Source organism: Pseudoduganella guangdongensis, assembly GCF_009857475.1.
GTDB classification, from domain to species: domain Bacteria; phylum Pseudomonadota; class Gammaproteobacteria; order Burkholderiales; family Burkholderiaceae_D; genus Rugamonas; species Rugamonas guangdongensis.
Map to the genome: position 1 here is coordinate 225,931 of NZ_WWCJ01000002.1, position 54,820 is coordinate 280,750.

Here is a 54,820-nt window from a genome sequence, read left to right on the forward strand (position 1 = left end):
ATCTTTATCCACAGCGCTAGAATGGGGCGATGAACTACCTTGCGCATATCTACCTTGCCCGCCATAGCGAAGCCGCCATGGTCGGCGCCATGTTGGGGGATTTCGTGAAATCAAACGGCGGTGAACACTATGCGCCCGAGATTGCGAACGAGATCGCGCTGCACCGCTTTATCGATTCCTTCACGGATAGCCACCCGGTGGTGACGGAGGCCAGGAGCCTGTTCGGCGAGGGCCGGCGGCGTTATGCGGGGATTGTGCTGGATGTGTTTTACGACCACATCCTGAGCCAGCGCTGGGATGAATACTGCGAGGAGCCGCGCGCCGCGCTGATCGAGCGCTTCTATGGCGCGCTGGCGGCGCACGAGCAGCAACTGCCGGAACGGCTGCGCGAAATCCTGCCCAAGCTGATCAAGCAGGACTGGCTTGGTGCGTATGGGGAGTTCAGCGGGGTCGAGCTGGCGCTGACCCGCATGTCGGACAGGCTAAGCCGCAACGGCCACCTGCTGCGCGAAGGCATCGGGGAAGTGCAGCAGCACTACGAAGCGATCGCCGACGGCTTTGATCGCTTCTTCCCCGAACTGGTGAAATTCACTTACCAGCGCCGCCGGCAGTTTTCACTTGCTTAGGTTTTCTTGACCTTGACCGGGCGCTTCCAGCCTTCGATGGTCAGCTGCTTTGGGCGCGAGATGGTCAGCTTGCCGGCTGGCGCATCCTTGGTCAGGGTGGTGCCGGCGCCGATGGTGGCGCCGGCGCCGACGGTCACGGGTGCCACCAACTGGCTGTCGCTGCCGATGAAGGCGTCGTCTTCGATCACGGTGCGGAACTTGTTGGCGCCGTCGTAATTGCAGGTGATGGTGCCGGCGCCGACGTTGACGCGCGAGCCGATGGTGGCGTCGCCGATATAGGCCAGGTGGTTGGCCTTGGAATGGGCGGCAACCTGGCTGTTTTTGACTTCGACGAAGTTACCCACATGGACATCTTCGCCCAGTTCGGTGCCGGGACGCAGGCGGGCGTAAGGGCCGATCTGCGAAGCGGCGCCAACCACGGCGTCTTCAATATGGGTGAACGCTTTGATGTTGGCGCCGGCGCCGATGCGGGCGTTAATCAGCACGCAGTTCGGGCCAATGGTGGCGCCATCGGCGATTTCCACTTTGCCTTCGAAGACGCAGCCGACGTCGATGGTGACGTCGCGGCCGCAGGACAGCTCGCCGCGCACATCAATGCGGGCCGGATCGGCCAGGGTCACGCCTTTATCCAACAGGCAATTGGCGACATTGCGCTGGTAGATGCGTTCCAGTTCGGCCAGCTGGGCCTTGCTGTTCACGCCCAGCACTTCCCACGGCGCGGCCGGGTGGGCGGAGACGACTTGCACCCCTTCTTCCACCGCCATGGCCACGATGTCGGTCAGGTAGTACTCGCCTTGCGCGTTTTCGTTCTTCAGCTTGCCCAGCCACTGTTTCAGCTTGGCGGTCGGGATCACCATGATGCCGGAGTTAATTTCCTTGATGAGGCGTTCGGCTTCTGTGGCATCCTTCTCTTCGACAATGCGCTGGATGGCGCCGCCCACGCGGACGATGCGGCCCAGGCCGAACGGGTTGTCCTGCACCACGGTCAGGATGCCCAGCTTGTCCTTGCCAGCCGCGTCGGCCAGGCGCTTGAGCGAGGCGGAAGAGGTCAGCGGCACGTCGCCATACAGCACCAGGGTTGGCTGATCGTCGTCCAGGTGGGCCAGGCCCTGCTGAACCGCGTGGCCGGTGCCCAGTTGCGGCTCCTGCAGCGCGGCGGAGATCTCCGTACCCGGCACCGCCTTGTGCTGCTCCAGCGAAGCCAGCACCGCTGCGCCGCCGTGCCCGTATATGACGCACAATTTGGCCGGGGACAGGCTGCGCGCAGTGTCGATGACGTGGGACAACAGGGACTTGCCAGCGACGGGATGGAGGACTTTTGGCAGCGCCGACTGCATGCGCTTACCCATGCCAGCGGCGAGGATGACGACGTTCATAGGACCGTGGTTTCTTGTGTGAGTTGAAATAATGAAAAAGTTTAACACGTGGATCGTGCTGGCTTTTGCCATTCTGCTGGCAGCGTGCAGCTCCCTGCGGCTGGTGTATAACAACGCCGATACGCTGCTGTACTGGTGGCTGGACGCCTATGTGGATTTCGACAGCACGCAGAAGGCGGAGGTCAAACAGGATATCGGCGACTTCTTCCGCTGGCACCGCAAAACCCAGCTGCACGACTATGTGCAGCTGCTGCAGCGCGGCCAGCGCCAGCTGAACGGCGAGATCACCCAGGCCGAGCTGCTGGCTGAATATGTGGATATCCGCGACCGTACCGAGGCCTTGCTGCTGCGCTCGGCGCCGGAAATAGCGGAAATGGCGCTGTCGCTCAAGCCCGAGCAGCTGGAGTCCATGGAAAAGAAATTCAGCAAGAACAACGCCGACTTCCGTAAAAAGGTGATGAAGGGCGACCGGGACGACCAGAACAAGGTCCGCTACAAAAAGTCGATGGAGCAGTTCGAACTCTGGTTCGGCGATTTCAGCAACGATCAGGAAGCCATCATCCGCAAGGCATCCGATGCGCGGCCCCTGAACAATGAGCTCTGGCTGGACGAGCGCATGCGGCGTCAGCAAAAGGTGCTGGCGCTGGCGCGCCGGATCATGGTCGAGCAGCCAGCCAAGCCGGTCGCCACGCAATGGGTGGAAGAGATGATCCGTTCCAGCTTCGACCATTTTAGTATTTCTGAGCGCAAAGCCTTTTTTGAAAACTACACCCAAAGCACGGTGGAACTTGTCCACACCGTGCTGCGTATCGCTACACCCGAGCAGAAAGCCCACGCGCAAAAGCGCATGGCGAGCTGGATCCGCGATTTGAATACCCTTGCGGCGCAGGCGCAATAGGCCTTGGCGCACGGCCGGCATGAGATAATGCCGCCCATGCAAAAGAAGAAAGTCCCCAACCAGGTCCGCATTATTGGCGGCGACTGGAAGCGCACCCCGCTGCCCGTGCTGGAAGCCCTGGGCCTGCGTCCGACGCCAGACCGCGTGCGCGAAACCGTCTTCAACTGGATCAATCACCTGCTGGATGCCGCCTGGAGCGACACGCAGGTGCTGGACCTGTTCGCCGGTAGCGGCGCCCTCGGTTTCGAGGCCGCCAGCCGCGGCGCGGGCAAGGTCACCATGATCGATGCCAACAGTGCGGTGGTGCGCCAGCTGGAAGCCAACCGCGAAAAGCTGAGGGCGACCAATATCGCCATCCAACGCGGCGACGCCCTGGCCACCGCACAGTCGCTGGCCGGCCGTGGCGCGCGCTTCGACCTGATCTTCCTCGATCCGCCCTACCAGCAAGGCTTGCTGGAGCGCGCGCTGCCGCTGTGCCGCGCCCTGCTCAAGGAAGGCGGCCTGGTGTATGCGGAAGCGGAATCGCCGCTGGCCTTTGACGGTTGGGAGGTGGTGCGCGCCGACAAGGCCGGCATGGTCTACTTCCACCTGCTTCAGGCGTTGCCTGAAAATGAGGCATAATCCTTCTTTATCCTAAGCAAAACGCATGGAGTCGCAATGGTTGTAGCAGTTTATCCGGGTACGTTCGACCCGCTGACCCGGGGTCATGAAGACCTGGTACGCCGCGCTTCGGGCCTGTTCGACACGCTGGTGGTGGGCGTGGCCGACAGCCAGAACAAGCATCCGTTCTTTACCCTGGAAGAACGGCTGGATATTGCCAATGAAGTGCTGGGCCATTATCCAAACGTTAAGGTCGAGAGCTTTTCCGGGCTGTTGAAAGACTTTGTGCGCGAGCATGATGCACGCGTGATTGTGCGCGGCCTGCGCGCCGTGTCCGACTTCGAGTTCGAATTCCAGATGGCGGGCATGAACCGCTACATGCTGCCGGATGTGGAAACGCTGTTCCTGACCCCGTCCGACCAGTACCAGTTCATCTCGGGCACCATTGTGCGCGAGATCGCCGAGCTTGGCGGCGATGTTTCCAAATTTGTTTTCCCCTCCGTTGACCGCTGGTTGCGGAAAAAGATCGCCGCGCGTAAAGGCGAGTAAGAAAGTACTGTCATGGCTTTAATGATTACCGACGACTGCATCAATTGCGACGTATGCGAGCCCGAGTGCCCGAACGACGCGATTTACATGGGTCCGGAGATCTACGAAATCGATCCCAACAAGTGCACCGAATGCGTCGGTCACTTCGACGAACCGCAGTGCCAGCAAGTGTGCCCGGTTTCTTGCATTCCGTTCAACCCTGATTGGCGGGAAGACAAGGACCAGCTGATGGCCAAGTTCGAAAAGCTGCAGGCCGAAAAAGGCTGATGTCTCCCAAAATGGGTAGCTCTGCGTTATATTGCAAAAAGCTACCCATACCATCGGAGACAAAATGAGCTTTACCCGCCGTAAAATCATGCAAGGCGCAGTTGCTGCCGCCATCCTGGCTGCCAGCAGCCTGCCCGCATTCGCCGCCGAAGTGGGCGGTATCAAATTCCCGGATACCGTGACGGTCGCCGGGCAGGAACTCGTGCTGAATGGCGCCGGTGTGCGTAGCAAGCTGGTGTTCAAAGTCTACGCGCTGGGTTTCTACCTGAAAGAGAAAAAAACCACAGTGGCCGAGGTGCTGGCCTCGGGCGGCCCGCGCCGCATCCGCATCATGCCGATGCGCGACCTGACTTCGGATGACTTCGGCATGGCCTTCATGAAGGGCCTGAACGACAACGTCAGCGCCGACGAGCGCACCAAGCTGCTGCCGCAAACCAAGGCTTTCGGTGAGATGTTTGCCCAGTTCCCGGGCCTGAAGAAGGGTGACGAGCTGATTGTCGACTGGACCCCTGGCGTTGGCTCGCAAGCCACGCTGAACGGCAAGAAGGTGGGGGAAGTACTGCCGGATGTGGCGTTTTTCAACGCCATCATGCGTATCTGGATCGGCGACAAGCCGGTGGACGCAACCCTGAAACCTAAGATGCTGGTTGCGCCACAGTAATTGCTGCGCTGCGGAAGGCTTACGCGCGGCAGGCCATGGCGCGCAGTTCGGCGACGTGGCTCGGCGAGCCTTCCATCGAATTCAGCATACGCTTGAACATCATGGTGTCGCGCATCAGGCGACGCTGCAGGCGTTCCTCTTTGCTCAACTTTGGCTTAACGACAAGCAGCGCAGCGCGGGCGATACCACGCAGCATGGGCTTGAACACGATGGCCAGCGCCAGCGCCAGGATCACCAGCGGCAGGAACTGAGCGAGTTCGATGATGTTAATGTAAGTAGACATGGCAGTTTGCGAACCTATAGAATCTGTAGACACTATAGTGCGGCGCAACATATAACGCCAATTCCCTTTCCCGATAACAATTATTATTGCGGTGAATGACCGATGAGCTTTCTGACCCTCGACCTCAACCTGTTGCGCGTTTTCGATGCCGTGATGACGGAGCAGAACCTGACGCGCGCTGCCGGCCACCTGGCCATGACGCAGCCGGCGGTGTCGAACGCCATCAAGCGCCTGCGCGAAAGCCTGGGCGATGATTTGCTGATCCGCACCGCCTACGGCGTAAAGCCGACCCCGCGCGCCGAAGCGCTGTGGCCGCAGGTACGCAGCGCCCTGGCCTCGCTGGAGGCCGCCGTGACGCCGGGCACGTTCGACGTCTCCAAGACCCACGCCACCTTCCGTATGGCCATGGCGGACGCGACAGCGGCATTCTGGCTGCCCAACCTGATGCGCTCGATCGAACGCGAAGCGCCGGGCGTGAACATCCGCATGGTTCCTTTGACAACACGGGAGCCACGGCCGATGCTGCTGCGCGGCGATATCGACCTGGCGGTTGGCTTTTTCCCGGGCGTGGCCGCCCAGCTGATGAGCGAGCCGAGCTCGCCGATCCGCCATGAACGCCTGTATTCCGGGATATATGTGGCCGTGATGCGCCGTGGCCACCCGCTGGCCAAGCAAGACCTTACGCTGGACAACTATTGTGCCGCCAACCACTTGCTGGTCAGCTTCTCCGGCCGCGCGCATGGCCTGGTGGACGAAGCGCTGGCCCAGTTGCAACGCGAACGCCGCATCCTGCTGACGGTGAACCAATTCTTCACCGCCGGCCGCGTGGTCGCCAATAGCGACCTGATCACCGTGCTACCGAAGCACCTGGTCGCCTCCACCGGCATGACCGACGCCCTGATCTACAAAGAGCTGCCCTTCCAATTGCCGGCGGTCCACCTCGACATGCTCTGGCACGAACGCGACGCCCGCAGCCCGGCCCACAAATGGCTGCGCAGCCACCTCGAAGGCATGAACACCGTCGCCCAAAAGACCGCCCCCGGCACCACCCCCAAGAGCGACACCTACTAAAAATGTCCACCCTGGGGTCAGGAAGAAAAGTGGACATTTCTGTGGGAAATGTCCACCTTTCTTCCTGACCCCGAGGTGGACATTTTGGTTTTTTTTTAGGCGTCGAGGGTCATCAGGCTGGCGTTGCCGCCGGCGGCGGTGGTGTTGACGCACAGGGCGCGTTCGGCGATCAGGCGCCACAGGGGGATGTCGCCTTCTTCGGAACTGTCGATCACGGAGACGATCGCGCCGTCGCGAGCGGCGAGCTCTGGGCGCAGTTTGGCGCCTAAGCTGCTTTCCACCAGGGCGATCTGGAACTCGGCTTTTGCCAGGTCGGTATTGCTGACGGTCTGGATCGCGGCCTTGACTTCCGCCGGCAGGTCGGCTGGCAATACGCCTTCCACTACCAGGGCGCGGTTGCCGGTCGCGAGGGCGGCTGCGATCTGGTTCAACAGTACCTCTGCATTCGTTGCGAAGCAGGCGATGTTGCCGCGTGGGACGTAGGCGAGGGTGTTGCGTTCGCCAGTCGGGCCCGGCAGGGCGGTGAAGCTGCCCACCGGGGTGGTGCGGGCGTAGTTTTCAATGTGTGCGCTCAGGCGTTCTTTACCCGTTGCTTTGGCCCAGGCGGCCAGCGAATCGATCGCTGGCGGCGCGATGCGTTCGTGACGGTCGAGGACGACGGCGCTGCGCTGCAGACGCTTCAGGTACAGCGGACCGCCAGCTTTCGGGCCGGTGCCGGATTTGCCTTCGCCGCCGAATGGCTGCACGCCGACCACGGCGCCAACAATGTTGCGGTTGACGTAGATGTTGCCAACGTGGGCGCTGGTAGTGATGTAGTCGATGGTTTCATCGATCCGCGAGTGCACGCCCAGGGTCAGGCCAAAGCCGCTGCCGTTGATCTGCTCGATCACTTTCGGCAATTCCGAGCGCTTGTAGCGAATCACGTGCATCACGGGGCCGAAGACTTCCTTGGTCAGCTCGTTCAGCGAGCCGATTTCCAGCACGGTCGGCGGGACGAAAGTGCCGGCGTCGGCGCCCGGTACCTCGATCGAGAAGCTGGACTTGGCGTGGGCGCGTACCTTTTCAATGTGCGACAGCAGGTTTTGCTGCGCTTCTTCGTCGATGACGGGGCCGATATCGGTCACCAGGCGGTCCGGGCTGCCGACCTTCAGTTCTTTCATCGCGCCTTTAAGCATCTTGATGGTCTTGTCGGCGATGTCTTCTTGCAGGAACAGCACGCGCAGCGCGGAGCAGCGCTGGCCGGCGCTGTCGAACGCGGAGGAGATCGCGTCGCCCACCACTTGCTCCGGCAGGGAGGAGGAGTCAACGATCATGGCGTTCTGGCCGCCGGTTTCGGCGATCAGGGGAATATCCACATTTTCCGCCGCGGCGCGTTTGGCCAGGGTGCGGTTGATTAACTGCGCCACTTCGGTGGAGCCGGTGAAGATCACGCCTTTCACGCGCGCGTCGTTGCACAGGCCTGCGCCGACCACTTCGCCGCGGCCTGGCAGGAATTGCAGGGCGGCGCGCGGTACGCCGGCTTGGTGCAGCAGTTCGACGGCGCGCTGGGCGATCAGCGGGGTTTGTTCGGCCGGTTTGGCCAGTACCACGTTACCGGCGGCCAGTGCGGCGGCGGCCTGGCCGGTGAAGATCGCCAGCGGGAAGTTCCATGGGCTGATGCAGGTGACAGGGCCCAGCGCCAGCGTGTTGGTGGCGCCGCGCACTTGCACCGCGTAATAGCGCAGGAAGTCGACGGCTTCGCGCACTTCGGCAATCGCGTTCGGCAGCGATTTGCCGGCTTCGCGCACGGCCAGGGCCATCAGCTCCAGCTTGTGCTGCTCGAACAGGTCGGCGGCGCGCTCCAGGCAGGCGGCGCGCTGCGATGGCTCGGTGGTTTGCCAGTCCATGGCGAAGTGGCTGGCAGCGTGCAGGGCGTTGTTGACGTCTTCGGCGGTGGCTTCGGTCACGGCGCCGACGATATCGTCTTTACGGGCCGGATTGACCACCTGGGCGGCTGCCTGGCCGGCGCTGGCTTCCACGGCCAGCAGGGGACCTGCCGTCCAGCTGCGCGGCTGGGCCAGGACTATGGATACTTCGCGCAGCACGTCTTCGTTCGACAGGTCGATACCGGCGGAGTTCTTGCGCTCGGCGCCGAACATGTCCAACGGCAGGGCGATGGCGTTGTGCGGCACGCCGTTCAGGCTGCGTGCGGCTTCGATCGGGTTGGTAATCAGGGAATCGACCGGGATGCTTTCGTCAACGATCTGGTTGACGAAGGAGGAATTGGCGCCGTTTTCCAGCAGGCGGCGTACCAGGTAGGCCAGCAGGGTTTCATGCGAACCGACTGGAGCATAGATGCGGCACGCCTTGTCGAGGTTCTCCGCGCCGACAACCTGGTCGTACAGGGTCTCGCCCATGCCGTGCAGGCACTGGAATTCGTAGCTGTTGATGCCGTCGCGCTTGGCCCAGGTGTAGATCGTGGACAGGGTTTGCGCGTTGTGGGTCGCGAACTGCGGGTAAATCACGTCGGTCGCGGCCAGCAGGCGCTGGGCGCAAGCCAGGTAGGAGACGTCGGTGTAGACCTTGCGGGTGTACACCGGATAGCCCGGCATGCCATCCACCTGGGCGCGCTTGATTTCAGCATCCCAATACGCGCCTTTCACCAGGCGCACCATGAACTTGCGGCCGCTGCGCTTGGCCAGGTCGACCAGGTAGTCGATCACGAACGGGCAGCGCTTCTGGTAAGCCTGCACGACGAAGCCGATGCCGTCGAAGCCTTCCAGTTCCGGGTTGAAGGCCATCGCTTCCATCAGGTCGAGCGACAGTTCCAGGCGATCGGCTTCTTCGGCGTCGATATTCAGACCAATGTTGTAGCCTTTTGCCAACTTGACCAGGGCGGTCAGGCGCGGCAGCAGCTCGCTCATGACGCGGTCGCGCTGGGCGCGGCTGTAGCGTGGGTGCAGGGCGGACAGCTTGACGGAAATGCCTGGGCCATTGCGGATGCCACGGCCGTTCGAAGCCTTGCCAATGGCATGGATCGCTTTTTCATAGGCGGCGTAGTAGTGGGCGGCATCGGCTTCGGTCAGCGCTGCTTCGCCCAGCATGTCGTACGAATAGCGGTATCCGCGCGCTTCATTGTCTTTGCCGTTCTTAATCGCTTCTTCGATGGTCTGGCCGGTAACGAACTGGTTACCCAGCATGCGCATGGCCAGGTCCACGCCTTTACGGATCAGCGGTTCGCCGCCTTTGGCGATCAGGCTGGTGATGGCCGAGCCCAGGCCGTCTTCGCTGGAAGAGCTGACCAGTTTGCCGGTAATCAGCAGGCCCCAGGTGGCCGCATTAACGAACAAAGATGGCGATTCGCCCAGGTGTTTGCGCCAGTCTCCCTTGGAAATCTTGTCCGCAATCAGGCGGTCGGCGGTGGCAGCGTCGGGTATACGCAACAGTGCTTCGGCCAGGCACATCAGCGCAATACCCTCTTCGGAGGACAGCGAGAATTGATGCATCAGCGCATCCACACCGGAAGAACGGGTACGTTTTTCGCGCACCGAAGTCACCAAACGCTTGGCCAGCGACTGCGCGTCCTGGGTGGTTTCCGGCGCACCGATGTTAATTTGCGACAGCAGCCATTGCACTGCAGATTGTTCATCGCGGCGGTAGGCGGCAGTAATGGCGCTGCGCAGCGGGCTCGGATCGCGCAGGATTTCGGCCTGCAGGGCGGCAAACGGCGTGGTATTGAGATGCATGAAAGTCTCTATTGGCTAGTATGTAAAGAATCGTTTGGCACTTACGAAAACACGCCCGGCAAACCACGTTTGCGCGGGCGTGTTGTGCGGTGCAGCTAATGATTCGGATTGTATGCCGGATTCGCTCGGATTAATTCTGGTAATACTTTGTACTAGCAATAGATAGTTTTTGGTGCGAGAATTTGACCAAATAAAATTAATCGTGGAGAAGTAATGCTGGACAAAATCAGTAAGAAAATTCTGGCCGAGCTGCAAAGCGATGGCCGAATTAGTAACGTTGAACTGGCTGCACGAGTAAATTTGTCGCCTGCTGCCTGCCTGGAACGCGTGCGGAAATTGCACGAGGCCGGATACATCATGGGCTACACGGCGCAGCTGAATCCACAGTTATTGGACGTTTCGCTGCTGGTGTTCATCGAAGTCGTTCTGGACCGTACAACGCCGGAAGTTTTTGATGCCTTCAAACACAGCGTCCAGCTGATCCCCGAAGTGCTCGAGTGCCATATGGTGGCCGGCGGTTTTGATTACCTGGTCAAGGCGCGAGTGAAGGATATGGCGGCTTACCGTGAGTTTTTGGGCAAAACGTTGCTGCAGAAGGGTGTGCGCGAAACCCACACTTATGCTGTGATGGAAGAAGTGAAGAATACGACCAAGCTGCCCATCAAATAGGCAGTCTCCACTGCATCCACCAAAATCCGAGGACGGCGAGGATCAGTACAAGCGCGATGCTGTACCAGGCGCTGTGAATACCGTCTTTCGGGTTTCCTCTTTTTTGTCCATCAATCATGGCGCGAACCAGGTTTTCGTCATGCATCCAGCTGCTGAGCAAAACGCCGGCAATGTGAACGGCGACGACCAGCAGCATCGCATTGGCCAGTCCTTCGTGCAGCTCTTCCAGTAATTCCCCTCCAAATTCCTTATACGTGGCATAGCCAGTAGTGGTGACCAGGATAGTCATTCCTAGCATAGCCACAATGGCTAGCGCTCCAGCCGGGTTGTGTCCTATGTCATTTCCTGGCTGCCTATTCAGCAGGCAGCGGAAATAGTCCAGAACCTGTCGAGGTCCGCGAACAAAGGCTGAAAAGCGGGCATATCGTGTGCCTATCAATCCCCATATGAGGCGAAACACCACCAAGCCAGCCATGGTGTAGCCAAAAGTGATGTGCAACTGGCGCCAGCTATCGTGTTCGGCAGTCAGGTAGGCGCCGATGAAGTTCAACACTATCAGCCAATGAAATGCGCGAACTGGAGCATCCCAGACCAGGACTTTTTGTAGAGGTTTCGTGTTCATGGGCACATCGTGTGCCCAGCTGGTTAAGGCGTCGTTAACTCTTTGCAAAAGTTCTGGATGACGCCGTATGCGTAGCGGGCAGCGACGGTTTGCACAAAGTGCATGAAATCAGTCGCTGCTTCTTCATTGGCGTTGTCGGAAATCGTGCGCATGATGGCAAACGGTATTCCCAGTTCATAACAAACCTGGGCGACTGCTGCACCTTCCATTTCCACTGCCAGCAAATCAGGCAGTGCGTCTTTCAGGGCAGCCAAATGGGCCCTGTCATTGATGAATTGATCTCCACTGCCAATCAGGCCGCGATGCACTTGCGCGTCGTTTTGCAGGAATTCGCGCGTAGCGATGCTGAGTTTCAGGCTCATTTCACGGTCTGTCGGCATATGCGAGAGGCCAGTTAGCGGAATTTCGAAACGCGGGAACAAGGGGCTGGCATCAAAGTCGTGTTGAGCCAGGGAATCCGCGATGACCACGTCACCAACTTGTACCCCTAAGTCTGCAGAACCGGCAACGCCGGTAAAGATGATGTGGGTAACGTTGAACTTCTCCACAAGAGTTGCAGCTGTCACTGCAGCAGCAACCTTCCCAATTCGCGATAAAACAGCCACAGAATCGATTTTCCAGAGCTTTCCAGCCGTGTACTCACGTTTACCGTGGATGAGCTTGTAGGGGCTCTCCATGGCTTCCAGTAAACCCTGTTGTTCTTCTGCCAAGGCAGAGATGATTCCGAGACGCATGCGCGAGTTGTCCTCTATTTATTTAAAGTTGTATACGTAAGGATAGTAGTAGATAGTAAACGCGTCCTTGTCTGTGGATAAAGCTGTTAACATCCACAGAATCAGAAGTTTACGGATTGTAAAACTGGTCGGACAAGAACTGGGTCTAAAACGGATGAGTTCTGAACAAAATTTGTGCGTGAACTCAAAAACGGGGTTTACGCACATTCGATCCTGTGGATATTCATCAGGTTATCAACAGACGACGCAGATTTTGAGCTGAAATTGGCTCTCCAAACAGGAATCCCTGGCCAAAATCGCAACCTGCGGCCGTCAAAATCGTCAGTTGGTCTTCTGTTTCGATCTTTTCGGCAATGACTTTGATGCCAAGCTTGTGCGCCATGGCGACGATGGCTTCGCAAAGTGCCTGATTTTCGGTAAAGCTGGTGTCCAGCTTGAGGTAATCGATCCTGAAACGCTTCAGGAAGTTCAGGGATGAGTAGCCGTGACCAAAATCGTCCAGTGAAATCTGCATACTGGCGTCCCGGAGCGACTGGATTCGTTCGACTACGTCTCGGTTTGCTTCGAGCAGCAGGCTTTCGGTTACTTCGATGATGATGGAACGTGGTGGAAGTGCCTGTTCCCTGAGCAGCGCCAGCCAATGTTCAACGCCTACCGCTTCGTGCCGGAATTGCCAGGCCGATTTATTCACGCAGACCTGGAAACCTTCGCCAAAGCTGGCTGCCTGGCTTGCCGCTTCCTGGAAAACCCACTCTCCGATCGATTCGATGACGCCGGTGTTTTCGGCGACGCCGATAAATTCCGCCGGTTTGAGCAGGCCGCGTTGCGGGTGTTCCCAGCGGATCAGAGCTTCCGCCATTTCTATTTTGCCGCTTGCCAGGGTGCGGATTGGTTGGAACAGCAGTCTTAATTCTTTATTTTTCAAGGCGTTACGCAACTCATTGCAAAGCTCGATGCGTAATTGGCTGGCCTCCTGCATGTAGGGAGCGTAGAAGTTGAAGCGGTTCCTGCCCTGCTGTTTGGCCAGGTACATGGCCTGGTCGGCGCATTTGCTGAGGGTTTCGGCATCGTTTGCGTCGTCCGGAAAGAGGGCTATGCCGATGCTGCCCGATATATCGGCGACTTCGTGTTTGAGCTGGAAGGATCTAACCAGGCTGTGAAGAATGTCCTGCACGATCCTGACGACGTCTCCAGTGTCTTTGAGTTCACTCAAGATGACGGTGAACTCATCTCCTCCAAGACGGGCCACGGTGTCTGTATTGCGAACGCATTGGAGTAGCCGCTCTGCTACTTGTTTGAGCAGGATGTCGCCGAAGTCGTGGCCCAGTGTGTCGTTAATTGCTTTGAAGCCATCCAGATCGATAAAGATCAGCGCCATTGGTGCAATGTCACGGGCTGATTTTTTCATTTCCTGGTGCAGGCGGTCGTTGAACATGCGCCGGTTGGGCAGTCCGGTCAGGGTGTCGAAGTTTGCTTGTCTCCAGATCGTTTCTTCCGTGGCCTTCTTCTTGGTGATATCGCTGAATAGCGCTACGTGGCGCAGGGCATTCCCTTGGTCGTCGAATACGGTGTTGAAGCGTAGCGAAACCAGATAGTGGTCGCCGTTTTTATGCTTGTGCCAGATTTCACCTTCCCAGTAGCCGGTGTGGGTGATGGTCTGGCGCATGCGGCTGAAGAATTTAATGTCCTGCTGGCCGGAGGTCAGTTCATAGGCAAGGTGTCCGATTACTTCATCGGCTGGATAGCCGCTGATGTGGGAGAACGCGGCGTTGACCGACAGGATGCGGCCGTCAGCATCGGTCACCATCATGCCTTCGCTAGCGTTCTCGTACATGAGGGTAGCCAGTTTGCTTGATTCTTCAAGTTTTTTACGCCGGCTGATGTCCTCCGCCATGACGAACAAGCCAATGATGTTGCCGTTTTCGTTGCGATCAGGCACGTAAGTGATTGCGTCACAACATTCTTCGCCGTTGCGTTCGATGTAGCGTTCAAAGTGGACCATTTCACCGGCGAAGGCGCGTTCGAGCTTGGGCTTGGTTTCGGCATAAGTCGCTGGCGGCAGCACTTGCTGCAGGCTGTCGCCGCTACCGTAGATTTCAGTGAAACGGCGGTTTTTGAAGGTATAGGTCTCGTCGCGGTCGATATAGGCGATCACGATAGGTAAGTTATCGGCTATCAGGCGTAGGCGTTGTTCACTTTTAGCGAGCTTTTTTTCTGTTTCGGTGGAGGTGACGTAGAGGGCGTGGAAGCGGCGTTCCCTTTCTTCGGCAGCGGCGAAGGAATGCAGCGCATAGATCGTTGCGACGGCAATCAGCATGAAAATCAGGAATAGGGCGAGGCCGGCGATGATGAAATGCCTTTGCGAGATCAGGGCGAGGCCGACGTTGGAACTGCCTACTGTCACCACCAAGGGGAGATTCGGTAGCTTGCGGTAGCTGGCAATGCGTGATTTGTTGTCAATCGGGCTGATGGAATCGACGGTTCCGGTAGGGGAAGCCTGCAGTGAGCGATAAACATTTGAGCTGCTCATACTTCGGTTAAAGGTTTGTTCGAAGTCCGGTGCGCGAGCAATGATTTTGCCGTTGGTGTGGAACAGGGTGATGACTACGTCGTCACTTAGGCGTGAGTTTTCAAAGGTTTCTGCGAGTGTGTGGGCGTCAATCGGTGCCACGATGACGCCAAGGAATTGGCCTTTAGCGTTTTCAACCCGCCTGCTCAGGAAGAACAGCCGGGAATTCGAGATGCGCCCACGGGTAGGTTCACCAACGTAAAGCGAGTCTCCAGGTGTGAGTTGTGCCTGGAAGTAATCGCGATCCAGATAGCTGATGCCTTTGATGGGAATGTCGCGTGAACTAGCGATCGCAAAACCGTTTGGGTCGATAAAGGTAATCCAGAAACTGTTGCCAAAAGTGGCGCCTCGCGAGGAGAGCAGGGCATCGATGGTTTCCGGCGTGTAGGGGGCGACCTTAATGGCGTTGGCAAAGCCTAGTAAAGCAATGTCGGATAGCTGGATTGTGCTGAGAACATGGGCTTCGATGGCCCGAGTGTAGTGCTGGGTTTGCTGGCGGATTGCCTGTTCGCGATCGCGAGCCGACGAAAATAGCTGCCACGCGACGACTGCCGTGGCGAGCAGCGCGAGCATGGACATGGTGATGAGCAATCGCCGACGAAAGCGTTGATAGGCTTCGGTGGTCGACAAGAGGTTCTCCAGCTAGGTTGCATGAAACAACTCGCTTGTTCAGTATAGTTGATCGCGTCCGATAGTTTTGTTTACGTTAGATTAGTGTGTATACAAAATAGTAGTGATTGTTAACAACCTTCACTTTCTGTGGATAAGTCCACCTTGCGGAAAAAAATCAGGGGTTTACGGGCTGTATAAGGCGGCGAGTAAACCTTGTGTGAGCCCTTAACTGTTTTGGGACAATTTTCGGGCTTTTGTCGGAAGTTCGGTTTACTCACAATCGGTGCCTGTGGATATTCATAGCGTTATCCACAGCCGTAGAGGGGGGGTGAAAAATGGGTTTTGAGGCGATTTTTCCCGTTCCGATCATCCAGGGACCGATGGCTGGAGGCGCCAATACGCCTGCCATGGTCGCTGCCGTTTCGAATGCCGGTGGGTTGGGTTCGTTTGGCGCATCGATGCTCTCTTTGGACACAATTCGCGCCCAGGTTGCCGAAACCCGTCGGCTGACTTCGCGTCCTTTCATGTTGAATTTCTTCGTGCAGGGCGTGCCGACGCCGTTGCCGCAGGAAGTAGATCGAGGCGTGGATTTGCTGCGCCCGGTCTGGAGTTCGTTAGGCTGGTCAGGACTGCCGATGCCGGCAAAATGGTGCGAGGATTTCGCTGCGCAGTTCGAGCTTTTGCTTGAATTGAAGCCTGCGGTGGCGAGTTTTACCTTCGATATCCTTTCTGCCGCGCAGGTAAAGCGTCTGCATGATGCGGGTATTTTCGTGATCGGAACCGTGACGACGGTGGACGAGGCACTTGCCTGGCAGGCCGCCGGGGCGGATGCGCTTGTCGCTTCAGGCGTGGAGTCGGGCGGCCATCGCGGGACCTTTATCGGCGCGCAATCAGCGGCGACGCTGGAAGCGATTCCCTTGCTGGCGGCGGTGGTGGACGCGGTGCGGATGCCCGTGATCTCCGCCGGTAACGTCATGACGGGGGCGGACATTCGAGAACGGCTGGCGCTGGGCGCGGCGGCGGTGCAAATGGGGACGGCGTTCCTGGTGACAGACGAATCAGGCGTGCCGGCGGTGTACAAGGAGCGCTTGCTGGCGGCGCAAGGCAATCCTACCCGCCTGACCCGCGCTATTTCCGGACGCCTGGCGCGCGGCATCGAGAATCGTTTTATGCAGCAGATGGCAGCGGTGGAGGCCGAGGTGCCGGCTTATCCCGTGCAAAACGCTTTGACCGGCAGCATTCGCGCCGAAGCGGCCAAACGCGGCGATCCAGAATTGCTGTCGCTATGGGCGGGAACCGGGGTCGCGCGGGCGCGGGCCATGCCGACGGCAAAACTGATGGAAGTACTGATCGCTGAAATCAACCAAACCTGACGCGGAGAACACTTGGAATCTGCAGGCCAGTTTGACTACATCATTGTCGGTGCCGGGACTGCGGGCTGCGTGCTCGCCAACCGCCTGACGCAAAATTCAAAAACCGAGGTACTGCTGATCGAAGCTGGAGGAAAGGACGATTACGCCTGGATCCATATTCCCGTTGGCTACCTCCACTGCATCAATAATCCGCGCACGGACTGGATGTTCCGCACCGAAGCGGAAGCGGGCCTTGGCGGCCGCAGCCTGATTTACCCGCGCGGTAAAGTCCTGGGCGGCAGTTCGTCGATCAACGGCATGATTTATATGCGCGGGCAAGCCGGCGACTATGACCATTGGGCCGAGTTGTGCGGCGATGCGCGCTGGCGCTGGTCGGAAGTCCTGCCCTTGTTCCGCAAGAGCGAAGACCATCACGGCGGGGCGTCCGATTTCCACGGCGCGGGCGGTGAATGGCGTGTCGAGAAGCAGCGCCTGCGCTGGGATATCCTCGATGCTTTCCGCGATGCTGCCGAGCAGGCGGGTATTCCCAAGGTCGATGATTTCAACCGTGGCGACAACTCAGGCTGCGCGTATTTCGAAGTGAATCAAAGGCGCGGCATTCGCTGGAGCACGGCCAAGGCTTTCCTGCGCAAGGCGGCGCAGCGCCCTAACCTGACGCTGATGACCGGCTGCCACGTGGAGAAGCTGGTGCTGGAAGAGGGCGTTTGCAAAGGCGTGGTGTTCACCGGCGGCGGCACGCGCTGGAGCGCCGAGGCGCGCGAAACGCTGTTGGCCGCGGGCGCTATCGGCACGCCGCAGATCCTGCAGTTGTCAGGCATTGGTCCGGCCGACGTGCTGGCCAACGCCGGCGTGCGGCCGGTGCTGGATTTGCCGGGCGTAGGCGGCAACCTGCAAGACCACCTGCAACTGCGCATGGTGTTCCAGGTGGAGGGCGCGCGCACCCTGAACACGCTGGCGCGCAGCTGGTTCGGCAAGGCGCGCATCGGCCTTGAGTATGCGTTGTTCCAAAGCGGGCCGATGTCGATGGCGCCGTCGCAACTGGGCGCTTTCGCGCACTCCGGACCGGAGCAGGCCAGGCCCAACCTGGAATACCACGTGCAACCGCTGTCGCTGGAACGATTTGGCGAACCGCTGCATGACTTCCCTGCTTTCACGGCCAGCGTCTGCAACCTGCGCCCGACCTCGCGCGGCCATGTGCGCATCGCCAGCGCCGACTCCTACGCGCCGCCGAAAATCACGCCGATGTACCTGAGCACGGACGAGGACCGCCGCGTGGCGGCAGCCGCGCTGAACCTCACGCGCAAGATCGTGGCGGCGCCGGCGTTGGCCAAATACAGGCCGCAGGAATGCAGACCCGGTGTGCATTTTCGCACTGACGAGGAGCTGGCCGAGGCGGCCGGCGCCATTGGCACCACGATTTTCCATCCGGTCGGCACCTGCAAAATGGGCCGCGCCGACGACGTTTCGGCCGTGGTTGACAGCGAGTTGCGGGTACGTGGCGTACGCGGCCTGCGCATTGCCGACGCTTCGGTGATGCCGACTATCACATCCGGTAACACGAATTCCCCGGTGATCATGATTGCGGAAAAGGCAGCACTTTTGTGTATGATCTAGCAAAACCGGGGAGACGCAATGTCCGACTTCATCTTGGAAACAAAGAGTTTGACCAAGGAGTTCAAGGGATTCACCGCTGTCGCCAATGTGGACTTGAAAGTCCAGCGCGGGCATATCCACGCCCTGATCGGCCCCAACGGCGCCGGTAAAACCACCTGCTTCAACCTGCTCACCAAATTCCTGGTGCCGACCTCGGGCCAGATCCTGTTCAACGGCAAGGACATCACCGCGCACAAGCCGGCGCAGATAGCGCGCTTGGGGGTGATCCGCTCCTTCCAGATATCGGCGGTGTTTCCGCACCTGACGGTGCTGGAGAACGTGCGCATCGGCCTGCAGCGCAAGCTGGGCACCACCTTCCACTTCTGGCGCAGCGAACGCACGCTGGACCAGTTGAACGGGCGTGCGATGGAGCTGTTGGCGGAGGTCGACCTGGCCTCGTTCGCCGATACTGTGACGGTCGACATGCCTTATGGCCGCAAGCGCGCGCTGGAAATTGCCACCACGCTGGCCATGGAACCGGAGCTGATGCTGCTCGATGAGCCGACCCAGGGCATGGGCCACGAGGATGTGCACCGCGTGACGGAGCTGATCAGAAAGGTGTCCGCCGGCCGCACCATCCTGATGGTGGAGCACAATATGAACGTGGTGTCCGGCATCAGCGACCGCATCTCGGTACTGCAGCGTGGCGCCATGCTGGCGGAAGGGCCGTATGCGGAGGTGTCGAAGAACCCGCTGGTGATGGAAGCCTATATGGGAACGGAAGCCGGGGTGGGCGCATGAGCGCCGCGCTGGAAATCAGCCAGCTGCAGGCCTGGTATGGCGAATCGCACATCCTGCACGACGTGAACCTGACCGTGAATCCGGGCGAGGTGGTGACGCTGCTGGGCCGCAATGGCGCCGGCCGCACTACTACGCTGCGCGCCATCATGGGCCTGACCGGCGCGCGCAAAGGCTCCATCCGCATCAACGGCCAGGAAGCGATTGGTTTGCCTACGCACAAAGTGGCCCACCTCGGGGTTGGTTACTGTCCGGAGGAGCGCGGCATTTTCGCCTCGCTTTCGGCGGAAGAAAACCTTCTGCTCCCGCCAGCCCTGAAAGCGGGGCAGGGCATGTCGGTCGAAGAAATCTACGAGATGTTCCCCAACCTGGCGGAACGCCGCAGCAGCCCGGGCACGCGCCTGTCGGGCGGCGAGCAGCAGATGCTGGCGGTGGCGCGCATCTTGCGCACGGGGGCGCGCCTGCTGCTGCTCGATGAGATTTCCGAGGGGCTGGCACCGGTCATTGTGCAAGGACTGGCGCGCATGATCCGCACGCTGAAAGCGAAGGGCTACACCATTGTCATGGTCGAGCAGAATTTCCGTTTCGCCGCGCCGCTGGCGGACCGGTTTTACGTCATGGAACACGGAAGGATAGTTGAGAGTTTTGCGTCATCGGAACTGGAAGCCCGCATGCCGGTGTTGACCGAGCTGCTGGGCGTTTAAACCCACATACTGAAAACGGAGACAACATGAAACGCAAAGTCATCGCCCTTGCAGCAGCATGTACCGCCTTTGGCGCGCAGGCCCAGATTTCGGGCGACACCATCAAAATCGGCTTCATCACCGACATGTCCGGCGTCTACTCCGATATCGATGGCCAGGGCGGCGCGGAAGCAATCCGCATGGCGATTGCCGACGCGGGCGGCACCATCGCCGGCAAGAAGATCGAATTTGTGTTTGCCGACCACCAGAACAAGGCCGATATCGCCGCCTCCAAAGCGCGCGAATGGTTCGACCAGCAGGGCGTGGACATGCTGGTGGGCGGTACCAACTCCGGCGCCAACCTGGCCATGGCCAAGATCGCAGCGGACAAGAAGAAGATCTTCATGGTGGTCGGCGCCGGCTCCTCGCGCCTGACCAACGAAGAATGCACGCCCTACACCGTGCACTACGCCTACGACACCGTGGCGCTGGCGCGCGGCACCGGCAGCACCATTGTCAAGCAGGGCGGCAAGAGCTGGTACTTCCTGACCGCCGATTACGCCTTCGGCCACTCGCTGGAAAAGGACACCTCGGAAGTGGTGACCAAGGCCGGCGGCAAAGTGACCGGCACGGTGCGCCACCCCTTCCCCGGCACCGACTTTTCGTCCTTCCTGATGCAGGCTTCGTCCTCCGGCTCGCAGGTGCTGGGCCTGGCCAATGCGGGCGGCGACTTTATCAACTCGGTGAAGGCCGCCAATGAATTCGGCGTCGCCAAGAAGATGAAGATGGCCGGCCTGCTGGTGTTCATCAACGACATCCATTCGCTCGGCCTGAACGCCACCGCCGGCATGTACCTGACCGACGGCTGGTACTGGGACATGAACGAGCAGACCCGCGCCTGGTCCAAGCGCTACTTCGCCAAGATGAAGAAGGAGCCCTCGATGCTGCAGGCCGGCGACTACTCCGCTGCGCTGCAGTACCTGAACGCCGTCAAGGCCGTCGGCACCGACGACTCGGACAAGGTGATGGCCAAGCTCAAGTCCACCACCATCAAGGACGTCTTCACCAGCAACGGCGTGATCCGCCCGGACGGCCGCATGGTGCACGATATGTACCTGATGGAGGTGAAGAAGCAGTCGGAATCCAAGTACCCATGGGATTACTACAAGATCGTGGCCACGATCCCGGGCGACCAGGCCTATATGTCCAAGGCCGAATCCAAGTGCGCCCTGTGGAAGTAGCCTAGATGGAGATCTTCGGCCGCCCGCTACCGATGATGATGTCCCAGCTCCTGCTGGGGCTCGTCAACGGCTCCTTCTACGCCATGCTGTCGCTCGGCCTGGCCGTGATCTTCGGCCTGCTGAACGTGATCAACTTTGCCCACGGCGCCCTGTACATGATGGGCGCCTTCCTGGCGTGGATCGGCATGACTTACTTCGGCATGAGCTACTGGAGCATGCTGGTGCTGGCGCCGCTGATCGTGGGGATTCTGGGCGTGGTGATCGAACGCACCATGCTGCGCTGGCTGTACCAGCTGGACCATCTTTACGGCCTGCTGCTGACCTTTGGCCTGACCCTGCTGATCGAAGGCGCTTTCCGCTCGTTTTACGGGGTCTCTGGGCAGCCGTTTGAAACGCCTGAGGCCCTGCAGGGGGCGACCGACCTCGGCTTCATGGTGATGCCGAATTACCGCGCCTGGGTGGTGGTGGCTTCGCTGACGGTTTGCCTGGCCACCTGGTTCGTGATCGAAAAGACCAAACTGGGCGCCTACCTGCGTGCCGGCACCGAGAATCCCAAGCTGGTGGAAGCGTTCGGCATCAACGTCCCGCTGATGGTCACCCTGACCTATGGCTTTGGCGTCGCTTTGGCGGGCTTTGCAGGGGTGCTGGCGGCTCCTATTCAGCAAGTGACACCCCTGATGGGGTCGAACCTGATTATCGTCGTATTCGCCGTTGTAGTGATCGGCGGCATGGGTTCGATCATGGGCTCGATCGTCACCGGCCTTGGGTTGGGCGTGATCGAGGGCCTGACCAAGGTGTTCTATCCCGAGTTTGCCAACACCGTCGTATTTTTGGTGATGGTCATCATCCTTTTGCTGCGCCCCGCCGGCCTGTTCGGCAAGGAACGATAAATGAACAAAAAGCTGGGCTACACCATCGCATTCGCGCTGGCGCTGGCTGCGCCGTTCATCGGCTACCCGGTGCTGCTGATGAAGCTCTTGTGCTTCGCCCTGTTCGCCTGCGCCTTCAACCTGCTGATCGGCTTTACCGGTTTGCTCTCGTTCGGCCATGCCGCCTTCTTCGGCGCCGCCGGCTACGTGGCCGGCAACGCGATGAAGACCTGGGGACTGCCCTTCGAAGCCAGCTTGCTCGTGGCCGTATTGTCCAGCGCCGTGCTGGGCGCATTGATGGGCGGCCTGGCGATCCGGCGGCAAGGCATTTACTTCTCCATGATCACGCTGGCTTTGGCGCAGATGGTGTATTTTGGCGCGCTGCGTTTTACAGATTTCACCGGCGGCGAAGACGGCCTGCAAGGCGTCCCGCGCGGCAAACTGTTCGGCGTGCTGGACCTGGGCAACGACCTGGCGATGTACTACGTAGTGCTCGGGATCTTCATCGCAGGCTTCGCGCTGATTGTGCGGACGGTGCATTCCCCGTTCGGCCAGGTGCTGAAAGCGATTAAGGAGAACGAACCGCGCGCCATGTCGCTCGGCTACGACGTGGACCGCTACAAGTTGGTGGCGTTCGTATTGTCCGCCTCACTGGCGGCCCTGGCCGGCGCCACGAAGACGATTGTGCTTGGCTTCGAGACCTTGACCGACGTGCACTGGACCATGTCCGGATTGGTTATCCTGATGACGCTGGTAGGCGGCATGGGCACCCTGGCCGGCCCGATCATCGGTGCCGTGTTGATCATCGCATTGGAAAACAAGCTTGGCGACTTCGGCAGCATGATGGCCAGCAGCACCGGCATCGAATGGTTCAACACTCTAGGCGAAGCAGTCAGCCTGGTGACCGGCCTGATCTTTGTCGCCTGCGTACTCCTGTTCCGCAAAGGCATCGTCGGCGAACTGCTCGCCCGCGCCCGCTGAGCCTGTGGCAACCTTGGGGTCAGACCCTTTGGTTGACACGGACTCAACCGTCTAGCTCGGGGAAGCTGATGATGGCACGACTGATTGTCCGGGTCGACACGCCGAAGAATGCGCTGATTTGCTCTCGTGTATGGGCGCAGGATTGGAATGCCCTCGCCATTGCTTCGGTTTGATTGGGGTATTTGTCAGCGTACTCTTGTAGGGATAGCGCTTGCTCGCGCTTTTCGTTTGGCGTCTGACGGTAGAACTGCAGGGGATTCTGCATCTGTATGCCAGCCATGACGAAGGCTGCGTAGCGAGGCGTTGGTTCGTCGCACTCGAACTGGCCGAGGATCCATTTGGTCTCCAGCCAGATTGGCGCTGCTTCGGGCGCGAGGATGTAGCGGTGGTGGCTCCATTTCCAGTCGGCTGGATTCTCCACCAGCTTCGCCCGTACCGGATTCAGCACCACATAACGGGCCACAGCCAATAGTTGCTGGATATGCTTGACTAGCACCGCATGGAAGCGTCCTTGAATGACGTGCCCCGAGGTTCCATGCCGCTTGTTGAAATGCTGGCAATACCGCGCGTTCAACATATGCATGGCTTCGGATAGGTTGGGGATAGGGGTTTCAATCAGCAGGTGGTAATGATTCGGCATCAGGCAATAGCCCATCACCTTGATGGAATATTTCCCTGCAACTTCCCCCAGCAGATCGAGCCAGATCAAGTGGTCGCGCTCATCCAGGAATATGGGAGCACGCCGATTTCCACGTGAAGTCACATGATAAATCGCGCCAGGAAATAGAATGCGTAATGGTCGGCTCATGCTCCCACCTTAGCCCAAAGGGTATCGGAGACCTTGATCCTGCTCAGGGTATTTGCTTAGCCCGTGGCAAGCAAAGGGTCTGACCCCAAGGTTGACACGGGCTCGGCAGCGGGGGATTGGCTTCCCTCGTACAATGGCGGACTTGCGTGTATTGCTGGGGTTGAGATGGTTGAGTATGGCTTGTTGGCGGGGGCTGCCTTTGCGGCGGGTTTTGTGGATGCTGTCGTGGGCGGTGGTGGGTTGATCCAGATTCCGGCGCTGTTCTCGGCGATGGGTAGCACGCCTCCGGCTACCTTGCTGGGGACGAATAAGGTTGCCAGCGTTTTTGGTACCAGCGCGGCAGCCGTGAATTATGCGCGTCGGACACAGATCGCGTGGTCGACCGTGGCGCCGGCGGCAATCGCGGCTTTCCTGTTTGCCTTCCTTGGCGCCTTTACCGTGACCAGGATCCCTCCTGATTTCCTCCGCGGCTTGCTGCCGTTCGTACTGCTGGCAGTGGCCGCCTATACCTTTTACCGCAAGGATCTGGGCAGCGTTCATGCGCCGCTGCACTCCGGCACCAAGGAGCGCATCCTGGCGGTGCTGGTGGGGGCGGGCATCGGCTTTTACGATGGCTTCTTTGGACCGGGGACCGGCAGCTTCCTGGTGTTCCTCTTCGTGCGCAGTTTTGGCTTTGACTTCCTGGGCGCTTCGGCTGCGGCAAAGGTGGTGAATGTGGCCTGTAATGTGGCGGCCATCGGGTTGTTCGGTATCACGGGCAATATCATTTGGCTGCTGGGCTTGACCATGGCGGTGTTCCAAGTGGCCGGTTCGGTGCTGGGCACCAAGCTGGCGCTGAAGCACGGTAGTGAGTTTGTGCGGCGTTTGTTCCTGGTTGTGGTGGTGCTTTTGATCGTCAAGACTGGGTACGACGCTTGGTTTAAGTAAATATTGTTTCACGTGAAACAGCTGAGGCCGGGTGATCCCGGCCTTTTTTTGTTCCACGTGAAACATTGCTCGCAAAAATATCCTGCCCAAAAAATTCGCAACCGGGAAAAAACTTTATAATCTCGGTTGATCCCACGCTTTCCCCCATTTTCTACCATGCTATTTCCTACTGAATTCGACGTTATCGTTGTCGGCGGCGGTCACGCCGGTACCGAGGCGGCCCTTGCTTCGGCCCGGATGGGTCAGAAGACCCTCCTGTTGACCCACAACATTGAGACCCTGGGCCAGATGTCGTGCAACCCATCCATCGGCGGTATCGGCAAAGGCCATCTGGTCAAAGAAGTCGATGCGATGGGTGGCGCCATGGCCATCGCTACCGATGAGTCGGGCATCCAGTTCCGCATCCTGAACTCGTCCAAGGGCCCTGCCGTACGTGCGACGCGTGCGCAAGCCGACCGCATCCTGTACAAGGCGGCTATCCGCCATCGCCTGGAAAACCAGCCGAACCTGTGGCTGTTCCAGCAGGCGGTGGATGACCTGATGGTGGAGGGCGACCGTGTCGTCGGCGCCGTGACCCAGATTGGCCTGAAGTTCCTGGGCCGCGCTGTCGTGCTGACGGCCGGTACTTTCCTGGACGGGAAGATCCACGTTGGCTTGCAGAATTTCTCGGCCGGCCGTGCCGGCGATCCGCCGGCGATCTCGCTGTCGGCGCGCCTGAAAGAATTGAAGCTGCCGCAGGGCCGTTTGAAGACCGGCACGCCGCCGCGTATCGATGGCCGCAGCATCGATTTTTCGCAAATGACCGAGCAGCCGGGCGACCTGGACCCGGTGCCGGTATTCTCGGTGATGGGTAATGCGTCCATGCATCCGCAGCAGCTGCCGTGCTGGGTGACTCATACCAACCAGAAAACCCACGACATTATCCGTGGCGGCCTGGACCGCAGCCCGATGTACACCGGCGTGATTGAGGGCGTCGGCCCGCGCTATTGCCCGTCGATCGAGGATAAGATCCATCGCTTCTCAGCCAAGGAATCGCACCAGATTTTCCTGGAGCCGGAGGGCCTGACGACCCACGAGTTCTACCCGAACGGTATCTCGACCAGCCTGCCATTCGATGTGCAGATCGAGCTGGTGCGTTCGATGAAGGGCATGGAAAACGCCCACATCCTGCGTCCGGGCTACGCGATTGAGTACGACTATTTCGATCCGCGCGGCCTGAAAGCGTCGCTGGAAACCAAGGCGATCAACGGTTTGTTCTTCGCCGGCCAGATCAACGGCACTACCGGTTACGAGGAAGCAGCGGCCCAAGGCATGCTGGCGGGTATCAACGCCGCGCTGCAAACCAAGGGCGAGGAAGCCTGGACGCCGGCGCGTTCGGAAGCTTACCTGGGCGTGCTGGTGGATGACCTGGTGACCCAGGGCGTGCAGGAACCGTACCGTATGTTCACCAGCCGCGCGGAATACCGCTTGAGCCTGCGCGAAGACAACGCTGACATGCGCCTGACAGAAATCGGGCGTAAGCTGGGTGTGGTTGGCGATGCGCAGTGGGAGGCTTTCGACCGCAAGCGCGAGTCGGTGGCGAAGGAGCTGGAACGCCTGAAAGCGACCTGGGTCACCCCGCGCATCCTGGCGGCGGCCGAGTCGGAACGTGTAATTGGCCAGGCTATCGAGCGTGAATATTCGCTGGCGGATTTGCTGCGCCGTCCGGGTGTGGAGTACGCAAAACTGATGACCATGACCGGTAACGACGGCCAGGCGCTGGCCGGTCCGGGTGTGGAAGACGAGGCGGTAAAAGAGCAGATCGAGATCACCCTGAAGTATTCGGGCTATATCGATCGCCAGTTGCGCGAAGTGGAGCGTCACGAGCATTACGAGAACCTGAAGCTGCCGGAGGGCTTCAACTACGCTGACATTACGGCGTTGTCGATGGAAGTGCGCCAGAAGCTGCAGAAGCATCGTCCGGAAACCCTGGGCCAGGCTTCGCGTATTTCGGGCGTGACGCCGGCGGCGATTTCGCTGCTGCTGGTGCACTTGAAGAAGGCCGGTTACGGCGGTTTTGTGACCCTGAAAGATGAGGCTGCTTGATGGCGGTGTTTGATCGCGCCGCATTGGCGCTGGTGTTGAAGAATGGTGTTGCGCAGCTGGACCTGGGCCTGAGCGAAGCACAGCAGGAGAAACTGCTGGACTACCTGGCCCTGCTGAACAAGTGGAACAAGGTGTATAACCTGACGGCCGTGCGCGACCCGATGGAGATGATGACCCTGCATGTGCTGGATTCGCTGGCGTCGTTGCCGGCCTTCCGCAACGCGCAGAATGTGCTGGACGTTGGGGCAGGGGGCGGATTGCCGGGCATGGTGCTGGCAATTGCGCGGCCGGACATGAAGGTGTCGATGATCGATATCGTGCACAAGAAGACGGCCTTCCTGAACCAGGTGAAGGCGGAGCTGGAGCTGGGCAACGTAACGGTGTACACGAAGAAGGTGCAGGAACTGCAGGTTAAGACGCCTTACGACGTCATCACCTCGCGGGCTTTCGCGGACCTGAGCGATTTTGTGAACTGGTCCGGGCACCTGCTGGCAGAGGGCGGGCAATTCATCGCCTTGAAAGGGACGGCGCCAGCAGAGGAGCGCGAGCGACTGCCAGACCCCTGGAAAGTGAACGAGCTACAGCCATTGAACGTACCGGGATTGGATGCGCAGCGCCACCTGGTTTTCATCGGCAGGGCATAACTGACTAAACGGTATAAATAATATTAATCGTTTATACGAACTAAATAGTATAAACGGTTTAAACAATATAAAACATTTCAACCAATACATGGCCAAAATTTTCTGTGTAGCAAATCAAAAGGGCGGCGTAGGTAAGACTACCACGACCGTTAACCTGGCCGCCGGCCTGGCCAAACTGAATCAGCGAGTGTTGCTGGTTGACCTCGACCCGCAGGGCAATGCCACGATGGGTGCGGGCATCAACAAAGCCGGTCTCGCATCATCCACTTATGAAGTCCTGCTCGGCAGTGCCGACATCGCCACTGCGCGCCAGCGTTCGGAAGCGGGGCGCTTTGATGTGCTGCCGGCCAATCGTGAGCTGGCTGGCGCGGAAGTGGAGATGGTGGAACTGGAGAACCGTGAGCGTCGCCTGCGCGATGCACTGGCCCTGGTCGCCAAGGATTACGACTTCGTGCTGATCGACTGCCCGCCTGCGCTGTCGATGCTGACTTTGAACGGCTTGTGCGCAGCGCACGGCGTGATCATTCCGATGCAGTGCGAGTACTACGCGCTGGAAGGTTTGTCCGACCTGGTGAACACCATCAAGAAGGTGCACGCCAACCTGAACCCGGATTTGAAGATCATCGGTTTGCTGCGCGTGATGTTCGATCCGCGCATGACCCTGTCGCAGCAAGTATCGGCCCAGCTGGAGCAGCACTTCGGCGACAAGGTGTTCAAGACGATTATTCCGCGCAATGTGCGATTGGCCGAGGCACCGTCCTACGGCATGCCTGGCGTGACCTTCGACCCGGCGTCGAAAGGGGCGCAGGCTTACATCGCCTTCGGCGCGGAGATGGTTAAACGTATCAAGAAAATGTAATCGAGTTATCCACAATGGCAACCAAAAAAATGAAAGGCCTCGGTCGCGGCCTGGACGCGCTGCTCGGCGGCGACGAAGACCCATCCAATCCAACCTCGCATCCCACTCCGAACGAAATGTCGGTGCAATTCCTGCAAGCCGGTAAATACCAGCCGCGTACCCAGATGGATGAGGGTGGCCTGGCGGAGCTGGCGGCGTCGATCAAGACCCAGGGCATTATCCAGCCGCTGCTGGTGCGTCCGGTGGGCATCGATAAGCCGACCGGACATGTCAAATATGAAATCATCGCGGGCGAGCGCCGTTTCCGTGCGGCGCAGCTTGCCGGTTTGGAAACGGTGCCGGTCCTGGTGAAGGATGTGGACGACACCACCGCGGCGGCGATGGCCCTGATCGAAAACATCCAGCGCGAGGATTTGAATCCGCTGGAAGAGGCGCAGGGTATCCATCGCCTGATCACGGACTTTTCCTTCACCCATGAGCAGGCGGCGCAGGCGGTGGGGCGTTCGCGTTCGGCGGTGTCGAACTTGCTGCGCTTGCTGAACCTGGCGGAGCCGGTGCAAACCATGCTGATGGCGGGTGATATCGATATGGGCCACGCGCGTGCTTTGCTGGCGGTGGATGCGGCTTCGCAGATTGCTTTGGCGAATGTTGTAATTTCGAAACGCTTGTCGGTGCGTGAGACGGAAAAGCTTGTCCACAACCATATGGAAGAGGCGAAGGCTAAACCTGTGGCCCGGGCGAAGGAGAAGTCGGGCGATATCAAGCGGCTGGAGGAGGAGCTGTCCGATTCGCTGGCTACTTCGGTTGTGTTCAAGATGGGGGCCAAGGGCAAGGGTCAGATGATTATTGACTTTGCCGACCTTGATATCCTCGACGGTGTGATCGCGCGCTTGCGTGGATAAAACCGGTAAACCAGTGCCTGACCCACAGGGTCAGGCACTGGTCTGCGGCAGCCGCGTGTTCGGTGTCGATTACCTCGGGAGTAATCGCCAGATGCCCACTTTTTCAGCAGAATACCTTGTTGTTAGAGGCGCTTTTTGCAATGCACCATGTTTGACCTTGGTCATGTAAACCATCTATAATCCCGTGTCTTTGGGTCTTTAGGAATGTGGCAAGTGAGTGATTCTTCGAGAAGTATCGCCTGGCCTGTCTTCCGAGTAGTTGCCCTGCAATTAACAATCGCCGTCCTTTTTTCCGCTACCGTGGTTCTTTTTGCCGGGGTGGAGAAAGGCTGGTCCGCAGCCGTGGGCGGCGGTATGGCAGTAGTCGGTAGCCTGGTGTACGCCTTGATGGTGATGCGCGGCAACGATGATGCAAAGAAAGCATTTCGGACGCACTTCCGCGCCGAGATGCTGAAGGTATTTGTAACGGCAGTGCTGTTTATTTGCGCACTGGTGCTGTTTAAGTCAGCCGCCTGGATGTGGCTGATCCTGGGATTCGTAGTGGCGACCCTGGCTTATTGGCTGTCACTGCTCAAGATTTAACCATTTAGAAGATTCGGACCTATGACTACTGAACATGGCGGCCACGCGGCCCCGGCGAATGCCACCGAGTATATCCAGCACCACCTTACCCACAACTCCAACGGCACCATCAACCTCGATACCTTCTGGATCTCGCTGATCCTGGGCTTCGTGTTCCTGGGCCTGTTCTACATGGCATCGCGCCGCGCCACCTCCGGCGTTCCAGGAAAACTGCAGAACTTCGTTGAGTGGATCATGGAAATGGTCAACGAGACCGTGAATTCCGCATTCCATGCCAAATCCAAAGTGATCGCTCCACTGGCCATCACCATCTTCGTATGGGTCTGGCTGATGAACGCGATGGACTTCCTGCCAGTCGACCTGCTGCCTAAGCTGTTGAGCTACGCTGGCGTGAACTACCTGCGCGTTGTGCCTACCGCTGACGTGAACCACACCTTCGGCATGTCCTTCGGCGTCCTGCTGTGCATTATCGGCTTCTCGATCAAGGCAAAAGGCGTTGGCGGCTGGGGTAAAGAGCTGTTCACCGCACCGTTCCACGCGCACAGCCCGATCGCCATCATCCTGCTGGCACCTGTGAACTTCATCTTCCAGATGCTGGAACTGTTCGCCAAACCAATTTCCCTGTCGCTGCGACTGTTCGGCAATATGTACGCCGGCGAACTGATCTTCATCCTGATCGCACTGCTGCCATGGTGGGCACAGTGGATGCTGGGTGGACCATGGGCAATCTTCCACATTCTGATTGTTACCCTGCAAGCGTTTGTGTTTATGGCGTTGACGGTTGTGTACCTGGCCCTCGCGGTTGAGAAGCACTAATCAGCAACTTATTCGTAGTAATTAGTTTTAGTTTTTTGGTATTTTCGTTTTTTTTAAATTAGGAGAAATCTAATGCAAGCTCTGATCGCACAAGTACAAGGCATGACCGTTCTGGCAGTGGCAATCATCATCGGCCTGGGCGCTATCGGCACCGCACTCGGCTTCGCTATCCTGGGTGGTAAGTTCCTGGAAGCTTCGGCACGTCAACCTGAACTGATGCCACAACTGCAAACCAAGCTGTTCGTTATTGCTGGTCTGCTGGACGCGATCTCGATGATCGGTGTTGGTGTTGCTCTGCTGTTCACCTTCAACAACCCATTCCTGACCGCTATCACCGCTGCTGTTGCTCAGTAATCTTTCTCCTGAATTTGGAGAAAATCTCTTAGGAGCAAGGTATGGACATCAATGGATCTCTCATCGGTCAGATGATCACCTTCGCGGTGCTCGTCTGGTTCTCGATGAAGTTCGTATTCCCAGCGCTGAACAACGCGCTGGATGAGCGTGCCAAGCGAATTGCAGATGGTCTGGCTGCCGCCGACCAAGGTCAGGCTTCCATGCAGAAAGCTGAAAAAGCTGCTGCTGAAGCCATGACCGCTGCCCGTAACGACGCTTCGTCGCTCGTTGCGGACGCTGAAAAGCGTGCTCAACTGGTCGCAGAAGAAATCAAAGCAAACGCACAAGCCGAAGCTGCCCGCATCGTGGCACAAGCTAAAGCTGAAGCTGAGCAGCAAGTAACCCAGGCCCGCGAAGCACTGCGTGGTCAAGTGGCTGACCTGGCTGTGAAGGGCGCGGAGCAAATCCTGAAGCGCGAAGTCAACGCGTCGGCTCACGCTGACCTGCTGAATCGCCTGGCTACCGAGCTCTGATTATGGCAGAGCTCGCAACCGTCGCCCGTCCTTACGCGGAAGCCCTCTTCCGCGTAGCCCAGGCTGGCAACCTCGCGCAGTGGTCCGATCTGGTGTCCGAAATGGCCCAGATCGGTTCGCATGAAGAGGTGCTGGCATATGCCCGCAATCCAAAAGTTCTGGATAGCGATGTCATCGCAGCCATCAAGGCCTTGCTGAAATCGCCGCTGAACGCGGAAGCGAACAACTTCCTCTCGATGCTGATCGAAAATGGTCGTATCGCATTGCTGCCGGAAATCGGTGCCCAATTCGTGCTGCTGAAGAACGCCGCCGAAGGTGCGGCCGACGCCGAGATCACGAGCGCATTCGACATGAGCGAAGCCCAGGTGGCCGAGCTGATCAAGACGCTGGAAAAGAAATTCAGCCGCAAGCTTAAACCAATCGTCAGCACTGACCCGGCCCTGATCGGCGGCGTGCGTGTCGTGGTGGGCGACGAAGTGCTGGACACTTCGGTCAGCGCCAAGCTGCAGCAGCTGCGTTCCGCGCTGGTCGCCTGATCGGCACCGCGACAGCTAGAGAGAAAACATTTAGGAGTTAGTATGCAACTCAACCCATCCGAAATCAGCGAGCTGATCAAGAGCCGGATCCAAGGCATTGACGGCGGCGCTGAAGTGCGCAATCAAGGCACCGTAATTTCCGTAGCAGACGGTATCTGCCGCATCCACGGCCTGTCGGACGTGATGCAAGGTGAGATGCTGGAATTCCCAGGCAACACCTTTGGCCTGGCAATGAACCTGGAGCGTGACTCCGTTGGTGCCGTTATTCTGGGCGCCTACGAGCACATCTCCGAAGGCGACACCGTTAAGTGCACCGGCCGTATTCTGGAAGTGCCGATCGGTCCTGAACTGCGCGGCCGCGTGGTTAACGCCCTGGGCCAGCCGATCGACGGCAAAGGTCCGGTTAACACCACCCTGACCTCCCCAATCGAAAAGATCGCTCCAGGCGTTATCGCCCGTGAGTCCGTCGGCCAGCCTATGCAGACCGGCCTGAAATCGATCGACGCGATGGTACCAATCGGCCGTGGCCAGCGTGAGCTGATCATTGGCGACCGTCAGACCGGTAAGTCCGCCGTTGCAGTTGATGCCATCATCAACCAAAAAGGCCAGGGCGTTACCTGTATCTACGTTGCTATCGGCCAGAAAGCATCGACCATCAAGAACATCGTGCGTTCCCTGGAACAGCACGGCGCGATGGAGTACACCATTGTTGTGGCCGCTTCCGCTTCGGAATCCGCAGCAATGCAGTACATCTCGGCGTACTCCGGTTGCACCATGGGCGAATACTTCCGCGACCGCGGCGAAGACGCTCTGATCGTATACGATGACCTGTCCAAGCAAGCAGTTGCTTACCGTCAGATCTCCCTGCTGCTGCGCCGCCCACCAGGCCGCGAAGCGTACCCAGGCGACGTGTTCTACCTGCACAGCCGTCTGCTGGAACGCGCAGCTCGCGTGAACGCCGACTACGTCGAAGCCTTCACCAAGGGCGCTGTCAAAGGCAAGACCGGTTCCCTGACCGCACTGCCAATCATCGAAACCCAGGCTGGCGACGTTTCCGCGTTCGTTCCAACCAACGTGATTTCGATTACCGACGGCCAGATCTTCCTGGAAACCTCGCTGTTCAACTCCGGTATCCGTCCTGCGATTAACGCAGGTATCTCGGTGTCGCGCGTTGGTGGTGCTGCCCAGACCAAGGTCATCAAAAACCTGTCCGGCGGTATCCGTACCGACTTGGCACAGTACCGTGAACTGGCTGCGTTCGCGCAGTTCGCTTCCGACCTGGATGAATCGACCCGTAAGCAGCTGGACCGCGGTGCCCGCGTGACCGAACTGCTGAAGCAGGCTCAGTACTCGCCACTGTCGATTTCCCTGATGGGCGCCTCGCTGTTCGCAGTGAACAAGGGCTTCCTGGACAGCGTTCCAGTCAAGCGCGTGCTGGCTTTCGAAGCCGAACTGCACTCGTTCCTGAAGACCAAGCACTCCGCTCTGCTGGCTAAGATCGAAGAAACCAAGCAACTGGACAAAGACGGCGAAGCTGCGCTGTCGGCCGCCATTGCTGAGTTCAAGAAATCCTTCGCAAACTAATACCTGGTGGCCCGGCAACGGGCCACCCCGCAAAGGAGAAGGATCATGGCAGCAGGTAAAGAGATACGTGGCAAGATCAAGAGCGTAGAGAATACGAAGAAGATCACCAAAGCGATGGAAATGGTCGCAGCATCGAAAATGCGCAAGGCGCAAGATCGTATGCGCGCCGCCCGTCCTTACAGTGACAAGATTCGTAATATCGCTGCGAACTTGGCGAATGCCAACCCCGAGTACACGCACCCGTTCCTGGCTGAAGCCAAGACGGAAGCCAAGGCTGTGGGCTTTATCATCGTAACGACCGACAAAGGTCTGTGCGGTGGTATGAACACCAACGTTCTGCGTATGGTGACCAACAAGACCCGCGAGCTGGAAGCTGCAGGCAACAAGATTGAAGCAGTCGCAATTGGTAACAAAGGTTTGGGCTTCCTGAACCGCATCGGTGTACCAGTGGTCGCACAAGCTACCCAGATCGGCGATACGCCGCACCTGGAAAAGCTGATCGGCCCAGTGCAAGTGATGCTGGAGAAATTCCAGGAAGGCAAACTGGACGCCGTTTACCTGTGCTACACCAAGTTCATCAACACGATGAAGCAAGAACCGTTGGTCGAGCAGCTGTTGCCGCTGACCGCGGACAAGATGAAGGCCGATGACAAGTCCCACAACTGGGATTACATCTACGAGCCGGACGCTGCTTCCGTGATCGACGAACTGCTCGAGCGCTACATTGAAGCGCTGGTGTACCAGGCCGTTGCAGAAAACCTGGCGTCCGAGCAATCGGCGCGTATGGTGGCGATGAAGTCCGCATCGGACAACGCCGGCAACGTGATTGGTGAGCTGAAGCTGGTCTACAACAAGACCCGCCAGGCTGCAATTACCAAAGAACTGTCTGAAATCGTCGCCGGTGCGGCAGCGGTTTAAACGAATTTAACTATATTTGAAGGAACGAACATGGCTGATGGCAAAATCGTTCAGTGTATCGGCGCAGTGGTGGACGTTGAGTTCCCACGCAACGCGATGCCTAAGGTTTTTGACGCGCTGAAAATGGAAGGCTCCGAGCTGACCCTGGAAGTGCAACAGCAGTTGGGTGACGGCATCGTCCGTACCATTGCTCTGGGCTCCTCCGACGGTCTGCGTCGCGGCATGACCATCCAGAACACCGGCAAACCAATCATGGTTCCAGTGGGTAAAGCCACCCTGGGCCGTATTATGGACGTGCTGGGCAACCCGATCGACGAATGCGGCCCTGTCTCCCACGAGCAAACCGCTTCGATCCACCGCGTGGCTCCTGCTTACGACGAACTGTCCCCATCCCAAGACCTGCTGGAAACCGGCATCAAGGTTATTGACCTGGTCTGCCCATTCGCTAAGGGTGGTAAGGTTGGTCTGTTCGGCGGTGCAGGTGTGGGCAAGACCGTGAACATGATGGAACTGATCAACAACATCGCTAAAGCGCACTCGGGTCTGTCCGTGTTCGCCGGTGTTGGTGAGCGTACCCGTGAAGGTAACGACTTCTACCACGAAATGGCTGACGCTAAAGTGGTTGACCTGGAAAACCCGGCCAACTCCAAAGTGGCCATGGTTTACGGTCAGATGAATGAACCGCCTGGTAACCGTCTGCGCGTGGCGCTGACCGGTCTGACCATCGCTGAATCGTTCCGTGACGAAGGCCGTGACGTTCTGTTCTTCGTGGACAACATCTACCGCTTCACCCTGGCCGGTACCGAAGTTTCCGCACTGCTGGGCCGTATGCCTTCCGCAGTGGGTTACCAGCCTACCCTGGCTGAAGAGATGGGCCGTCTGCAGGAGCGTATTACCTCCACCAAGACCGGTTCGATCACCTCGATCCAGGCCGTGTACGTTCCAGCGGATGACTTGACCGACCCGTCCCCAGCGACCACCTTCGGTCACTTGGATTCGACCGTCGTTCTGTCCCGTGACATCGCCGCGCTGGGTATCTACCCTGCGGTTGACCCACTGGATTCGACCTCCCGTCAGCTGGACCCGCTGGTCGTGGGCGAAGAGCACTACGCTACCGCACGCGCCGTACAGGGCACCCTGCAGCGCTACAAGGAACTGCGCGACATTATCGCGATTCTGGGTATGGACGAACTGGCTCCGGAAGACAAGCTGGTGGTGGCACGCGCTCGTAAGATGCAGCGTTTCCTGTCCCAGCCGTTCCACGTTGCTGAAGTGTTTACCGGTTCCCCAGGTAAGTACGTTTCGCTGAAAGACACGATCAAGGGCTTCAAGATGATCGCTTCCGGCGAACTGGACCACCTGCCAGAACAGGCCTTCTACATGGTTGGTACCATCGAAGAAGCCATCGAAAAAGCCAAGAAACTGGGCTAATTCGAGTTGAAGCAGTCCCGCAGCGCGGGACTGCGCACAAAGGATAAACATGGCAAACACTATTCACGTTGATGTGGTTTCGGCCGAAGAGCAAATCTTCTCGGGCGAAGCGACTTTCGTGGCGTTGCCGGGCGAGCAGGGCGAGCTGGGTATTTACCCTAAGCACACCCCGCTGATCACCCGTATCCGTCCAGGCGCGGTGCGCATCCAGATTGCTGGCCAGGCTGAAGAAGAGTTCGTCTTCGTCGCCGGCGGCCTGCTGGAAGTGCAGCCAAACGCTGTGACGGTCCTGGCTGACACCGCGATCCGTGGTCATGACCTGGATGAAGCCAAAGCTGAAGCTGCCAAGAAACTGGCGGAAGAAAGCCTGGCCAACAAACAAACCGGTATCGACTACGCGAAAGCACAAGCGGAACTGGCAGCGGCTATCGGCCAGCTGGCAGCCATCGCAAAACTGCGCAAGATCAAGGGTTAATCCTTCCTTGCGACGACAAAAAAGGCAGCCTCGGCTGCCTTTTTCTTTTGCCGCCCACCGGGCGGCAGTGTGAGCGGCATGCATTGGGTCCAAGACGCAGTCGCATATGACGGCCTGGAGCAAACGCAAAGTCATGCGTGTCTGCGATTACAGGCGTGGCAGCCACATGCCCATTGTGGCGCCGAAGATGCCGACGCACATGAACAGCGCCGCACCGGTCAGCAGGGCGGCGGTGGCGCCCTGCAGCAGTGCGTTGGCGCTGCTGCGCGCGCGCAGGTACAACTCCAGCACGGCGAGTGGCAGCAAGTACTGTGCAAATGCCAGCACGTCCACAAACGGGCCGCGGAAAGTCACCGGGTCGAAACCTGCAGGGCCGCCGTTGAGCAGCAGCCAGCCCATCAGGCCGATACGGAAGAACCAGACGGCGCTGACGACCATAAACAGGCGCAAGGCCCAACGGCGATGGCGATCGAAGCGCTTGGCGCGCGCTGCGCGTACCGCCAGCCAGGCGAACACCAGCACCAGCAGGGCATCGAGCAGCATGCCGGCATGCATGAGCGGGCCGCCTATGGTGCCGCGTGTCACCAGCATCAGCGCGCCCGCAATGCTGGACACGACGGCCAGCACGACATAGAGGCGGCCATTCCAGCGGTGCAGCCGTGGCGCCAGGGTGCGGCATTGCGGCACCAGTTGCAGCAGTCCGCTGCCGATAATCACAGCGGCCAACAACACATGAATTGCCAGCGCCAGGTTGCCGGCCGTGTCGCCAGGCACGTAGCCTTTGGGAAGAACCTTGTTCATCAGTTCCGGCTGACCCAGCGCAATGGCGCGGCCATGAAAGCCCAACACGTAAAGCACGAACATCACTTGGCCGAGTGCGGTGACGGCGAACCAGAAAACCGCTGCGGTTTTCAAGGCGCGCATTGCGCTGGGGCGGGCGAGGCGAGGGAAGGTGGCGGCGGCGGTTGTCATGTGGCTCCTTTCGGGACGGGTTGTTTGTCCCAACATAAGCGCGGGAGCCCGGGCGCGAAGCATTGGCGCGGGATTCTTGCGACGGACGACGGTTTACGGGGCTTGAATGACGGTCCTGAAGCGTTTATCGTGCTTGAATGCCAGCCCACCCCGCCGCGCCAAACCTGAACCCGCCGCATCGCTTACCGACCCTGCGGCAGTCCGCTATAGCGTTGCTCATCGTGCTGCAATTGTCCTGGGGATTAAAGGCACTGTTTTCCACAGCCTTTTTGCCGGTGCTCGCCCGTATCAGTTTTATCGGCGCGGTCTTCCTGTTCGCCTTTTACGCCACCTCGCGCCGGCATTCGGCGCTACGTTTGCTGGCAATCGTGCTGCTTGCGCCCTTAGCGTCGATGGCCACCTTTATCGTCGCCGAGTGGCCGAATATCGGACCCTACCTCGCCAAAACGGCGGGCGCAGCGGCCTTCGTCGTTTTGACGGTGGTGGCGTGGATTTGTGGCTTGACCGCTGCATCGATCGCATTGCGCTTCGAACGCAAGGCCCGCGAACGCGCCGAACGCGCGGTTGCGGAAAGCGAGAAGATCGCGCTGGAACGCAGCCTGTTGGACGCTCGTCTTCGCTTGTTGCAGGCCCAGATCGAGCCGCACTTCCTGTTCAATACCTTGGCCAATGTCCAGGCCTTGGTGGAAGCGGGATCGCCCAACGCCGCCCCCGTGCTGCGCCACTTGATCAACTACCTGCGCGCCGCCGGGCCGCACTTGGCCGATGCCGACGCCACGCTGGGCCGGGAGTTGCATCTGGTCGAAGCTTACCTGGCGCTGATGCGGATGCGCATGCCGGACCGCCTCGAATACACGCTATCTGTCGCTCCCGAGCTGAGCGGGTTGCGCTTCCCGGCCATGGCCTTGTTGACGCTGGTGGAAAACGCGGTCCGCCACGGCATCGACCCAACGACCGATGGCGGCAGGATCGACGTCGGTGCCACCCGCGACCACGCCACCGGAGCCGTTAATGTCTGGGTGGCCGACACCGGCGCCGGCATGCCGGAATCGGCGGCCCCTGGCGCCGGCTTGGCCAACGTACGGGCGCGCTTGCGCGCGACGTTCGGCGAGACCGCCCGCCTCGACCTGCACGAAGTCGCGCCGCATGGCGTGCGCGCCGAATGCCATTTCACTGCAAGGGAAATTGAATGCAGCCCATCACTGCCCTGATCGCCGACGATGAACCTCTGCTGCGCCAGCACTTGCGGGCGCAGTTGCAGCACCTATGGCCGGCGCTGCACGTGGTCGATGAGGCGCGCAATGGCCGCGAAGTGCTCGAACTGTTCGAGGCGCATCATCCCGACGTGGTATTCCTCGACATCCACATGCCAGGCCTGAACGGCATTGAGGCAGCCCGCGCGCTGGCCCGCCGCGCCCACCTGGTCTTTGTCACGGCCTTCGAACAATACGCCATCCAGGCCTTCGAACAGGGCGCGATCGACTACCTGGTCAAGCCGCTCGATCCGGTGCGACTGGCCGACACCATCGAGCGCTTGCAGCAACGGCTGGTGTGCCGCGAGGTGGACCATGCCGCGCTCGAACTGGCGCTGGGCCGGCTTGCCCAAACGATGGGCAAACCATCGACGCGCGCCTGGCTGCAATGGATCAAGGCGTCGGTAGGCAGCAGCGTGCGCCTGATCCCGGTCGACCAGGTCGCCTTTATCCGGGCCGAGGAAAAATACACGCTGGTCGCCTGGGATGAGGGCGAGGCCCTGATCCGGAGAAGCATCCGCGAGCTGGCCGAAGAGCTGGACCCGACGCACTTCGTACAGACCCACCGCTCGGTTATCGTCAACCTGAAGTACGTCAGGGAGATGGTGCGCGGCATGAACGAAACGGCCGAACTCCACCTGCATGGGCGCAGCGAGCTGCTGCCGGTCAGCCGCAGCTACCTGCATCATTTCCGGCAGATGTAAGCCAGGCCGCATTTTTTGCAGTCTGGCATTGGAAAGCAGCGGGCTGTCGGAGTAGCTGCTTGCTATTGCGGCGTTCTATATAAAATGGCAACCTCACTAACCTTTGCCAGACCGCCTCATGCACAAAATCATTCTCTCTGCCCTTGCCACGCTGGCGCTGTCCGCCACCCATGCCACCGGCGCAGAAATCCGCAATCTTGCCCCTGCCTTTACGGCGGCTTACGACGCCTCGGCGCAGTTGCCGATGCCGGAGCGCGTGGCGGCAATGAAGAAGGTGTTGCTGGCGCAGTATCCTGAGTTCTACGGGCGCGGTACGCCGGAAAAGCAGGATGCGGCCATCGCGCGGGCGATCGAAGCCTTCCCCAAGCTGCGCGACGCCTACACCGACAAGGCGGAGAAGTTCGGCGGCGCCATGCAGCAGCACTTGGATACGTACAACAAGACCTTCCCGCATTTCCGCCTGACGGTGCCAACTGCCGTGCTGCACTCGCTGCACGAAATGGACGGCGGCACGCGCGAACTGAATGGCAAGCTGCACCTGATCTTTGGCGCCGATATGCTCGCCTACGTCAATCCGAAAGGCGATCCGGCGCCGCTATTCCACCATGAGCTGTTCCATGTCATGCACGCGGAGCGCTTTGTTTGCGAGGAGGGCAAGGTCTGGCCACAACTCTGGCGTGAAGGCCTGGCGACCTATGTGTCGCACGCCTTGAATCCAGGCGCGAGCGAAAACGACTTGCTGCTCAATTTCCCAAGCGGCATGGCGGCCACCACGCGCGCGAAGTTGCCGCAGGCATGGCGCGAGCTGGCAGCAGTACTCGACAGCTCCGAGAAGCCGGTATATGGAGAGCTGTTCATGATGAACTCTGCTAAACCGGGCGAGCTGCCGCGCCGTCGCGGCTACTACCTCGGCTATCTGATTGCGCAAGAGGCGGCGAAGACTTACGATTTGCAGACGCTGGCCGCGCTCGATTGCCAGCAGGTGCGCGGGCTGGTTGAATCCACGGTGCAACAGCTTTCGAAACGAGGGATGGAATGACAACGATCTTCATCACCGGCGCGGCGGGGGCGCTGGGTAGCGCCGTGGCGCGCGCTTTTGATGCGGCGGGCACCAACACTGTTCTGCTGGGACGCGATCTGGCGCGCCTGGAGTCGGCCTGCGGCCCGGCCAGCGAGCGACGCATGCTGGCCAGCGCCGACTTGCGCGATGCCGCGTCGGTGGCGGCTGCTGCCCGCACGGCCATCCAGCGTTTTGGCCGTCTCGACGCGCTATGCAATATCGCCGGTGGCTTTGCCATGGGCACGCCGGTGCACGCGACCAGCGATGCGCAATGGGATGACCTGTTCGACCTGAATGTGCGCAGCCTGCGCAATGCGGTTGCCGCCGTGGTGCCCGGCATGCTGGACGGGCAGGGCGGCAAGGTGGTGAACATCGCCTCCGGCTCTGCGCGCCAGGGGCTGGCCAATATGGGCGCCTACTGCGCCAGCAAGGATGTGGTGATCCGTCTGACGGAGTCGATGTCGGCCGAGTTGCGCGGCCAAGGCGTGAATGTTAATTGCGTCCTGCCGGGAACCATCGATACGCCGGAAAACCGCGCTGCCATGCCGAATGCCGACCGCAGTAAATGGGTCGCGCCAGACGCGCTGGCCGAGGTCATCCTGTTTCTTTGCAGCCCGGCGGCCCGCGCCATCCACGGCGCCGCGATTCCCTGCACCTGAATCAGGCGCCCGCCGGTCGGGAAATGGAACGGTGAAGGCCGCAACCCAGCACCGCCCGTCAACGCCGGCTACCGTGCAGCTTCAGCGGCACATGCCGTAGGACTTCTTTTCCTCGAACCAACGGTAGGTATAGGTGCGCGAAACATAGCGCTTGCCGCCGATAATGACATCGGGAGGGGTCAGGTCGAAGCGCGGCGGCATCTTGCCCTTGATGAGCAGGCGGTAGCGCAACTGGGTGTGGTCGCTGGTGCCGACCGAATTCATCGACAACGGCATGCCGTTCACGATTTCCACCAGCTCGGCTTTGCCATTGGTCGGGCGCTGATACACGCTGAGCACGGTCGCATTTTCCAGCAACGCGCCCTTGGGCTGGCTGACCTGGAAATGCTTGGTGGCGAATTGCACCTGCGTGGTACGCGGCAGCATATAATTGACGCCAATTTCGATGCCTGGTTCGGCGGACGGGACGATATTGGTCGCGGACACGGTTATGCCGCGCGGCAGTTCGAACGTGTCGGCATCGACTGCCGTGCCGCAATCGTCGGACGTGGCCTGGTATAGCGGACCCGGTGTGTAGGAGTCGCCGCAGGCGGTGAGGGCGAAGAGCAGGGCGAATGGCGCAAATCGGCGCATGGGATAAAACCTCAAATTGTCAGTGGTGACAGTTTACCTGACGGGCGCCTTTCGTGAACTAACTGCCCGTTACAAATGCTTGAGCAGCGGGCTGGCTAATCAGGGGGCTCGGCCCGGCATTTAAAATGTCGGCAAGAAATACTTTCTCTATTCATTATAGCCATTTGAGCCTGGTCGGTCCGCGCCGCAGCGGTGCGTCAGCGGTGGAATATTGCCGGCGCCGCTTTGGCGCATTTAGCGCCGCCTACGCCCGATATTTCTGAGGTGCGCCGCGCTTGGCGCGGCAGTGATACGCTGGTTAAAAGCATTTAGCCAGCGGAGGTACCATGATTCATCATCTGGGAATGGTGGTATCTGATTTCGTGCGCAGCGCGGCATTATATGACGCGTGTTTGGCGCCGCTTGGAATAACACGTCGGGTGAGCGATTTGGACTGGGCAATTTATGCACCAGCCAGCGGCCATCCATTTATCTGGATTGGCTCGGAAATTCCGAGTTATTGGCAAAGCGGCCACGAAGCCGCACGTAGCCCCATTCATTTGGCATTTACCGCGCCCGACCGCGCTGCGGTGAATGCATTTTATTACGCCGCAATAGACCTGGGGGCCCAGGATAACGGGCCCCCAGGTCCTCGCGTGAGCGAGGTGAACTTCTATAGTGCTTTCATTCTTGATTTCGATGGGAACAACATCGAAGCGACTGTGCAAGAAAGCTAAGTTCTGGTGCAATCAAGCCAACAATTGGCTTACGGTAACTTAACCGCGCTTCATACGGCTGCGCACGGCAGCTGATTTCATCAGGGATTTCCACTTGTTACGCTCTGCAATCCGGTCCAGTGCGGTTTGCTGGTTGCGGCGCACCTCGCGTTGCAGTTTGTGGTAATTGCGCAGGCGGTCGGGGTCGATATGGCCCGCCACGGCGCACCCCGGCTCGCCATCATGCCGGCAATCGCGGAATTGGCACTGAAGCGCCAGGGATTCAATATCGTCGAAAGCGGACGATAATGAATCCGGGCTCAGGCTCCTTAATCCCGGCGTATCGATAATGCACGCGCCAGACGGGCAGAAATGCATGGAACGTGCGGTGGTGGTATGCCGGCCGCGATTATCTCCGTGGCGTACGCCGCCAGTTTCCTGTAGCGCGCCGGTTAATGCGTTGGTTAATGTCGATTTACCGGCGCCAGAGGAACCGAGCAGGCAAATGGTTTGCCCGGCGCCAAGCCAGCCATTTAATTGCGCAACCGAATCCGGATCGGTGCCGTTTATTTTCATAAAATCTGTTCCGGGTGGAATGCGCGCGATAAGGGCAGCGATTTTCTCGTCCGCATCGTCTGAAATATCCGGCTTGCTAAGGATTATTAATGGCGCTATTTCCGCACTGGCGCTTAATGCCAGATAACGCTCCAGCCGGCGCAAATTGAAATCGCCGTCCAGCCCCATGACCAGTAAAGCGGTATCGATATTGCTGGCAATAGGCGGCGCATCGGCGCGTGCCAATTGATTCATTGGGGATAAGCGCTCGCTTATCCACACCTCATTTAACGCGTTGCTTTCCGCAATAACCCAATCGCCGACGCACAGCGGGCTGCCGGCTAATAGTCGGGGCAGAGCACGCGCGCTGAATTCAGCAGCGCCATCGTGCAAGGTAAGGCGGTCGCGCTGATATTCGGTAATACGGCAAAGACGGCTGCCGGGGAGGCTGGCGCTAATGCCGGCCAGGCGCGAAATAATGGTGTTGTTCAGGCCGAGACGGCGCAGTGCTTCGTAGTCGAAGTCGATCATGATGAGCTTTTTCCAAGGATGAACACAGCCAGCCGCGCACGGCGCGGCAAGCGAAACAGGTTTGGAAAGGTCGGCGCCTGCTCAGGCGCACAAGCTCAGTTCAGGATCGAGCGGGGACGCTGGAGGTCAGGCAGCCGACAGGAGGGCAATATCCAATTTACGCATGGCAATACTCCTGAAGGTTGTTGAAGAAGGGCCAGTGTCGCATTGACGGGCTGACAAGTCAATGCGGCGGCTCGCGGTCCACCGTGCGCACTTCCGAGTACTCCGGCTGCAGGGCTTCTTCGATCACTTCCAGCGCCACATGCGGCTGGGAGGCGCCGCACATGAAGATATCGGCGGCGGCGAAGCCGTTTTCCGGCCAGGTGTGGATGGAGATGTGCGATTCGGCCAGCAGCACCACGCCGGTCACACCCAGGCCGGGGCCGAAGCTGTGGAAGTGGCTGTGCAGCACTTGGGCGCCGGCCGCCGTGGCGGCGTCGCGCAGCAGTTGCTCAATTTTTGTGCAATCCGCCAGCAAGCCCGGCGCAATGCCGGCCATGTCCGCCAGCAGGTGGGTACCGTTAGGTTGGTGAATGCTCACTTGTGTCCCCCGCCGCCACCACCCCAGCTGCCGGAGCTGGAGGACCAGCTGCTGCCGTGGTAGCCGCTGCTGCTGGACGGACCGGTAGCCCAGCTGGTCCAGCTGCTGATCACGCTGATGGCGCTGACGAACAATGCGTAGCCGAAGAATTTATTCATTTTTTCTGTTGATCGTCGATGGCATCGAGCAGCATGGCGGGCAGGTAGAGGGCCGCCGCTGCGAACAGTGTGTAGCCCAGGGAGCTGCCGAAGTTGAACAGCAATGGAATCGCGTTCAGCGCCACCATGCCCATGATCCAGTTCTTGGCCGAGCGCTTGTACCGGTCCTTGGTGAAATCCTGCGCAACGGCGCCGCGCGCACCCGGCGCCTCGCCTTTGAGCGCGTCGCCAAACCAGGCTTTCAACTGGTCCCAGGCGACCGGCGTGGAGCGCGACCAGCCCACTTCGCTGGCGGTCGCTTCCGCCGCCAGTACCACTTGCTGGCGCTTGTATTCGTACACGTGGGTGTGGTCACCGACCTGCACCCGCCAGTTGAAGGCGCCGGCGGCGTAGGTCACCACGGAGTTGTAATCGTATAGCTTGTTGTAGTCGGCCTTGTCCAGGGTGACCACGGGCGCGCCCAGGCCAAGCGCAGTCGGCCACTGGTCCAGGACGTTGGCGCGCGACCAGCCGTCGGCGGTTTCCACCAGCCAGGTAAAGCCCTGGCGGCTGCCGTACAGCAGGTATTCGGTCCAGCCGGTGCCTTCGTCGTCGGCGCGGCGCATGACGCCGATGACGGTGAAGTCCTGGTTGCCGAGCTTGCCCTTGGCGCCCAGGGGCAGGGTGAAGCGCTCCTTCTCGTGCCGCTCGCCCTTGGCGATGACTTCCGCCTTGGGGCTGGAGGCATCGACCTGGGTCTGGCAGGACTGGCACACCAGGCTGGCCGTCAGGCCGGGCAGGTATTTGATCTGGGTGCCGCAATTCGGGCAGTCCAGCGCATCGAGCTTGCCGCGATAGCGGCCGGTGGTGCGCCGGATTTCTTCGTCATCGCGCAGCAGCTGGCATTGCATGCTGGCGAGCGTGACGCTGACGCCGGTGTACAACAGGGGCGGGCCCTCGTCGGAGTAGTCGACGGTGAAGAAATTGCCGCCGTGGCGGAAGTCGGCCACCTTCGCCTGCCAGCCGTCGCCAACTTTGAATGGCAGCTCGCCCTGGCCGCCGATGCACTCGGCGGTGCGGACGTCGGCCACCATGGTCGGGGCGCCCACCAGGGTGTAGCGCTGGCCGGCGCGTAGTTCTTCAAACGCCGGCAACTGTTTGACCGGGTCGCGCAGCATGGTGATGGTGTACTGGCCGGAGGCGTCGCCCAGCCAGCCGCTGGTGGCGTCGTCAAAGACAATGAACCACTCGTTCCACATGCCGGCGTCATAGCGCAGCTGGATGCGGCCCACCACATTGAAGTTGCGGCCGCCCAGCACGCCGCTGGTGCCGATCTGGATCGGGGAATAGTCCTCCAGCACGGAGGAGATCTTGCCCAGGTCTTTGACGGCGCCGGCTTCCTTCAGGACGCGCGTGTTGCAGTACTCGCACACCGCCATGACGGAGGCGTGCGAGCGGAAGTTGACCTCTGCGCCGCAGCTAGGGCAGGAAACTGTATGCATGCGGCCTGGCTTATCCGATCAGTTTTTTCAGCAGTTCGGCCTTGGTGGCGTCGTAATCGGCTGCCGAGATCAAACCTTTGTCGAGCAGGCCTTTCAGCTTGCCCAAGCGGTCTTCGATCGATTCCTGTGCCGGTGCGGCCGGTGCGGCGGCTGGCGCGGCGGCAGGGGCGGCGCCCGGTTGCAGGGCCTGGCCCATAGCTTGGCCCATCACCTGGCCTACGCTCAGGCCGGCGCCCAAACCGGCGCCAATGCCGGCCAGGCCGCCTTCGTTGCCGGCCGCCAGCGGGATCGCTTGCGCCACCTGGTATTTGGTGTAGCCGGCCATCTTGTCGGCGCCCAGGCTGCCCTTCATGCCGGCCGAGATACGCTCGTCCAGCGCGGCTTGCAGTTCTTCCGGCAGGCTGACGCTGGCCACATTGAATTCATCCAGGCCGATGCCGTAGCGCGCGAACGCGTCGGCCAGGCCGCCTTTGACCTCCTGCGCCATCAGGGCCTGGTTGGCCGCCATGTCGAGGAAGGCGACTTGCGACGCGCCCAGCGAGCTGGCCATGGAGGCCAGCAGGATGCCGCGCAGCTGGTCTTCCACGTCGTCGCGGGTATAGGCTTCGCGGGTGCCGCTCAATTCGGTGAAGAATTTGCGCGGGTCGGTCACACGGTAGGAGTACATGCCGAAGGCACGCACGCGGATCATGTCGAAGTCCTTGTCGCGGATCGTGATCGGCTGCGGGGTGCCCCACTTGCGGCCGGTCTGCACGCGGGTGCTGAAGAAATACACATCCGACTTGAACGGGGCATCGAACAGTTTGTCCCAGTTCTTCAGGTTGGTCAGCACGGGCAGGGTCTGCGTGGTCAGCTTGTGCGTGCCGGGACCGAACACGTCGGCGATCTGGCCTTCGTTGACGAACACCGCGATCTGCGATTCGCGCACCACCAGCACGCCGCCGTTCTGGATCTCGAAATCCTGCATCGGGTAGCGCCAGGACAGCACGCCTTCCGTTTCTTCGTTCCACTGCAGTACGTCGATAAACTGCTTCTTGATAAAGCTGCCGATACCCATGATGTGACCTCTTTCAGGTTCAGGAAATGCAGGCGGCGTTGATGCCGCCGATGGAAAGCGAAATAGTGCCGAGCAGGCCGCCGAAGGCGCTGTTGTCGGCTTCGATCTGGTCTTGCGCCATTTTCAGGCAGCGCGTGGTGACAGCATAGCCCAGGGCCTGCACGATCATCGCGCCGAACGCCCAGCCGACAAACTGCTGCACCGTGTTGGTGTGCAGGATGCTGGAGCCGATCGTCAGCGAGAAGCCCAGCATGGCGCCGCCCAGCGAAAACGCTGCGGCGTGGTTGCCCTGGCGGATCAGTTTTACTTCGTCGTATGGCGTGAGCCAGGTGTAGGCCTTGAAGAAAATCACCAGCAGCAATGCGGCGAGTCCCAGGTGGACCAGATAATTTAGGATGGCGTTCACGTCGATCCCCGGTTAAAGTTACAAGCTTGTTCCAAAAGAAACATATTAAAACAAAAGCACCGAAATGACCAAAAAGATTCTCATAGTTTCAGTATTCGTCGTCGCTTCGTGCGGGCTTGCCTACGAATTGATCGCGGGCGCACTTTCGAGTTATTTGCTGGGCGATTCGGTGCTTCAGTTCTCCACCATCATCGGCTGCTATCTGTTCGCGATGGGGGTGGGCGCGCATTTCTCCAAGTATGTGAAGGATGAGGACGTGCTGGCGCGCTTCGTCGACATCGAGCTGGCGGTGGGCCTGATCGGCGGCCTGTCGGCGGCGGTGCTGTTCATGACTTATGCTTGGGCGGCCGCGCCGTTCCGTACCATGTTGTACACCACCGTGTTCCTGGTAGGCGCCATGGTGGGCATGGAAATTCCGCTGGTGATGCGGGCGCTGAACGCGCGCCAGACGGAGTTCAGCGAGATTGTCAGCAAGGTGCTGACCTTTGATTACCTGGGCGCGCTGGCGGTATCGGTGCTGTTCCCGCTGGTGCTGGCGCCGCAGCTTGGGCTGGTGCGCACCGGTTTCCTGTTCGGCATGCTGAATATCGGCGTGGCCCTGTGGACAATTTACGTGTTCCGCACAGAGCTGGCGAACGTGGCCGGGCGTTTGCTGCGTGCCAGCGCGGTGATGCTGGCGCTGGTGATCGGTTTTATCGGCGCCGACCGCCTGACCGGCTGGGGCGAGCATGGCTTGTTCGGCGATGAGATCGTGTATTCCACCAGCACGCCTTACCAGCGCCTGGTCATCACCCGCTGGAAGGACGACCTGCGCCTGTACATCAACGGCAACCTGCAGTTCTCCTCGCGCGACGAGTACCGCTACCACGAGGCGCTGGTGCACCCGATGATGGAGGCGCTGCCGTGGGCCAAGCGGGTGCTGGTGCTGGGCGGCGGCGATGGCCTGGCGCTGCGTGAAGTCCTGCGTTATCCACAGGTGGAGCACGTGACCGTGGTGGACCTGGACCCGGCGATGACGGCGGCGTTTACCCAGCGCGAGGAATTGGTGGCGCTGAACAAGGGCGCCTTCCGCGACAAACGGGTGCGGGTGGTGAATGCGGATGCGGCGGTGTGGCTGCAGCATAACCAGGAGATGTTCGATGCGGCGATTGTCGACTTCCCCGATCCGTCCAGCTTCGCGCTGGGCAAGCTGTATTCGGTGCCCTTCTACGGGGTGCTGAAAAAGCACGTGGCCGCCAACGGGCTGGTGGTGGTGCAATCGACCTCGCCGTTTTTCGCGCCGCACGCCTACTGGACGGTGGATGCGACCCTGCGTGAAGTGGGCATGCGCACCTGGCCTTACCACGTGTATGTGCCGTCCTTCGGCGAGTGGGGCTTTATCCTGGCCTCGCCGCAAATGGATTACAAGGCGCCCACATCGTACCGGTTGCCGATGCGCTTCTTGAATGCGGACACCACGCGCGAGATGTTCAGCTTCCCGCCGGATATGCAGCGCCTGCAGATGGCGCCGAACCGCCTGAATACCCAGTCGCTGGTGAATGAGTTCGAGCAGGACTGGCGCAGGGTGATCCGCTGATGCTGCGTCGTTCTTTCCTGGCCTGGGCCGGGGCCAGCGGGCTGACAGCCGCCGCCAGCGTGGCGGGCTATCTGCAGTGGCGTGAAATCACCCCGGTGGTGCACGCGCCGGGGCGCGAGGAGGGGCATTTCCTGCGCGACCGCAAGCCGCTGCCGGCCCCTTCGCAGGCTTTATCGACCGATGTGCTGATCCTGGGTTCCGGTGTCGCGGCGCTGACGGCTGCCTGGCAACTGCGCAAGGCGGGGCACGGCGATTTCCTGATGCTGGATGGGCCGGCCCCGTATGGCAATGCGGCGGGCGGGCGCTTCGGCGACCTGGCTTACCCGACCGGCGCGCACTATTTGCCCTTGCCGACGCAGGATTGTTTCCATGTGCGGGAGCTGCTGTCGGACCTGGGCGTGATCGTGCGCGGGGCGGATACGCGCAAGCCCTATTACGATGAGCGCTTTGTGCTGCATGGGCCGGAGGACCGCTTGCTGTTCAACGGCGTCTGGCAGGACGGCGTGCTGCCGCATGAGGGCGTGCCGGCGGCGGAGCTGGCGGAGCAGAAACGCTTCTTTGCGCAGATCGATGCGCTGCGCAGCGCTGTCGGCGCGGATGGGCGGCGCAGGTTCACGTTTCCCAGCGAGCGTTCGTCAATGGATGCGGAAGCGCGGCGGCTGGATGCGATGAGCTTTGCGGCCTGGGTGGCGCAGAACGGCTACCGTTCGCCTTCCTTGCTGTGGTACCTGGATTACTGCTGCCGCGACGATTATGGCGCGGGAACCGGCGAGGTGTCGGCGTGGGCGGGCTTGCACTACTTCTGCGGGCGCGGTGGCGAGGCGGAGAATGCGGAACAGGGCGCCTGGCTGACCTGGCCGGAGGGATTGCAGGCGCTGGCCAGCGGCATGGAGCGCCTGGCGCGGCCGAAGCGGCTGGCCGGCAGCGCGGTGCGGGTGCGCGTCGACGCTGGGCAGGGCGTTGAAGTGCTGTGCTTTGCGCTGGAACGCGGCGTGGCGCGCACTTTCACGATCCGCGCGCGGCGCGTGATCTGCGCGATGCCGTTGCATGTTGCCGCCAGGGTTGTGGAAAACATGCCGGATGTCCACAAGCAAATCCATGCGCCGTGGATGGTGTCGAACTTCGTGATGAAGCGCTTTCCACGCGAGCTGCCGCACGCGCCGCTGTCGTGGGATAACGTGGTGCATGGCACGCCGGGCCTGGGCTACGTGGTATCGACGCACCAGGATATCCGCGTGGCGCCGCCGGAAAAGACGGTCTTCACCAGTTACGTGGCGCTGTCCGGCCGCGATCCGCGCGAGGCGCGCAAGTGGATGACGGCGGCCAGCGGCGAAGAGTTGCTGGCGCTGGCGAGCGCGGACTTGCGCGCGGCATACGGGCTGCAATTCGAGAGTTGCGTGGAGCGGGTGGATATCACGTTGCGCGGGCACGCCATGGCGGTGCCGGTGCCAGGTTTCCGCAGCGATGCGGGCTTGCTTGCGTTGCGGGAGATGGATGGGCCGGTGCTGTTTGCGCACTCGGATTTGAGCGGCTTCTCGGTGTTCGAGGAAGCGTCGTGGTGGGGTTACCGCGCAGCGCAGCGGGCGCTGCGCGGTTAGCAAGGATTACTTGGCTGCTGCTGGCGCGGTGGCGGTCGCTGCGGCCGGTGCAGGCGCCGCGGCCGTGGTCGGGGCCGGGCTCGCCTTCACTTCGGACTTGGTCTCAGCCGGCTTTTCGGACTTCTTGTGCGCGGCCTTGTGGGTGGTCTTTTTCTCGACCTTGGTCTCGGCTTTCTTCTCTACTTTCGCTTCGGCTTTCACTTCCGGCTTGGCTTCAGCCTTGGCGCTGCTGCTGGCAGCTGCCGCTGCGGCGGCAGGAGCTGCGGCAACTGCCGGCGATGCGGCTGGCGCCGGGGTGGTTGCGAAGGCTGCGGTTGCGAACAGGCCGGCGATCAGGGTAGCGATGGTCTTTTTCATGGTCTAGTGTCCTTGTACAGTTAAGAGAATTACTTGCTTGCTGCGGTGGTTTGTTTAGCTTCCTGCTTCACTTCTTGTTTGGCTTCAGCTTTCACTTCCTGAGGCGCCTTTTGCGGCGCCTGGGTGCTTGCAGCCGGGGCCGGGGTAGCTGGCGCAGCGGCTGGCGCGGGCGCCGGGCTGTTGGCGAAGGCTGCGGTGGCGAACAAGCCGGCGATCAGGGTGGCGGTAATCTTTTTCATGGTGCGTCCTTTATTGGTATAAATCGTTTAGCTGATTACTTCTTTTCGGCGGCAGGCTTCTGGGCTTCTTGCTTTACTTCCTGCTTCACTTCTTGCTTGACTTCAGCCTTTACTTCCTTGGACGCTGGCGCTGCCGGCGTGGCCGGAGCAGCTGGTGCAGGAGCTTGTTGTGCGAATGCGGCGCTTGCGAACAGACCGGCGATCAGGGTAGCGATGACTTTTTTCATTTTTCAATCCTTACTGTTAGTTGATCTTCTGTAGCGCACTGTTTCCTGTGTCACTGAGCTGAAAACGGGCTCACTCAGCAATGTGTTGACGGTCATTACAAACCCTTACATTTGTCACCGAAAAATAAAAACCCGCCTGGCGGCGGGTTCTGGTGGAGCTAACGGCGGCGGTGCTTAGCTTCCGCTGGTCAGGCGGTCCGCCATTCGCTTGATGGCGCGCAGCTGGCGACCGTTTTTCAATGAGTAGTCGGGGTCGTCGTAGCCCCACCAATCCCAGCACGCTTTTGGGTTCGGCATGGGCGTAATGGCGGCGGCTTGGGGATAGAGCACCACGATGCGGTTGCTGTCGGCCCAGGCGTTGTAGCCGGCGTTGCGGGCGTAGGTGTCCTTCAGCGTGCCGATGTCCTGCACGCAGCCGTGCAGGGCGATATGCAGCTTGCAGCCGGCGCCGCCCGCCTCGCAGCCGGGCGGTATATAGACGTAGCCGGTATCGGCCATGCCGTGCGTGGTGGGGGCGGCCAGGAATTCCGATTGGTCGAACTCGAGCAGCTTGCCGGCAGCGGCGGCATTGGCATGGCGCGCCTGCAGCGGGCCGTAGATCCATTGCAGCAGCTGGCCGGCGGCATCGTAGCCGCAATTGCTGATGAAGGGCGGCGCCAGCGCGTCGCACTTGTTACCGTAGGAGTCGGTCGGCATGGCGTGGCCAGCGGCCAGGTCGTTCTTGAACTGGAGCTGCGCGGCCGGGACGAAGGCGGCGTAGTAGCGCGCCAGGTCGGCCACCGTGGCGGGCGGCACCAGCGGGTCGAGCGTGCCGGAGAACAGCCAGACGCGATGCGCGGCCAGTTTGGCCACCGGGTCGATCTGGCCGGCTTCGGCGCGCTTGCGGGTCAGGGCCGCCAGTTCGGCGGTGTCGCTGCCTTTGCAGCCGCCCACGGCGGTCAGCATGCTGCCGCGCGCGCAGTAGTAGGTGCCGCCGGCAATGATGCCGGCCCCCACTACGCTGGCGGAATAGGCGACCTGGTATTGCACAGCCATGTAGCCGCCGGAAGACAGGCCGGAAATCGATACCTGCTGCGCTTTCATGGCTGGCAGCGGGGCTGGCGCCGCTGCCGCTGCCGTCGCTGCCGTCGCCAGCGCGCCAGCCAACGCCAACATGCGCGCACTATTTGTCTTACAATCGGAAATTCGAATCAAACGGAAGAGACTACCCATGCCATCTATCCTCACCAAATTTGCCGCGCTGTCCGCGCTGAGCCTGAGCGCCGCCGCCGCCTTTGCCCAGGCGCCTGCCGCGCAACCTGCAACCGCTGCCGCCGCTGCTGCGCCAGCCGCGAGCTGCCCCGCTATCCTGAAACAGTCCTTCAACCGCCTGCAGGATGACGCGCCGCAGGACCTGTGCCAGTACGCCGGCAAAGTGATCCTGGTGGTGAACACCGCCAGCTATTGCGGCTACACCCCGCAGTACAAAGGACTGGAAGCAGTGTATGCGAAATACTCCGGAAAAGGGCTGGTTGTGCTGGGTTTCCCGTCGAATGATTTCGGCAAGCAGGAGCCGGGCAGCAGCAAGGAGATTGCCGACCTGTGCTACAACACCTACGGCGTGAAGTTCCCGATGTTCGCCAAGTCGCCGGTGTCGGGCAGCACGCCGAATCCGTTCTACGCGCAATTGATCAAGGCTACCGGCAAGACCCCGGCCTGGAACTTCCACAAATACCTGATCGATCGCAAAGGCAATGTGATCGAGAGTTACCCGAGCAAGGTCAAGCCGGAAGACAAGGCATTGACCGAGGCGATCGAGAAGGCTCTCGCGGGCTGATTAGCTGGTGGCGAGGGCAAAGCCCTCGTCCAGCCAGCCGGTAATCCCGCCCGTCATGATCTTCACCGGCCGGCCCAGTTGCGCCAGGCGGATGGCCGCGCGCGCGGCGCCGTTGCAGTGCGGGCCAGCGCAGTAAGTCACGAACAGCGTCCCTTCCGGGTATTGCGCCAGCCTGGAGCCGATGATTTTGCGCTGCGCCAGGTCGACCGCGCCCGGCACGTGGCCGGCCGCGTATTTCTCCGTGCCCCGCACGTCGAGCAGCACGAAGTCCTGTTGCGGCGTGCCCATCACGCTGTGGACATCCCAGCAATCCGTTTCAAACCGCAGTGAATGTTCAAAGTGCGCCAGCGCCTCGCTGCTTGGCGCGGCGGCGGCTTCGGTGACGATGGATGGCATGCGGGTTCTCCTGTAGCGGTTGAAAGTACAGCCATTGTCGGGCGGCGCGCGGCGGCGCGGCAGTGGCGCAAAAGCCATATTGCGGTAAGATCGCGCCATGACCGCGTATAAACACCTGGTAGTGGCGCTGGCCTACGATGGCCTGTGCACCTTTGAATTCGGCTGCACCGTCGAGCTGTTTGCGCTCGACCGTCCGGAGCTGGGCGTAGCGTGGTACGACTTTGCCGTGTGCGCCGTGGAGCCGGGGCCGATACGGGCGGCGGGCGGCATCACCGTGCAGGCGCCGTATGAACCCGCGCTGCTGGAGCGCGCCGACACCCTCATCATCCCCGGCTGGCGCGATGCCGACGAGGAGCCGCCGCCGGCATTGCTGGCGCAAATCCGCGCCGCCCATGCGCGCGGCGCCCGCCTGTGCTCGATCTGCTCCGGCGTGTTCGTGCTGGCCGCCGCCGGCGTGCTCGATGGGCAGCGCGCCACCACCCACTGGCGCTATGTCGAGCGCCTGCAGCGCCGCTATCCGCGCGTGCAGGTGCATTCGGATGACTTGTATGTCGATGCCGGGCAGGTCATCACTTCGGCCGGTTCGGCGGCGGGGCTGGACATGCTGCTGCACCTGGTGCGGCGCGATTACGGCGCGCGGGTCGGCAATATGGTGGCGCAGCGGCTGGTGGTGGCGCCGCACCGCGAGGGCGGCCAGGCGCAGTTCCTGCCGCGTCCCATGGCGCATGATGAGCAAGGCAGGCTGTCGCGTTTGATGGACTGGCTGCGCAGCCACCCCGCTGAGCAGCACACGGTGGCCAGCATGGCGGCGCGCGCGGCCATGAGCGCGCGCACCTTGCAGCGCCAGTTCCAGGCGGCGACCGGCATGGGCGCCATCGAATGGCTGGCACACGAGCGGGTGGCGCTGGCCAAGGATTTGCTCGAGGCGCCGGATATCGCGCTGGCGCAGGTGGCTGAGCGCGCGGGCTTCGGCTCCGAGGAGTCGCTGCGCCATCACTTCCGCCGCATTGCCGCCACCACACCGGGCGCCTATCGTCGGGCCTTCCTTGGTAAGCTGTAGCTCCGTTAAAAAAGGAGACAACCATGGCATACGTAGACGGCTTTTTGGTACCCGTTCCCAAGGACAAGATGGAAGCTTACCTGGACATGTCGCGCAAGTGCGGCAAGGTCTGGCGCGAACACGGCGCCTTGCAATACCGCGAGACCGTGGCTGACGATGTGAAAGTCGGTGTCCACACTTCCTTCCCCCAGGCGGTCAAGCTGGAGGAGGGGGAGGTGGTGGTGTTTTCCTGGATCGTTTACGAGTCGCGCGCGGAACGCGACCGTGTCAACGAGGCGGTCATGGCCGACCCGCGCCTGAAAGAGATGATGGACCCGGCCAGCATGCCGTTTGACGGCAAGCGGCTGGTCTTCGGCGGCTTTGAAATGCTAATCGATATGTAAGCTGGCACGCATTGCGCCGCGCAGGGAATTGCACACCACGATTTCTTGCGCGGCGAGCAGCATCTCGCGCGTAATGGGGCGCTCTTGCGCGCCCCACGCATCCAGGATCACCGCGCGCATCACGCCCGGCAGCATGCCGCTGGATAAAGGCGGGGTTATCCACACCCCATCGCGGCGGATGAAGACAT

At 60.4% G+C, this 54,820-nt stretch carries 60 protein-coding genes (1 of these 60 cut by a window edge); 39 read left to right on the forward strand and 21 right to left on the reverse strand.

Annotated features, from left to right (window positions below):
* The first annotated feature begins 29 nt into the window (after nt 1-29).
* Nucleotides 30-626 carry an acyl carrier protein phosphodiesterase gene (locus GTP41_RS03590; protein WP_161024189.1) on the forward strand — a complete coding sequence of 199 codons (597 nt, stop codon included), beginning with the start codon at nt 30-32 and terminating at the stop codon, nt 624-626.
* Here GTP41_RS03590 and glmU read toward each other — a convergent pair.
* Nucleotides 623-2,002, reverse strand: a complete 1,380-nt coding sequence (glmU, locus tag GTP41_RS03595) for a bifunctional UDP-N-acetylglucosamine diphosphorylase/glucosamine-1-phosphate N-acetyltransferase GlmU (protein ID WP_161024190.1) — start codon at nt 2,000-2,002, stop codon at nt 623-625. The two genes, GTP41_RS03590 and glmU, sit on opposite strands and share 4 nt — an antisense overlap.
* A 31-nt stretch (nt 2,003-2,033) precedes the next feature.
* Between glmU and GTP41_RS03600 the strand changes: the two genes are divergently transcribed.
* The 5 genes from GTP41_RS03600 (at nt 2,034) to GTP41_RS03620 (ending at nt 4,977) form a co-directional block, all read left to right on the forward strand.
* On the forward strand, nt 2,034-2,900 hold the full coding sequence (locus GTP41_RS03600) for a DUF6279 family lipoprotein (protein WP_161024191.1): 867 nt from the start codon (nt 2,034-2,036) through the stop codon (nt 2,898-2,900).
* Nucleotides 2,901-2,927: 27 nt separating this feature from the next.
* Nucleotides 2,928-3,521 carry a 16S rRNA (guanine(966)-N(2))-methyltransferase RsmD gene (gene rsmD, locus GTP41_RS03605; RefSeq protein WP_161024192.1) on the forward strand — a complete coding sequence of 198 codons (594 nt, stop codon included), beginning with the start codon at nt 2,928-2,930 and terminating at the stop codon, nt 3,519-3,521.
* Between the two features lie 36 nt (nt 3,522-3,557).
* A complete protein-coding gene (gene coaD / locus GTP41_RS03610; protein WP_161024193.1) occupies nt 3,558-4,049 on the forward strand; it encodes a pantetheine-phosphate adenylyltransferase in 492 nt (163 codons plus the stop codon).
* 12 nt (nt 4,050-4,061) lie between these two features.
* Nucleotides 4,062-4,316: a YfhL family 4Fe-4S dicluster ferredoxin gene (locus tag GTP41_RS03615; protein ID WP_161024194.1), complete on the forward strand. Its 255-nt coding sequence runs from the start codon at nt 4,062-4,064 to the stop codon at nt 4,314-4,316.
* A 64-nt stretch (nt 4,317-4,380) separates the two neighbouring features.
* On the forward strand, nt 4,381-4,977 hold the full coding sequence (locus GTP41_RS03620; protein ID WP_161024195.1) for a chalcone isomerase family protein: 597 nt from the start codon (nt 4,381-4,383) through the stop codon (nt 4,975-4,977).
* A gap of 19 nt (nt 4,978-4,996) precedes the next feature.
* Here the strand turns inward: GTP41_RS03620 and GTP41_RS03625 are convergent, their stop codons facing one another.
* Entirely contained in the window at nt 4,997-5,260 is a 264-nt protein-coding gene (locus tag GTP41_RS03625) for a hypothetical protein (RefSeq protein ID WP_229502723.1), read from the reverse strand.
* Nucleotides 5,261-5,362: 102 nt separating this feature from the next.
* Here GTP41_RS03625 and GTP41_RS03630 point away from each other — a divergent pair, with 102 nt between their 5' ends.
* A complete protein-coding gene (locus GTP41_RS03630; RefSeq protein ID WP_161024197.1) occupies nt 5,363-6,331 on the forward strand; it encodes a LysR family transcriptional regulator in 969 nt (322 codons plus the stop codon).
* 95 nt (nt 6,332-6,426) lie between these two features.
* Here GTP41_RS03630 and putA read toward each other — a convergent pair whose 3' ends face one another.
* Nucleotides 6,427-10,056, reverse strand: coding sequence for a trifunctional transcriptional regulator/proline dehydrogenase/L-glutamate gamma-semialdehyde dehydrogenase (gene putA, locus GTP41_RS03635; RefSeq protein ID WP_161024198.1), 3,630 nt, complete (start codon nt 10,054-10,056; stop codon nt 6,427-6,429).
* Between the two features lie 213 nt (nt 10,057-10,269).
* Here putA and GTP41_RS03640 point away from each other — a divergent pair, with 213 nt between their 5' ends.
* A complete protein-coding gene (locus tag GTP41_RS03640) occupies nt 10,270-10,725 on the forward strand; it encodes an Lrp/AsnC ligand binding domain-containing protein (RefSeq protein WP_161024199.1) in 456 nt (151 codons plus the stop codon).
* Here GTP41_RS03640 and GTP41_RS03645 read toward each other — a convergent pair.
* The 3 genes from GTP41_RS03645 to GTP41_RS03655 form a co-directional block, all read right to left on the reverse strand.
* Nucleotides 10,718-11,347 carry a cytochrome b/b6 domain-containing protein gene (locus GTP41_RS03645; RefSeq protein WP_161024200.1) on the reverse strand — a complete coding sequence of 210 codons (630 nt, stop codon included), beginning with the start codon at nt 11,345-11,347 and terminating at the stop codon, nt 10,718-10,720. The two genes, GTP41_RS03640 and GTP41_RS03645, sit on opposite strands and share 8 nt — an antisense overlap.
* A gap of 23 nt (nt 11,348-11,370) precedes the next feature.
* Entirely contained in the window at nt 11,371-12,081 is a 711-nt protein-coding gene (locus tag GTP41_RS03650; RefSeq protein ID WP_161024201.1) for a 5'-methylthioadenosine/adenosylhomocysteine nucleosidase, read from the reverse strand.
* Between the two features lie 226 nt (nt 12,082-12,307).
* Complete coding sequence (locus GTP41_RS03655) at nt 12,308-15,280, reverse strand: EAL domain-containing protein (RefSeq protein WP_161024202.1); 2,973 nt, start codon at nt 15,278-15,280, stop codon at nt 12,308-12,310.
* Between the two features lie 317 nt (nt 15,281-15,597).
* On the opposite strand from GTP41_RS03655, the gene GTP41_RS03660 reads away from it, so the two are divergent.
* The 7 genes from GTP41_RS03660 to GTP41_RS03690 are packed head-to-tail and all read left to right on the forward strand — an operon-like array spanning nt 15,598 to nt 22,800.
* Entirely contained in the window at nt 15,598-16,635 is a 1,038-nt protein-coding gene (locus GTP41_RS03660) for an NAD(P)H-dependent flavin oxidoreductase (RefSeq protein ID WP_161024203.1), read from the forward strand.
* Between the two features lie 12 nt (nt 16,636-16,647).
* Nucleotides 16,648-18,249: a GMC family oxidoreductase gene (locus GTP41_RS03665; RefSeq protein WP_161024204.1), complete on the forward strand. Its 1,602-nt coding sequence runs from the start codon at nt 16,648-16,650 to the stop codon at nt 18,247-18,249.
* A gap of 18 nt (nt 18,250-18,267) precedes the next feature.
* Nucleotides 18,268-19,029: an ABC transporter ATP-binding protein gene (locus tag GTP41_RS03670; protein WP_161024205.1), complete on the forward strand. Its 762-nt coding sequence runs from the start codon at nt 18,268-18,270 to the stop codon at nt 19,027-19,029.
* Nucleotides 19,026-19,730, forward strand: coding sequence for an ABC transporter ATP-binding protein (locus GTP41_RS03675; protein WP_161024206.1), 705 nt, complete (start codon nt 19,026-19,028; stop codon nt 19,728-19,730). Before GTP41_RS03670 ends, GTP41_RS03675 begins: the two co-directional genes overlap by 4 nt.
* 26 nt (nt 19,731-19,756) lie before the next feature.
* A complete protein-coding gene (locus tag GTP41_RS03680) occupies nt 19,757-20,950 on the forward strand; it encodes an ABC transporter substrate-binding protein (RefSeq protein WP_161024207.1) in 1,194 nt (397 codons plus the stop codon).
* 5 nt (nt 20,951-20,955) lie between these two features.
* The gene (locus GTP41_RS03685; RefSeq protein WP_161024208.1) at nt 20,956-21,840 is read left to right on the forward strand and encodes a branched-chain amino acid ABC transporter permease; all 885 of its coding nucleotides are present in this window, start codon (nt 20,956-20,958) and stop codon (nt 21,838-21,840) included.
* A complete protein-coding gene (locus tag GTP41_RS03690) occupies nt 21,841-22,800 on the forward strand; it encodes a branched-chain amino acid ABC transporter permease (protein ID WP_161024209.1) in 960 nt (319 codons plus the stop codon).
* Between the two features lie 43 nt (nt 22,801-22,843).
* Here the strand turns inward: GTP41_RS03690 and GTP41_RS03695 are convergent, their stop codons facing one another.
* Complete coding sequence (locus GTP41_RS03695; protein WP_161024210.1) at nt 22,844-23,608, reverse strand: REP-associated tyrosine transposase; 765 nt, start codon at nt 23,606-23,608, stop codon at nt 22,844-22,846.
* A gap of 165 nt (nt 23,609-23,773) precedes the next feature.
* On the opposite strand from GTP41_RS03695, the gene GTP41_RS03700 reads away from it, so the two are divergent.
* The 14 genes from GTP41_RS03700 (at nt 23,774) to GTP41_RS03765 (ending at nt 36,233) form a co-directional block, all read left to right on the forward strand.
* Complete coding sequence (locus GTP41_RS03700) at nt 23,774-24,535, forward strand: TSUP family transporter (RefSeq protein WP_161024211.1); 762 nt, start codon at nt 23,774-23,776, stop codon at nt 24,533-24,535.
* Between the two features lie 156 nt (nt 24,536-24,691).
* Entirely contained in the window at nt 24,692-26,620 is a 1,929-nt protein-coding gene (gene mnmG, locus GTP41_RS03705; RefSeq protein ID WP_161024212.1) for a tRNA uridine-5-carboxymethylaminomethyl(34) synthesis enzyme MnmG, read from the forward strand.
* Entirely contained in the window at nt 26,620-27,264 is a 645-nt protein-coding gene (gene rsmG, locus GTP41_RS03710; protein WP_161024213.1) for a 16S rRNA (guanine(527)-N(7))-methyltransferase RsmG, read from the forward strand. The genes mnmG and rsmG overlap by 1 nt, the downstream gene beginning before the upstream one ends.
* An 88-nt stretch (nt 27,265-27,352) precedes the next feature.
* Nucleotides 27,353-28,123 carry a ParA family protein gene (locus GTP41_RS03715; protein WP_161024214.1) on the forward strand — a complete coding sequence of 257 codons (771 nt, stop codon included), beginning with the start codon at nt 27,353-27,355 and terminating at the stop codon, nt 28,121-28,123.
* Nucleotides 28,124-28,137: 14 nt separating this feature from the next.
* Nucleotides 28,138-29,025 carry a ParB/RepB/Spo0J family partition protein gene (locus GTP41_RS03720; RefSeq protein WP_161024215.1) on the forward strand — a complete coding sequence of 296 codons (888 nt, stop codon included), beginning with the start codon at nt 28,138-28,140 and terminating at the stop codon, nt 29,023-29,025.
* Nucleotides 29,026-29,229: 204 nt separating this feature from the next.
* Nucleotides 29,230-29,607, forward strand: coding sequence for an ATP synthase subunit I (locus tag GTP41_RS03725; protein ID WP_161024216.1), 378 nt, complete (start codon nt 29,230-29,232; stop codon nt 29,605-29,607).
* A 21-nt stretch (nt 29,608-29,628) separates the two neighbouring features.
* A complete protein-coding gene (gene atpB / locus GTP41_RS03730; protein WP_161024217.1) occupies nt 29,629-30,423 on the forward strand; it encodes a F0F1 ATP synthase subunit A in 795 nt (264 codons plus the stop codon).
* Between the two features lie 72 nt (nt 30,424-30,495).
* Nucleotides 30,496-30,777: a F0F1 ATP synthase subunit C gene (atpE, locus tag GTP41_RS03735; protein ID WP_161024218.1), complete on the forward strand. Its 282-nt coding sequence runs from the start codon at nt 30,496-30,498 to the stop codon at nt 30,775-30,777.
* 41 nt (nt 30,778-30,818) lie between these two features.
* Nucleotides 30,819-31,289 (forward strand): F0F1 ATP synthase subunit B, encoded by a 471-nt coding sequence (locus tag GTP41_RS03740; RefSeq protein ID WP_161024219.1) that lies wholly within the window; start codon nt 30,819-30,821, stop codon nt 31,287-31,289.
* A gap of 2 nt (nt 31,290-31,291) precedes the next feature.
* Nucleotides 31,292-31,825, forward strand: coding sequence for a F0F1 ATP synthase subunit delta (locus GTP41_RS03745; protein ID WP_161024220.1), 534 nt, complete (start codon nt 31,292-31,294; stop codon nt 31,823-31,825).
* A 42-nt stretch (nt 31,826-31,867) separates the two neighbouring features.
* Entirely contained in the window at nt 31,868-33,409 is a 1,542-nt protein-coding gene (gene atpA, locus GTP41_RS03750) for a F0F1 ATP synthase subunit alpha (RefSeq protein WP_161024221.1), read from the forward strand.
* Between the two features lie 45 nt (nt 33,410-33,454).
* Nucleotides 33,455-34,327, forward strand: coding sequence for a F0F1 ATP synthase subunit gamma (gene atpG / locus GTP41_RS03755; protein ID WP_161024222.1), 873 nt, complete (start codon nt 33,455-33,457; stop codon nt 34,325-34,327).
* A gap of 30 nt (nt 34,328-34,357) precedes the next feature.
* Nucleotides 34,358-35,758, forward strand: coding sequence for a F0F1 ATP synthase subunit beta (gene atpD, locus GTP41_RS03760; protein ID WP_057262248.1), 1,401 nt, complete (start codon nt 34,358-34,360; stop codon nt 35,756-35,758).
* A gap of 49 nt (nt 35,759-35,807) precedes the next feature.
* Nucleotides 35,808-36,233 carry a F0F1 ATP synthase subunit epsilon gene (locus tag GTP41_RS03765; protein ID WP_161024223.1) on the forward strand — a complete coding sequence of 142 codons (426 nt, stop codon included), beginning with the start codon at nt 35,808-35,810 and terminating at the stop codon, nt 36,231-36,233.
* A gap of 147 nt (nt 36,234-36,380) precedes the next feature.
* Here GTP41_RS03765 and GTP41_RS03770 read toward each other — a convergent pair whose 3' ends face one another.
* Nucleotides 36,381-37,205 (reverse strand): DUF2306 domain-containing protein, encoded by an 825-nt coding sequence (locus GTP41_RS03770; RefSeq protein WP_161024224.1) that lies wholly within the window; start codon nt 37,203-37,205, stop codon nt 36,381-36,383.
* 221 nt (nt 37,206-37,426) lie between these two features.
* Between GTP41_RS03770 and GTP41_RS03775 the strand changes: the two genes are divergently transcribed.
* The 4 genes from GTP41_RS03775 to GTP41_RS03790 all read left to right on the forward strand — a co-directional run bounded on the left by GTP41_RS03775 (nt 37,427) and on the right by GTP41_RS03790 (nt 40,881).
* Entirely contained in the window at nt 37,427-38,416 is a 990-nt protein-coding gene (locus GTP41_RS03775; protein WP_371867272.1) for a sensor histidine kinase, read from the forward strand.
* On the forward strand, nt 38,395-39,162 hold the full coding sequence (locus GTP41_RS03780) for a LytR/AlgR family response regulator transcription factor (RefSeq protein WP_161024226.1): 768 nt from the start codon (nt 38,395-38,397) through the stop codon (nt 39,160-39,162). The genes GTP41_RS03775 and GTP41_RS03780 overlap by 22 nt, the downstream gene beginning before the upstream one ends.
* Before the next feature lie 118 nt (nt 39,163-39,280).
* Nucleotides 39,281-40,201, forward strand: a complete 921-nt coding sequence (locus GTP41_RS03785) for a hypothetical protein (RefSeq protein ID WP_161024227.1) — start codon at nt 39,281-39,283, stop codon at nt 40,199-40,201.
* Complete coding sequence (locus GTP41_RS03790) at nt 40,198-40,881, forward strand: SDR family NAD(P)-dependent oxidoreductase (protein ID WP_161024228.1); 684 nt, start codon at nt 40,198-40,200, stop codon at nt 40,879-40,881. Before GTP41_RS03785 ends, GTP41_RS03790 begins: the two co-directional genes overlap by 4 nt.
* 81 nt (nt 40,882-40,962) lie before the next feature.
* Here GTP41_RS03790 and GTP41_RS03795 read toward each other — a convergent pair whose 3' ends face one another.
* Entirely contained in the window at nt 40,963-41,514 is a 552-nt protein-coding gene (locus tag GTP41_RS03795) for a hypothetical protein (RefSeq protein ID WP_161024229.1), read from the reverse strand.
* Between the two features lie 326 nt (nt 41,515-41,840).
* On the opposite strand from GTP41_RS03795, the gene GTP41_RS03800 reads away from it, so the two are divergent.
* A complete protein-coding gene (locus tag GTP41_RS03800; RefSeq protein WP_161024230.1) occupies nt 41,841-42,230 on the forward strand; it encodes a VOC family protein in 390 nt (129 codons plus the stop codon).
* A 39-nt stretch (nt 42,231-42,269) separates the two neighbouring features.
* Here GTP41_RS03800 and rsgA read toward each other — a convergent pair whose 3' ends face one another.
* The 6 genes from rsgA to GTP41_RS03825 form a co-directional block, all read right to left on the reverse strand.
* The gene (gene rsgA / locus GTP41_RS03805; protein ID WP_161024231.1) at nt 42,270-43,295 is read right to left on the reverse strand and encodes a ribosome small subunit-dependent GTPase A; all 1,026 of its coding nucleotides are present in this window, start codon (nt 43,293-43,295) and stop codon (nt 42,270-42,272) included.
* A gap of 223 nt (nt 43,296-43,518) precedes the next feature.
* Nucleotides 43,519-43,878: an adenosylmethionine decarboxylase gene (speD, locus tag GTP41_RS03810; RefSeq protein ID WP_371867265.1), complete on the reverse strand. Its 360-nt coding sequence runs from the start codon at nt 43,876-43,878 to the stop codon at nt 43,519-43,521.
* The gene (locus GTP41_RS27030) at nt 43,875-44,036 is read right to left on the reverse strand and encodes a hypothetical protein (protein WP_202419597.1); all 162 of its coding nucleotides are present in this window, start codon (nt 44,034-44,036) and stop codon (nt 43,875-43,877) included. The genes speD and GTP41_RS27030 overlap by 4 nt, the downstream gene beginning before the upstream one ends.
* Nucleotides 44,033-45,517, reverse strand: coding sequence for a DUF4178 domain-containing protein (locus tag GTP41_RS03815; RefSeq protein ID WP_161024232.1), 1,485 nt, complete (start codon nt 45,515-45,517; stop codon nt 44,033-44,035). The genes GTP41_RS27030 and GTP41_RS03815 overlap by 4 nt, the downstream gene beginning before the upstream one ends.
* A gap of 10 nt (nt 45,518-45,527) precedes the next feature.
* Nucleotides 45,528-46,574 (reverse strand): SPFH domain-containing protein, encoded by a 1,047-nt coding sequence (locus GTP41_RS03820; protein WP_161024233.1) that lies wholly within the window; start codon nt 46,572-46,574, stop codon nt 45,528-45,530.
* 19 nt (nt 46,575-46,593) lie between these two features.
* The gene (locus GTP41_RS03825) at nt 46,594-46,980 is read right to left on the reverse strand and encodes a DUF350 domain-containing protein (protein WP_161024234.1); all 387 of its coding nucleotides are present in this window, start codon (nt 46,978-46,980) and stop codon (nt 46,594-46,596) included.
* A gap of 64 nt (nt 46,981-47,044) precedes the next feature.
* On the opposite strand from GTP41_RS03825, the gene GTP41_RS03830 reads away from it, so the two are divergent.
* Together GTP41_RS03830 and GTP41_RS03835 are read left to right on the forward strand one after the other, a co-directional pair.
* The gene (locus tag GTP41_RS03830; RefSeq protein ID WP_161024235.1) at nt 47,045-48,556 is read left to right on the forward strand and encodes a polyamine aminopropyltransferase; all 1,512 of its coding nucleotides are present in this window, start codon (nt 47,045-47,047) and stop codon (nt 48,554-48,556) included.
* Entirely contained in the window at nt 48,556-50,154 is a 1,599-nt protein-coding gene (locus GTP41_RS03835) for a flavin monoamine oxidase family protein (RefSeq protein WP_161024236.1), read from the forward strand. The genes GTP41_RS03830 and GTP41_RS03835 overlap by 1 nt, the downstream gene beginning before the upstream one ends.
* A gap of 6 nt (nt 50,155-50,160) precedes the next feature.
* Here GTP41_RS03835 and GTP41_RS03840 read toward each other — a convergent pair whose 3' ends face one another.
* The 4 genes from GTP41_RS03840 to GTP41_RS03855 form a co-directional block, all read right to left on the reverse strand.
* Nucleotides 50,161-50,511: a hypothetical protein gene (locus GTP41_RS03840; RefSeq protein WP_161024237.1), complete on the reverse strand. Its 351-nt coding sequence runs from the start codon at nt 50,509-50,511 to the stop codon at nt 50,161-50,163.
* Between the two features lie 29 nt (nt 50,512-50,540).
* Nucleotides 50,541-50,750: a hypothetical protein gene (locus tag GTP41_RS03845; RefSeq protein ID WP_161024238.1), complete on the reverse strand. Its 210-nt coding sequence runs from the start codon at nt 50,748-50,750 to the stop codon at nt 50,541-50,543.
* A gap of 35 nt (nt 50,751-50,785) precedes the next feature.
* Entirely contained in the window at nt 50,786-50,977 is a 192-nt protein-coding gene (locus GTP41_RS03850; protein WP_161024239.1) for a hypothetical protein, read from the reverse strand.
* A 174-nt stretch (nt 50,978-51,151) separates the two neighbouring features.
* A complete protein-coding gene (locus GTP41_RS03855; protein WP_161024240.1) occupies nt 51,152-52,132 on the reverse strand; it encodes an extracellular catalytic domain type 2 short-chain-length polyhydroxyalkanoate depolymerase in 981 nt (326 codons plus the stop codon).
* Nucleotides 52,133-52,187: 55 nt separating this feature from the next.
* Between GTP41_RS03855 and GTP41_RS03860 the strand changes: the two genes are divergently transcribed.
* Nucleotides 52,188-52,793, forward strand: coding sequence for a glutathione peroxidase (locus GTP41_RS03860; RefSeq protein WP_161024241.1), 606 nt, complete (start codon nt 52,188-52,190; stop codon nt 52,791-52,793).
* Here the strand turns inward: GTP41_RS03860 and GTP41_RS03865 are convergent, their stop codons facing one another.
* Nucleotides 52,794-53,189, reverse strand: a complete 396-nt coding sequence (locus tag GTP41_RS03865) for a rhodanese-like domain-containing protein (RefSeq protein ID WP_161024242.1) — start codon at nt 53,187-53,189, stop codon at nt 52,794-52,796.
* A 97-nt stretch (nt 53,190-53,286) separates the two neighbouring features.
* On the opposite strand from GTP41_RS03865, the gene ftrA reads away from it, so the two are divergent.
* Both ftrA and GTP41_RS03875 read left to right on the forward strand, forming a co-directional pair.
* Nucleotides 53,287-54,249: a transcriptional regulator FtrA gene (ftrA, locus tag GTP41_RS03870; RefSeq protein ID WP_161024243.1), complete on the forward strand. Its 963-nt coding sequence runs from the start codon at nt 53,287-53,289 to the stop codon at nt 54,247-54,249.
* Between the two features lie 23 nt (nt 54,250-54,272).
* Entirely contained in the window at nt 54,273-54,632 is a 360-nt protein-coding gene (locus GTP41_RS03875) for a DUF1428 domain-containing protein (protein WP_161024244.1), read from the forward strand.
* On the opposite strand, the gene pabB is transcribed toward GTP41_RS03875, so the two are convergent.
* Nucleotides 54,618-54,820, reverse strand: the 3' end of a protein-coding gene (gene pabB / locus GTP41_RS03880; RefSeq protein WP_161024245.1) for an aminodeoxychorismate synthase component I. The gene runs 1,636 nt beyond the window's last position; 203 of the gene's 1,839 nt are visible here — the last part of the coding sequence; its start codon lies beyond the right edge, outside the window — the gene reads right to left on this strand; its stop codon occupies nt 54,618-54,620. The two genes, GTP41_RS03875 and pabB, sit on opposite strands and share 15 nt — an antisense overlap.

Bases quoted from the DNA above. Each gene is read 5' to 3' on its own strand.
- GTP41_RS03590 (WP_161024189.1), top strand. From the start codon at position 30: ATGAACTACCTTGCGCATATCTACCTTGCCCGCCATAGCGAAGCCGCC.
- glmU (WP_161024190.1), bottom strand. From the start codon at position 2,002: ATGAACGTCGTCATCCTCGCCGCTGGCATGGGTAAGCGCATGCAGTCG.
- GTP41_RS03600 (WP_161024191.1), top strand. From the start codon at position 2,034: ATGAAAAAGTTTAACACGTGGATCGTGCTGGCTTTTGCCATTCTGCTG.
- rsmD (WP_161024192.1), top strand. From the start codon at position 2,928: ATGCCGCCCATGCAAAAGAAGAAAGTCCCCAACCAGGTCCGCATTATT.
- coaD (WP_161024193.1), top strand. From the start codon at position 3,558: ATGGTTGTAGCAGTTTATCCGGGTACGTTCGACCCGCTGACCCGGGGT.
- GTP41_RS03615 (WP_161024194.1), top strand. From the start codon at position 4,062: ATGGCTTTAATGATTACCGACGACTGCATCAATTGCGACGTATGCGAG.
- GTP41_RS03620 (WP_161024195.1), top strand. From the start codon at position 4,381: ATGAGCTTTACCCGCCGTAAAATCATGCAAGGCGCAGTTGCTGCCGCC.
- GTP41_RS03625 (WP_229502723.1), bottom strand. From the start codon at position 5,260: ATGTCTACTTACATTAACATCATCGAACTCGCTCAGTTCCTGCCGCTG.
- GTP41_RS03630 (WP_161024197.1), top strand. From the start codon at position 5,363: ATGAGCTTTCTGACCCTCGACCTCAACCTGTTGCGCGTTTTCGATGCC.
- putA (WP_161024198.1), bottom strand. From the start codon at position 10,056: ATGCATCTCAATACCACGCCGTTTGCCGCCCTGCAGGCCGAAATCCTG.
- GTP41_RS03640 (WP_161024199.1), top strand. From the start codon at position 10,270: ATGCTGGACAAAATCAGTAAGAAAATTCTGGCCGAGCTGCAAAGCGAT.
- GTP41_RS03645 (WP_161024200.1), bottom strand. From the start codon at position 11,347: ATGAACACGAAACCTCTACAAAAAGTCCTGGTCTGGGATGCTCCAGTT.
- GTP41_RS03650 (WP_161024201.1), bottom strand. From the start codon at position 12,081: ATGCGTCTCGGAATCATCTCTGCCTTGGCAGAAGAACAACAGGGTTTA.
- GTP41_RS03660 (WP_161024203.1), top strand. From the start codon at position 15,598: ATGGGTTTTGAGGCGATTTTTCCCGTTCCGATCATCCAGGGACCGATG.
- GTP41_RS03670 (WP_161024205.1), top strand. From the start codon at position 18,268: ATGTCCGACTTCATCTTGGAAACAAAGAGTTTGACCAAGGAGTTCAAG.
- GTP41_RS03675 (WP_161024206.1), top strand. From the start codon at position 19,026: ATGAGCGCCGCGCTGGAAATCAGCCAGCTGCAGGCCTGGTATGGCGAA.
- GTP41_RS03680 (WP_161024207.1), top strand. From the start codon at position 19,757: ATGAAACGCAAAGTCATCGCCCTTGCAGCAGCATGTACCGCCTTTGGC.
- GTP41_RS03685 (WP_161024208.1), top strand. From the start codon at position 20,956: ATGGAGATCTTCGGCCGCCCGCTACCGATGATGATGTCCCAGCTCCTG.
- GTP41_RS03690 (WP_161024209.1), top strand. From the start codon at position 21,841: ATGAACAAAAAGCTGGGCTACACCATCGCATTCGCGCTGGCGCTGGCT.
- GTP41_RS03695 (WP_161024210.1), bottom strand. From the start codon at position 23,608: ATGAGCCGACCATTACGCATTCTATTTCCTGGCGCGATTTATCATGTG.
- GTP41_RS03700 (WP_161024211.1), top strand. From the start codon at position 23,774: ATGGTTGAGTATGGCTTGTTGGCGGGGGCTGCCTTTGCGGCGGGTTTT.
- mnmG (WP_161024212.1), top strand. From the start codon at position 24,692: ATGCTATTTCCTACTGAATTCGACGTTATCGTTGTCGGCGGCGGTCAC.
- rsmG (WP_161024213.1), top strand. From the start codon at position 26,620: ATGGCGGTGTTTGATCGCGCCGCATTGGCGCTGGTGTTGAAGAATGGT.
- GTP41_RS03715 (WP_161024214.1), top strand. From the start codon at position 27,353: ATGGCCAAAATTTTCTGTGTAGCAAATCAAAAGGGCGGCGTAGGTAAG.
- GTP41_RS03720 (WP_161024215.1), top strand. From the start codon at position 28,138: ATGGCAACCAAAAAAATGAAAGGCCTCGGTCGCGGCCTGGACGCGCTG.
- GTP41_RS03725 (WP_161024216.1), top strand. From the start codon at position 29,230: ATGTGGCAAGTGAGTGATTCTTCGAGAAGTATCGCCTGGCCTGTCTTC.
- atpB (WP_161024217.1), top strand. From the start codon at position 29,629: ATGACTACTGAACATGGCGGCCACGCGGCCCCGGCGAATGCCACCGAG.
- atpE (WP_161024218.1), top strand. From the start codon at position 30,496: ATGCAAGCTCTGATCGCACAAGTACAAGGCATGACCGTTCTGGCAGTG.
- GTP41_RS03740 (WP_161024219.1), top strand. From the start codon at position 30,819: ATGGACATCAATGGATCTCTCATCGGTCAGATGATCACCTTCGCGGTG.
- GTP41_RS03745 (WP_161024220.1), top strand. From the start codon at position 31,292: ATGGCAGAGCTCGCAACCGTCGCCCGTCCTTACGCGGAAGCCCTCTTC.
- atpA (WP_161024221.1), top strand. From the start codon at position 31,868: ATGCAACTCAACCCATCCGAAATCAGCGAGCTGATCAAGAGCCGGATC.
- atpG (WP_161024222.1), top strand. From the start codon at position 33,455: ATGGCAGCAGGTAAAGAGATACGTGGCAAGATCAAGAGCGTAGAGAAT.
- atpD (WP_057262248.1), top strand. From the start codon at position 34,358: ATGGCTGATGGCAAAATCGTTCAGTGTATCGGCGCAGTGGTGGACGTT.
- GTP41_RS03765 (WP_161024223.1), top strand. From the start codon at position 35,808: ATGGCAAACACTATTCACGTTGATGTGGTTTCGGCCGAAGAGCAAATC.
- GTP41_RS03770 (WP_161024224.1), bottom strand. From the start codon at position 37,205: ATGACAACCGCCGCCGCCACCTTCCCTCGCCTCGCCCGCCCCAGCGCA.
- GTP41_RS03780 (WP_161024226.1), top strand. From the start codon at position 38,395: ATGCAGCCCATCACTGCCCTGATCGCCGACGATGAACCTCTGCTGCGC.
- GTP41_RS03785 (WP_161024227.1), top strand. From the start codon at position 39,281: ATGCACAAAATCATTCTCTCTGCCCTTGCCACGCTGGCGCTGTCCGCC.
- GTP41_RS03790 (WP_161024228.1), top strand. From the start codon at position 40,198: ATGACAACGATCTTCATCACCGGCGCGGCGGGGGCGCTGGGTAGCGCC.
- GTP41_RS03795 (WP_161024229.1), bottom strand. From the start codon at position 41,514: ATGCGCCGATTTGCGCCATTCGCCCTGCTCTTCGCCCTCACCGCCTGC.
- GTP41_RS03800 (WP_161024230.1), top strand. From the start codon at position 41,841: ATGATTCATCATCTGGGAATGGTGGTATCTGATTTCGTGCGCAGCGCG.
- rsgA (WP_161024231.1), bottom strand. From the start codon at position 43,295: ATGATCGACTTCGACTACGAAGCACTGCGCCGTCTCGGCCTGAACAAC.
- GTP41_RS27030 (WP_202419597.1), bottom strand. From the start codon at position 44,036: ATGAATAAATTCTTCGGCTACGCATTGTTCGTCAGCGCCATCAGCGTG.
- GTP41_RS03815 (WP_161024232.1), bottom strand. From the start codon at position 45,517: ATGCATACAGTTTCCTGCCCTAGCTGCGGCGCAGAGGTCAACTTCCGC.
- GTP41_RS03820 (WP_161024233.1), bottom strand. From the start codon at position 46,574: ATGGGTATCGGCAGCTTTATCAAGAAGCAGTTTATCGACGTACTGCAG.
- GTP41_RS03830 (WP_161024235.1), top strand. From the start codon at position 47,045: ATGACCAAAAAGATTCTCATAGTTTCAGTATTCGTCGTCGCTTCGTGC.
- GTP41_RS03835 (WP_161024236.1), top strand. From the start codon at position 48,556: ATGCTGCGTCGTTCTTTCCTGGCCTGGGCCGGGGCCAGCGGGCTGACA.
- GTP41_RS03840 (WP_161024237.1), bottom strand. From the start codon at position 50,511: ATGAAAAAGACCATCGCTACCCTGATCGCCGGCCTGTTCGCAACCGCA.
- GTP41_RS03845 (WP_161024238.1), bottom strand. From the start codon at position 50,750: ATGAAAAAGATTACCGCCACCCTGATCGCCGGCTTGTTCGCCACCGCA.
- GTP41_RS03850 (WP_161024239.1), bottom strand. From the start codon at position 50,977: ATGAAAAAAGTCATCGCTACCCTGATCGCCGGTCTGTTCGCAAGCGCC.
- GTP41_RS03855 (WP_161024240.1), bottom strand. From the start codon at position 52,132: ATGTTGGCGTTGGCTGGCGCGCTGGCGACGGCAGCGACGGCAGCGGCA.
- GTP41_RS03860 (WP_161024241.1), top strand. From the start codon at position 52,188: ATGCCATCTATCCTCACCAAATTTGCCGCGCTGTCCGCGCTGAGCCTG.
- GTP41_RS03865 (WP_161024242.1), bottom strand. From the start codon at position 53,189: ATGCCATCCATCGTCACCGAAGCCGCCGCCGCGCCAAGCAGCGAGGCG.
- ftrA (WP_161024243.1), top strand. From the start codon at position 53,287: ATGACCGCGTATAAACACCTGGTAGTGGCGCTGGCCTACGATGGCCTG.
- GTP41_RS03875 (WP_161024244.1), top strand. From the start codon at position 54,273: ATGGCATACGTAGACGGCTTTTTGGTACCCGTTCCCAAGGACAAGATG.